The 56392-nt window shown below is 73.7% G+C and carries 51 protein-coding genes (2 of these 51 only partly in view); 21 read left to right on the top strand and 30 right to left on the bottom strand.

Going from position 1 to position 56392, the window contains the following annotated elements; genetic code table 11:
• From ACVMYR_RS27235 to ACVMYR_RS27225, 3 genes are all read left to right on the top strand, one after another.
• Positions 1–121, top strand: partial view of a hypothetical protein gene (locus ACVMYR_RS27235; RefSeq protein ID WP_457123113.1) — the 3' portion only. The gene continues 704 nt to the left of window position 1, outside the view; 121 of the gene's 825 nt are visible here — the last part of the coding sequence; its start codon lies off the left edge, out of view; its stop codon occupies positions 119–121.
• Entirely contained in the window at positions 112–1125 is a 1014-nt protein-coding gene (locus ACVMYR_RS27230; protein ID WP_457123112.1) for a 3-dehydroquinate synthase family protein, read from the top strand. The genes ACVMYR_RS27235 and ACVMYR_RS27230 overlap by 10 nt, the downstream gene beginning before the upstream one ends.
• 99 nt (positions 1126–1224) lie before the next feature.
• The gene (locus ACVMYR_RS27225; protein ID WP_457123111.1) at positions 1225–1959 is read left to right on the top strand and encodes a class I SAM-dependent methyltransferase; all 735 of its coding nucleotides are present in this window, start codon (positions 1225–1227) and stop codon (positions 1957–1959) included.
• A 175-nt stretch (positions 1960–2134) separates the two neighbouring features.
• Here the strand turns inward: ACVMYR_RS27225 and ACVMYR_RS27220 are convergent, their stop codons facing one another.
• From ACVMYR_RS27220 to ACVMYR_RS27210, 3 genes are read right to left on the bottom strand one after another with little or no spacing between them, the layout of a single operon-like run.
• Positions 2135–2833 (bottom strand): HAD-IA family hydrolase, encoded by a 699-nt coding sequence (locus ACVMYR_RS27220; protein WP_077937004.1) that lies wholly within the window; start codon positions 2831–2833, stop codon positions 2135–2137.
• A gap of 37 nt (positions 2834–2870) precedes the next feature.
• The gene (locus ACVMYR_RS27215; RefSeq protein ID WP_457123110.1) at positions 2871–4058 is read right to left on the bottom strand and encodes a Gfo/Idh/MocA family protein; all 1188 of its coding nucleotides are present in this window, start codon (positions 4056–4058) and stop codon (positions 2871–2873) included.
• Positions 4055–5218, bottom strand: coding sequence for a DegT/DnrJ/EryC1/StrS family aminotransferase (locus ACVMYR_RS27210; protein WP_077937002.1), 1164 nt, complete (start codon positions 5216–5218; stop codon positions 4055–4057). The genes ACVMYR_RS27215 and ACVMYR_RS27210 overlap by 4 nt, the downstream gene beginning before the upstream one ends.
• 267 nt (positions 5219–5485) lie before the next feature.
• On the opposite strand from ACVMYR_RS27210, the gene ACVMYR_RS27205 reads away from it, so the two are divergent.
• The 6 genes from ACVMYR_RS27205 to ACVMYR_RS27180 all read left to right on the top strand — a co-directional run bounded on the left by ACVMYR_RS27205 (position 5486) and on the right by ACVMYR_RS27180 (position 9854).
• Positions 5486–5917: a type II 3-dehydroquinate dehydratase gene (locus ACVMYR_RS27205; protein WP_043962699.1), complete on the top strand. Its 432-nt coding sequence runs from the start codon at positions 5486–5488 to the stop codon at positions 5915–5917.
• Positions 5918–6018: 101 nt separating this feature from the next.
• Positions 6019–6372, top strand: coding sequence for a DoxX family protein (locus ACVMYR_RS27200; RefSeq protein WP_457123109.1), 354 nt, complete (start codon positions 6019–6021; stop codon positions 6370–6372).
• 5 nt (positions 6373–6377) lie between these two features.
• A complete protein-coding gene (locus tag ACVMYR_RS27195; protein ID WP_457123108.1) occupies positions 6378–7355 on the top strand; it encodes an ROK family protein in 978 nt (325 codons plus the stop codon).
• A gap of 54 nt (positions 7356–7409) precedes the next feature.
• Positions 7410–7970: an NADPH-dependent FMN reductase gene (locus ACVMYR_RS27190; protein WP_457123107.1), complete on the top strand. Its 561-nt coding sequence runs from the start codon at positions 7410–7412 to the stop codon at positions 7968–7970.
• Between the two features lie 94 nt (positions 7971–8064).
• Positions 8065–8895, top strand: coding sequence for an MEDS domain-containing protein (locus tag ACVMYR_RS27185; RefSeq protein WP_457123106.1), 831 nt, complete (start codon positions 8065–8067; stop codon positions 8893–8895).
• Complete coding sequence (locus ACVMYR_RS27180) at positions 8892–9854, top strand: anti-sigma factor RsbA family regulatory protein (RefSeq protein WP_457123105.1); 963 nt, start codon at positions 8892–8894, stop codon at positions 9852–9854. The genes ACVMYR_RS27185 and ACVMYR_RS27180 overlap by 4 nt, the downstream gene beginning before the upstream one ends.
• Before the next feature lie 19 nt (positions 9855–9873).
• Here ACVMYR_RS27180 and ACVMYR_RS27175 read toward each other — a convergent pair whose 3' ends face one another.
• The 7 genes from ACVMYR_RS27175 to rfbB all read right to left on the bottom strand — a co-directional run bounded on the left by ACVMYR_RS27175 (position 9874) and on the right by rfbB (position 18748).
• Positions 9874–10728 (bottom strand): S1 family peptidase, encoded by an 855-nt coding sequence (locus ACVMYR_RS27175; RefSeq protein WP_457123104.1) that lies wholly within the window; start codon positions 10726–10728, stop codon positions 9874–9876.
• Between the two features lie 62 nt (positions 10729–10790).
• A complete protein-coding gene (locus ACVMYR_RS27170; RefSeq protein ID WP_077936995.1) occupies positions 10791–11558 on the bottom strand; it encodes a TetR/AcrR family transcriptional regulator in 768 nt (255 codons plus the stop codon).
• Positions 11559–11622: 64 nt separating this feature from the next.
• Positions 11623–12969 carry an SWIM zinc finger family protein gene (locus tag ACVMYR_RS27165; RefSeq protein ID WP_457123103.1) on the bottom strand — a complete coding sequence of 449 codons (1347 nt, stop codon included), beginning with the start codon at positions 12967–12969 and terminating at the stop codon, positions 11623–11625.
• 11 nt (positions 12970–12980) lie between these two features.
• The gene (locus tag ACVMYR_RS27160; protein WP_457123102.1) at positions 12981–15770 is read right to left on the bottom strand and encodes a DEAD/DEAH box helicase; all 2790 of its coding nucleotides are present in this window, start codon (positions 15768–15770) and stop codon (positions 12981–12983) included.
• A gap of 98 nt (positions 15771–15868) precedes the next feature.
• Positions 15869–16702, bottom strand: coding sequence for an ABC transporter permease (locus ACVMYR_RS27155; RefSeq protein WP_091284325.1), 834 nt, complete (start codon positions 16700–16702; stop codon positions 15869–15871).
• The gene (locus ACVMYR_RS27150) at positions 16699–17670 is read right to left on the bottom strand and encodes an ATP-binding cassette domain-containing protein (RefSeq protein ID WP_457123101.1); all 972 of its coding nucleotides are present in this window, start codon (positions 17668–17670) and stop codon (positions 16699–16701) included. The genes ACVMYR_RS27155 and ACVMYR_RS27150 overlap by 4 nt, the downstream gene beginning before the upstream one ends.
• A 79-nt stretch (positions 17671–17749) precedes the next feature.
• Complete coding sequence (rfbB, locus tag ACVMYR_RS27145; RefSeq protein ID WP_457123100.1) at positions 17750–18748, bottom strand: dTDP-glucose 4,6-dehydratase; 999 nt, start codon at positions 18746–18748, stop codon at positions 17750–17752.
• Between the two features lie 115 nt (positions 18749–18863).
• Between rfbB and ACVMYR_RS27140 the strand changes: the two genes are divergently transcribed.
• Entirely contained in the window at positions 18864–19886 is a 1023-nt protein-coding gene (locus ACVMYR_RS27140) for a phosphotransferase family protein (protein ID WP_457123099.1), read from the top strand.
• A gap of 25 nt (positions 19887–19911) precedes the next feature.
• Here ACVMYR_RS27140 and ACVMYR_RS27135 read toward each other — a convergent pair whose 3' ends face one another.
• Together ACVMYR_RS27135 and ACVMYR_RS27130 are read right to left on the bottom strand one after the other, a co-directional pair.
• The gene (locus ACVMYR_RS27135) at positions 19912–20142 is read right to left on the bottom strand and encodes a hypothetical protein (protein ID WP_144082591.1); all 231 of its coding nucleotides are present in this window, start codon (positions 20140–20142) and stop codon (positions 19912–19914) included.
• A 143-nt stretch (positions 20143–20285) separates the two neighbouring features.
• Positions 20286–21311 (bottom strand): trypsin-like serine peptidase, encoded by a 1026-nt coding sequence (locus tag ACVMYR_RS27130; RefSeq protein WP_077936987.1) that lies wholly within the window; start codon positions 21309–21311, stop codon positions 20286–20288.
• 231 nt (positions 21312–21542) lie between these two features.
• Here ACVMYR_RS27130 and ACVMYR_RS27125 point away from each other — a divergent pair, with 231 nt between their 5' ends.
• Positions 21543–22661, top strand: a complete 1119-nt coding sequence (locus ACVMYR_RS27125) for an NB-ARC domain-containing protein (RefSeq protein WP_457123098.1) — start codon at positions 21543–21545, stop codon at positions 22659–22661.
• A gap of 304 nt (positions 22662–22965) precedes the next feature.
• On the opposite strand, the gene ACVMYR_RS27120 is transcribed toward ACVMYR_RS27125, so the two are convergent.
• From ACVMYR_RS27120 to ACVMYR_RS27095, 6 genes are read right to left on the bottom strand one after another with little or no spacing between them, the layout of a single operon-like run.
• On the bottom strand, positions 22966–24405 hold the full coding sequence (locus ACVMYR_RS27120; RefSeq protein ID WP_457123097.1) for an ATP-binding protein: 1440 nt from the start codon (positions 24403–24405) through the stop codon (positions 22966–22968).
• A complete protein-coding gene (locus ACVMYR_RS27115; RefSeq protein ID WP_141722322.1) occupies positions 24402–26060 on the bottom strand; it encodes an FAD-dependent oxidoreductase in 1659 nt (552 codons plus the stop codon). Before ACVMYR_RS27115 ends, ACVMYR_RS27120 begins: the two co-directional genes overlap by 4 nt.
• A gap of 52 nt (positions 26061–26112) precedes the next feature.
• Positions 26113–26604, bottom strand: a complete 492-nt coding sequence (locus ACVMYR_RS27110; protein WP_228986705.1) for a PH domain-containing protein — start codon at positions 26602–26604, stop codon at positions 26113–26115.
• A gap of 59 nt (positions 26605–26663) precedes the next feature.
• A complete protein-coding gene (locus ACVMYR_RS27105) occupies positions 26664–27572 on the bottom strand; it encodes a sulfite exporter TauE/SafE family protein (RefSeq protein WP_077936983.1) in 909 nt (302 codons plus the stop codon).
• Positions 27569–28174, bottom strand: a complete 606-nt coding sequence (locus ACVMYR_RS27100) for a rhodanese-like domain-containing protein (RefSeq protein WP_457123096.1) — start codon at positions 28172–28174, stop codon at positions 27569–27571. The genes ACVMYR_RS27105 and ACVMYR_RS27100 overlap by 4 nt, the downstream gene beginning before the upstream one ends.
• On the bottom strand, positions 28171–29580 hold the full coding sequence (locus tag ACVMYR_RS27095) for a rhodanese-like domain-containing protein (protein ID WP_396788131.1): 1410 nt from the start codon (positions 29578–29580) through the stop codon (positions 28171–28173). Before ACVMYR_RS27095 ends, ACVMYR_RS27100 begins: the two co-directional genes overlap by 4 nt.
• Before the next feature lie 255 nt (positions 29581–29835).
• Here ACVMYR_RS27095 and ACVMYR_RS27090 point away from each other — a divergent pair, with 255 nt between their 5' ends.
• On the top strand, positions 29836–31215 hold the full coding sequence (locus tag ACVMYR_RS27090; RefSeq protein WP_396788130.1) for an MBL fold metallo-hydrolase: 1380 nt from the start codon (positions 29836–29838) through the stop codon (positions 31213–31215).
• 67 nt (positions 31216–31282) lie between these two features.
• Here the strand turns inward: ACVMYR_RS27090 and ACVMYR_RS27085 are convergent, their stop codons facing one another.
• The 8 genes from ACVMYR_RS27085 to ACVMYR_RS27050 all read right to left on the bottom strand — a co-directional run bounded on the left by ACVMYR_RS27085 (position 31283) and on the right by ACVMYR_RS27050 (position 42355).
• Entirely contained in the window at positions 31283–32371 is a 1089-nt protein-coding gene (locus ACVMYR_RS27085; RefSeq protein ID WP_457123095.1) for a lytic polysaccharide monooxygenase, read from the bottom strand.
• A 215-nt stretch (positions 32372–32586) separates the two neighbouring features.
• Complete coding sequence (locus tag ACVMYR_RS27080; RefSeq protein ID WP_077936976.1) at positions 32587–34509, bottom strand: alpha-L-fucosidase; 1923 nt, start codon at positions 34507–34509, stop codon at positions 32587–32589.
• A 50-nt stretch (positions 34510–34559) separates the two neighbouring features.
• Positions 34560–36017: an arabinofuranosidase catalytic domain-containing protein gene (locus ACVMYR_RS27075; protein ID WP_457123094.1), complete on the bottom strand. Its 1458-nt coding sequence runs from the start codon at positions 36015–36017 to the stop codon at positions 34560–34562.
• A gap of 500 nt (positions 36018–36517) precedes the next feature.
• A complete protein-coding gene (locus tag ACVMYR_RS27070) occupies positions 36518–37315 on the bottom strand; it encodes a DUF4184 family protein (protein WP_431894544.1) in 798 nt (265 codons plus the stop codon).
• A gap of 15 nt (positions 37316–37330) precedes the next feature.
• A complete protein-coding gene (locus tag ACVMYR_RS27065) occupies positions 37331–38677 on the bottom strand; it encodes a hypothetical protein (protein WP_077936973.1) in 1347 nt (448 codons plus the stop codon).
• On the bottom strand, positions 38674–40053 hold the full coding sequence (locus ACVMYR_RS27060; RefSeq protein ID WP_457123093.1) for an AAA family ATPase: 1380 nt from the start codon (positions 40051–40053) through the stop codon (positions 38674–38676). The genes ACVMYR_RS27065 and ACVMYR_RS27060 overlap by 4 nt, the downstream gene beginning before the upstream one ends.
• Positions 40054–40127: 74 nt before the next feature.
• Positions 40128–41660, bottom strand: a complete 1533-nt coding sequence (locus tag ACVMYR_RS27055; protein ID WP_457123092.1) for a cell wall anchor protein — start codon at positions 41658–41660, stop codon at positions 40128–40130.
• A 104-nt stretch (positions 41661–41764) separates the two neighbouring features.
• Positions 41765–42355, bottom strand: a complete 591-nt coding sequence (locus tag ACVMYR_RS27050) for a TetR/AcrR family transcriptional regulator (protein ID WP_218107098.1) — start codon at positions 42353–42355, stop codon at positions 41765–41767.
• Between the two features lie 87 nt (positions 42356–42442).
• Between ACVMYR_RS27050 and ACVMYR_RS27045 the strand changes: the two genes are divergently transcribed.
• Together ACVMYR_RS27045 and ACVMYR_RS27040 are read left to right on the top strand one after the other, a co-directional pair.
• Entirely contained in the window at positions 42443–43366 is a 924-nt protein-coding gene (locus ACVMYR_RS27045; protein ID WP_457123091.1) for an oxidoreductase, read from the top strand.
• 8 nt (positions 43367–43374) lie between these two features.
• Positions 43375–44292, top strand: a complete 918-nt coding sequence (locus ACVMYR_RS27040; protein ID WP_457123090.1) for an aldo/keto reductase — start codon at positions 43375–43377, stop codon at positions 44290–44292.
• A gap of 111 nt (positions 44293–44403) precedes the next feature.
• Here ACVMYR_RS27040 and ACVMYR_RS27035 read toward each other — a convergent pair whose 3' ends face one another.
• Positions 44404–45243 carry a DeoR/GlpR family DNA-binding transcription regulator gene (locus ACVMYR_RS27035; RefSeq protein ID WP_043962664.1) on the bottom strand — a complete coding sequence of 280 codons (840 nt, stop codon included), beginning with the start codon at positions 45241–45243 and terminating at the stop codon, positions 44404–44406.
• 294 nt (positions 45244–45537) lie between these two features.
• On the opposite strand from ACVMYR_RS27035, the gene ACVMYR_RS27030 reads away from it, so the two are divergent.
• Genes ACVMYR_RS27030 through ACVMYR_RS27005 form a run of 6 tightly spaced genes read left to right on the top strand, consistent with a single transcriptional unit; the run spans position 45538 to position 51736 of the window.
• Complete coding sequence (locus ACVMYR_RS27030; protein WP_363628180.1) at positions 45538–46827, top strand: ABC transporter substrate-binding protein; 1290 nt, start codon at positions 45538–45540, stop codon at positions 46825–46827.
• A 55-nt stretch (positions 46828–46882) separates the two neighbouring features.
• Complete coding sequence (locus tag ACVMYR_RS27025) at positions 46883–47839, top strand: carbohydrate ABC transporter permease (protein ID WP_457123089.1); 957 nt, start codon at positions 46883–46885, stop codon at positions 47837–47839.
• 1 nt (position 47840) lies between these two features.
• A complete protein-coding gene (locus ACVMYR_RS27020) occupies positions 47841–48683 on the top strand; it encodes a carbohydrate ABC transporter permease (RefSeq protein WP_077936964.1) in 843 nt (280 codons plus the stop codon).
• Positions 48684–48715: 32 nt separating this feature from the next.
• A complete protein-coding gene (locus tag ACVMYR_RS27015) occupies positions 48716–49579 on the top strand; it encodes a ketose-bisphosphate aldolase (protein WP_077936963.1) in 864 nt (287 codons plus the stop codon).
• 1 nt (position 49580) lies between these two features.
• Entirely contained in the window at positions 49581–50786 is a 1206-nt protein-coding gene (locus ACVMYR_RS27010) for an ADP-dependent glucokinase/phosphofructokinase (RefSeq protein WP_457123088.1), read from the top strand.
• Positions 50783–51736, top strand: coding sequence for a class I mannose-6-phosphate isomerase (locus ACVMYR_RS27005; protein ID WP_457123087.1), 954 nt, complete (start codon positions 50783–50785; stop codon positions 51734–51736). Before ACVMYR_RS27010 ends, ACVMYR_RS27005 begins: the two co-directional genes overlap by 4 nt.
• 42 nt (positions 51737–51778) lie before the next feature.
• On the opposite strand, the gene ACVMYR_RS27000 is transcribed toward ACVMYR_RS27005, so the two are convergent.
• Entirely contained in the window at positions 51779–52033 is a 255-nt protein-coding gene (locus ACVMYR_RS27000; RefSeq protein WP_077936960.1) for a Txe/YoeB family addiction module toxin, read from the bottom strand.
• Complete coding sequence (locus ACVMYR_RS26995; protein ID WP_077936959.1) at positions 52030–52314, bottom strand: type II toxin-antitoxin system Phd/YefM family antitoxin; 285 nt, start codon at positions 52312–52314, stop codon at positions 52030–52032. The genes ACVMYR_RS27000 and ACVMYR_RS26995 overlap by 4 nt, the downstream gene beginning before the upstream one ends.
• Positions 52315–52761: 447 nt before the next feature.
• On the opposite strand from ACVMYR_RS26995, the gene ACVMYR_RS26990 reads away from it, so the two are divergent.
• On the top strand, positions 52762–54312 hold the full coding sequence (locus ACVMYR_RS26990; RefSeq protein ID WP_077936958.1) for a TROVE domain-containing protein: 1551 nt from the start codon (positions 52762–52764) through the stop codon (positions 54310–54312).
• Between the two features lie 72 nt (positions 54313–54384).
• Here the strand turns inward: ACVMYR_RS26990 and katG are convergent, their stop codons facing one another.
• Positions 54385–56392: the 3' portion of a catalase/peroxidase HPI gene (gene katG / locus ACVMYR_RS26985; protein ID WP_457123086.1), read on the bottom strand. 269 nt of this gene lie beyond the right edge of the window; only the last 2008 of its 2277 coding nucleotides appear in the window; its start codon lies off the right edge, out of view — the gene reads right to left on this strand; the stop codon is at positions 54385–54387.

Below are 56392 nucleotides of genomic sequence, written 5' to 3'. Positions count from 1 at the left end.
GCTCAGCCACGACCGGTGGGGCATCGCCCCGGACGTCGACGCGCTGGCCGCGCTGGCGCTGCGGCTGACGCTGGTCCGCCGCACACCCGAGTCGGAGGAGAGAGCAGCCGCATGCAGGTGACAGAGACCCCCGCGCGGATCGAGGTGGCGCTCGGCGAGCGCGCCTACCCGGTGCTGATCGGGCCGGGCGTGCGCCACCGGCTGCCGGCGGAGGTGGCACGGATCGGCGCGCGGCGGGTCGTCGTGGTCTCGGCCCGGCCGCCGGAGTGGACGCCCGACCCGGGTGTGCCGCACCGGGTGGTGCCGGCCCGCGACGGCGAACACGACAAGACCCTCGCCACGGTGGAACAGCTGTGCCGGGCGTTCGCCGAGTTCGGGCTGACCCGCACCGACGCGGTGGTCTCCTGCGGCGGCGGCACCACCACCGACGTGGTGGGGCTGGCCGCCGGCCTCTACCACCGGGGGATCGCCGTCATCCACCTGCCGACGTCGCTGCTGGCCCAGGTCGACGCCAGCGTCGGCGGGAAGACGGCGGTGAACCTGCCGGAGGGCAAGAACCTCGTCGGCGTCTACTGGCAGCCCCGCGCGGTGCTCTGCGACACCGAACACCTGACGACCCTGCCGGAGCGGGAACGGCGCAACGGCTACGGGGAGATCGCCCGCGCCCACTTCATCGGCGCGGGCGACCTGCGCGGGCGGCCCGTCGCGGAGCAGATCGCCGCGTGCGTGGCGCTCAAGGCGCGGGTCGTCGCCGCCGACGAACGCGACTCGGGGCTGCGGCACATCCTCAACTACGGCCACACGCTGGGGCACGCGCTGGAGGTCGCCACGGGCTTCCGGCTGCGGCACGGCGAGGCCGTCGGCGTCGGCACGGTCTTCGCGGGCCGGCTCGCCGGCGTCCTCGGCCGGATCGGCCCCGAGCGGGTCGCCGAGCACCACGAGGTGGTCGCCGGCTACGGCCTGGACCCGGAGCTGCCCTCCGACGTGGACCACGACGAGCTGGTCGCGCTCATGCGGCGCGACAAGAAGGCCACGGCGGGCCTGTCGTTCGTCCTCGACGGTCCCGGGGGCCCGGAGCTGGTCGCGGACGTCCCCCCCGACGCCGTCCGCACCGCCTTGGCGTAAGGAAGGGCACCTTGTTAACGCATTCTGTTGTACAGGGGACCCTTCCTAACAAGCCGTAATCGGGTGGACAGCGTGCCGTCGTAGGACGATCGTCGGCCCATGAGGCAGGAAGACATCTGGAACGCGGACGCCGCCGCGCGCTACGACACGCCGGGCGTCGGCATGTTCGCCCCCGAGGTGCTGGGGCCGACCGTGGACCGGCTCGCCGCGCTCGCGGGCGGCGGGGCGGCGCTGGAGTTCGCCGTCGGCACCGGCCGGGTGGCCGTGCCGCTCGCCGAGCGCGGGGTGCCCGTCACCGGCATCGAGCTGTCCACCGCCATGGTCGACAGGCTGCGGACGAAGGTGGACGAGGCGGCGTTGCCCGTGGTCGTCGGGGACATGGCCACCACCGTCGCGCCGGGGGCGTACACGCTCGTCTACCTGGTCTTCAACACGATCGCCAACCTGCTCACCCAGGCCGAGCAGATCGCCTGCTTCCGCAACGCGGCCCGCCACCTCGGCCCGGGAGGCCGGTTCGTGGTCGAGCTGTGGGTGCCGGAGCTGCGCCAGCTCCCGCCGGGCAGGCAGGCCACGGTCTGGCACTGCGAGCCCGGCTACATCGGCCTGGACACCTACGACGTGCTGCGCCAGCACGTCGTGTCGCACCACTTCAGGTTCGGCGAGGGCACCGAGGCGCAGGTGTTCCGCACGCCGCACCGCTACATCTGGCCGGCGGAGCTGGACCTGATGGCGCAGCTGGCCGGCTTCGAGCTGGAGTCGCGGCACGCGGACTGGGCCGGCGGCGAGTTCACCGCCGAGTCGCGCAACCACGTCTCCGTGTACCGCCTCCCCTGACCGGTCGCCGCGCCCGCCGAACGCCCCGCCGCCGCGTCGGCGGGGTCCGGGGCCGGCGGGGTCCGGGGCCGGCGGGTCGCCCCGCCATGTCGGCGACATCGCGGCATCCGGGCCGACTTGATACCGCCATGCCGCCGACATGGCGGCCGCGCCCGACCGCGCGCGGGCGCGCGGGTCAGGGGACCAGGGCCGCCGGGCAGTACGCCAGCAGGTCCGTCGGCGCGTGGGCGACCACGTCCGGGCCGGCGGCGAGCAGGGCGGCGACGTCCCCGCCGTGCCAGGTGGTGGCGACCGTGGTGACGCCGGCGTCCCGGCCGCTGAGCAGGTCGATCACCGCGTCGCCGACCATCATGGCCTGCTCCGGCGGCACGTCGAGGTGGCCGAGGGCGGCGAGGACGATGTCCGGGGCCGGCTTCGGGCGGGCCACCTCGTCGGAGCCGATCACCTGGTCGAACAGGCCGAGCACGCCGAGCGTGTCGAGCAGCGAGCGGGCCCGGGGGCCGCTCTTGCCGGTGGCGATGGCCATCCGGACGCCCCGGCCGTGCAGCTCCTCCAGGGTCTCGCGTACGCCGGGGAACAGCGGCACGAGGTGCGCCATCCGGTAGCTTTCCCGGACGAACGGCTCCTCCATCTCCAGCGGCAGCCCCATCAGCCGCATGATGTCCGGGAAGTACCGGCCCATGTGCCGGTTGTACTCCTCGAACGGCGCGGGCCCGTCGCCCACCACCTCGGCGTACGCGATGCTGAACGCCTCGCGCATGACGGCCGAGCTGTCGACCACGACGCCGTCGAGGTCGAACACGACCGCGCGGATCGGGCCCCGGGCGGGCGGCGGCGGGAGGGTGACGTCGATGGTGGACGGTGGATGGGTCATGGCTGCTCCCCGGAGCGAGTGAGGTCGCCGGTGGTTCTCACCGGTCGCGTTGGCCCGCCAGCGCGTGCTCCCGCTCCGGCTCGGTGGGCCGGGCGGTGCGGTAGATCCGTTCGATGATGTCGATGGTCCGGTGTGCCTCGGCGACGGCCGCGCCCCGGCTGGCCGGGGCGGTGAGCAGGCCGGGCAGGGCATCGAGTTGGCGGTCGTACTCGGTGCCGATCGGCTCGGCCGGCAGCGGCAGCGCGACGGTCTCGCCGTCGCGGGTGCGGGTGAGCACCGGCGTCGGCTCCCGGTTCGGGCTGAACCCGAACGTGCAGCGCAGGGTTGCCGTGCCGGCGACGCCCTGCACGGTGATGGTGGTGCGGTCCAGCGCCTCGTGCGACGCCCAGCAGGCGTGCACGGCGACGGACGCGCCGTCGGCGGTGAGCAGGAACCCCCGGGCGGTGTCCTCGACGTCGCCCCGCGACCCGCCGACCGAACCGTCGCCCCGCAACGCGCCTGCGGCAGCGGCGGAACCGGCGGGGTCGCGCCAGACGGCGTGCGCGGCGGTGTCGTTGACGAAGTCGGCGGAGACGCTGCCGACGGCGTGGGTGATCCGGGTGGCCGGGCCGAGCAGCGGCAGCACCGTGTCGAGCAGGTGCCAGCCGAGGTCGACGAGCGCGCCGCCGCCGGATAGGTCGCGGCGGGTGAACCAGCCGCCCGCGTCGGGCACCCCCCGGGCACGGACCCACGCCACGTCGACGTGCCGGATCGGGCCCAGCTCCGCGGCGGCGTCGGCGAGGGCCCGCACGTCGGCGCGCCACCGGGCGGCGCTGCCGGCCAGCAGCACCGCGCCGCCGGCGCGCTCCGCGTCGGCCAGCAGCGCCGCCTCGGCGGAGCTGAGGCAGACGGGCTTCTCCAGGAACACGGGTACGCCCCGGCGCAGCAGCCGGGCGGCGACGGCGGCGTGCAGGTGGTTGGGCACGGCCACCACCACCAGGTCCGCCGCGCCGACGGGCAGGTCGTCGACGTCGGCGTACGCGAAGGGCACCGCGTGGGTGTCGCGGGCGGCTTCCCGGACGGCCGGCTGCGGGTCGACCAGGGCCGTCACCTCGAAGGCCGGGTGCGCGGCGAGCCGGGGCAGCCAGATCTCCCGGCCGGCCCAGCCGAGGCCGACCACGGCGACCCGGATCGGGCCGCCGGGCGGCACGGCGACGCCGGAGACGGCCGGCGGCGGGGTGGTCATCCGGCGAGGACGTCGGCCAGCACGGCGGCGATGTCGTGCATCTGCTGCTCGGTGCCGAGCAGGGTGCGGTGGTGCAGCCAGACGCAGTCGGAGTGGATCTGCTCGACGTTGGGGCAGCGGGCGGCGATCTGCTCGACGGTCTCGTCGGGGGCGCCGGCCTTCCAGAAGCCCTCGCACCGGTAGATGGCCCGGAACGCCACGAACGCGGGCACGCCCCGGGCGATGAGCGCGTCGACCACGGCGCGGCGGCGCTCCGGGGTGATCCCCGGGATGCGGAACATGGCCATGTAGTGCGGGTTGCGGTCGGTGCGCGGGTCGATGGTCTGCGGGACCACGCCGGGGATCTCGGCGAGCAGGCCGGCCAGCAGCGGCCAGCGCTGCTCGCGTACGTCGATCTGGCCGGCGAGGCGGGCGAGCTGGGCGCGCAGCACGGCGGCGGTGAACTCGCCCATCCGGTAGTTGGAGCCGGTGGTGCGGTGCAGGTAGTCGCGGTCGGTGCGCGGCCGGCCGCAGCTGTGCACGAGGAAGGCGCGCTCGCGGGTCTCCTCGTCGGGGAAGAGCACCGCGCCGCCCTCGCCGGCGGTCATCAGCTTGCCGTTCTGGAAGCTGAACGCGGCGACCGAGCCGAGTTCGCCGACCTTGCGGCCCTGCCACTGCGCGCCGTGGGCGTGCGCGGCGTCCTGGAGCAGCGCCACCCCGGCGTCGGCGGCGATCTTGTCGAGCGCGTCCATGTCGGCGAACTGCCCGGCCATGTGCACCGGCATGATCACCTTGGTGCGGTCGGTGACGGCGGCGGCGACGGCGGCCGGGTCGACGCAGTAGGTGTCGAGGTCGACGTCGACCGGCACGGCGACGGCGCCGAGGCGCTGCGCCGCGAGCGACGACGAGATGAAGGTGAACGCCGGCACGATGACCTCGGTGCCGGGCCCGACGCCGAGCACCTCCAGGGCGACCTCCAGGGCGTGGGTGCCGTTGGTGACGGCGAGGGCGTGCGGCGTGCCGTGGTACGCCCCGAACTCCGCCTCGAAGGTGTCGACCTCGCTCCCGCCCATCCGCCACCACTGGCCCTGTTCGAGGGCGCGGATCAGGCCGGCTCGTTCCTCGTCACCGAACTGCGGCCACTCGGGGAACTCCGGCACCGTCGACGGCTGACCACTCATGACTTCCCACTTCCCAATCCAGGAGGACCAGCGGTTCCCCGGCCGTCCCGCGGCGGCTGGACGCAGCGGTCTCCAGCTGGCAACGTCATCGGCTCGCGGTGGACGCTAACCGACCCGGCAGCCTGCTCACTTCCCCTAGCGGGCCCCTACCCACCCCTTAGTTCGCCGGCCGGCCGGTGGTGCCCGGCCCGTGGTCGGCGGGTGGCGTAGTAAGACTGCGGGGAATCTGTCGCCGGCCCCGCCGGGTCGCCCCACGCGAGGTGAGCTGTGTCCGACGTGCTCCTGCTGAACGGCCCGAACCTGGGCATCCTCGGTCGACGCCAGCCGGAGATCTACGGCACCGACACGCTCGCCGACATCGAGCGGGCGGTCGGCGAGGAGGTCGCCGCGCGGGGCTGGAACGTGGTGGCCGTGCAGCACGACTGCGAGGGCGCGCTGGTGCGTACGGTGCAGGAGCACTACGACACGGTGGGCGCGATCGTGAACCCGGGCGCGTTGATGATCGCGGGCTGGAGCCTGCGCGACGCGCTGGCCAACTATCCCCGGCCGTGGATGGAGGTCCACCTGTCCAACGTGTGGGCCCGGGAGAGCTTCCGGCACGACTCGGTGCTCGCCCCGCTGGCCAGCGGGGTCATCGTCGGGCTCGGCCCGCTGGGCTACCGGCTGGCCGCCCGCGCCCTCGTCGCCACGGTCGGCTGAGCCCGGCCGGAAGGCAGGCCCCCGCGTCGACCGGCCCGCCGGGGCCGGGCAGCCCGACAGGGTCCCGGCGACCCGTCACCCCCTCCACTAAGGATGTTTCCGTGCGGACTCCCACCATCACCCTCAGCATCATCCTGGCCGCCGTGTTCATGGCCACGGCCGTGCAGAAGCTCCTCGGCGAGCGCAAGACCCGCGAGCGGATGGACCACCTCGGCGTCTCCGCCGGCCTCACCCGGGTCATCGGGGTGTTGGAGCTGGCGGCCGTCGTCGGCCTGCTCGTCGGGCTGTTCTGGCCGCTGGCCGGGCTCGCGGCGGCGGTCGGCCTCGTCCCGCTGATGATCGGCGCCGCCGGCTACCACCTGCGCGCCCGGGACCCGTTCGCGGTGACGGTGATGCCGATCGCGTTCGGGTTGGCGGCCGCCGCGCTCGCGGTGCTGCACGTGCTCCAGAGGTGAGACCGGTGCCCGGGGACAGCGACAGGGACCACGTCGGCGTCCTCGGCGTCGACATCGGCGGCACCAAGGTGGCGCTGCGCGCCGAGGAGTTCGCGGCCGGGCCTGCGGAGGGCGCGCGCGCCGGGAAGGTCCGGGTCGCGACGGAAGCGGGCGTCCGGGCGTACGAGCGGGTGCTGACCTGGCCCGGCGGCGGCGTCGAGGCCGACGTGGCGGCGCTGGCCGACGCGGTCGGCGCGCTGCGCGCGGAGTCGGGGCTGCGGTTCGCGGCGGTCGGGGTGGCGATGCCCGGCACCACCGGCCCGACGGGCCGGGTGGTCGTGTGGCCGGGCCGGCCGAGCTGGGCGGGGTTGCCCTTCGACGAGACGCTGCGCGGGCTCTTCCCGGGCAGCCGCACCGCCTGGGCCGACGACGGTGACCTGGCGGCGCTGGCCGAGGCCCGGCACGTGGGCGCGCAGGACGTCATCTACCTCGGGGTCGGCACCGGCGTGGGCGGTGGCGTGGTGCTCGGCGGCCGGCCGCTGCCGGTGCCGGGCCGGGGCTCCCCCGAGGTCGGCCACCTGGTCGTCGACATCGACGGGCCCCGGTGCGACTGCGGCCGGCACGGCTGCCTCCAGGCGGTCGCCTCCGGGCCGGCGACGCTGCGCCGGGCCGCGGCGGCCCGGGGCGGCGAGGTGGGCTTCGCCGAGCTGCGCGACGGGCTGGCGCAGGACCGGCCGTGGGCCCACGACGCGGTCCGACCGGCGGGTACGGCCCTCGCGGCGGCCGTGGTCAGCCTGGGCGAGCTGCTCGACCCGGCGGTGGCGGTGCTGGGCGGCGGCTTCGCCGCCGGGCTGCCCGGCTTCGTCGACCTGGTCGGTCGGGAGGTGATCCGGCTCGCCCGGCCGGGCCGCCCGGCCCCCGCCGTGCGGGCCGCCGCCCTGGGCGGGCTCTCCTCGCTGCACGGCGCGGTGGCGCTAGCCCGGGACCTGGCCGCGCCCCGCTGAAGCCGCACCGGCCCGGGTCGACCCGGGCCGCCCGTTCGACCGAAAGGAACGCACATGATCAGGATCGGTGTCGTCGTCGGCAGCACCCGGCCGGGCCGCAAGGCGGAGGCCGTCGCCGCCTGGGTGCGGGACATCGCCGCCCAGCGCGGCGACGCGACCGCCGAGCTGGTGGACCTCGCCGATCACGCCCTGCCGCACCTGAACACGCCGCTGCCGCCGTCGATGGCCCCGTCGGGTGACCCGGCGGTGCGCCGGTGGGCCGCCCGGATCGCCGCCTTCGACGCGTACGTCTTCGTCACCCCGGAGTACAACCACTCCGTGCCCGGGGTGCTCAAGGACGCGATCGACTACCTCTACCGGGAGTGGCGGAACAAGGCGGCCGGGCTGGTCAGCTACGGCGTGCACGGGGGCACCCGGGCGGCCGAGCACCTGCGGCTGGTCCTCTCCCAGGTGGAGGTCGCCGACGTCCGGTCGCAGGTGTCGCTCTCCCTGGTGACGGACTTCGTCGACTTCACCGAGTTCCGGCCGGCCCCGGCGCAGGCGAAGGCGGTGGGCGAGATGCTCGACCAGGTAATCGCCTGGGCCGGCGCGCTGCGCGTGCTGCGGGGGCGCTGAAGCGGCCGCCGCAGAACCGCCCCCACCAGCGCGGACGGCCGGGACGGCTGGCGGCGACAGGGTGGGCATAGACTGCGGGCATGGGGCAGCATCGGTGAGCGGCGACGGGTGCCCCGCGCTGCCCACCGACCACGTCTGCTGGCGCCACGACGACCCGGCCGCCTTCGAGGCCGCCGCCCGCGCGTTCCTCACCGTCGGCCTCGCCGCGGGCGAGGAGCTGTGGTTCGTGACGGAGCGGGATCCGGCCGGGGCCCGCGAGTGGCTGGCCGCCGTCCCCGGGCTGGCCGACGCCCTGCGTGACGGCAGCGCCCGGGTCGTCGCGCTCGACGGCACCTACGTCGACGGCCGGGTCGCCGACCCGGCCGCCCAGGTGCGGGCCTACGCGGAGGCGACCGAGGCGGCCCTGGCCGCCGGCCACGCCGGGCTGCGGGTGGTCGCGGAGGCCACCGGGCTGGTCCGCACCCCACGGCAGCGGGTGGCCTTCACCCGCTACGAACACCTGATCGACGGCTACATGCGGGCCCACCCGTTCTCCGCCATGTGCGTCTACGACCCCCGTGAGCTGGGTGCGGCGGCGGTCGCCGAGCTGGCCTGCCTGCACCCGGCGGGCAACGTCGACGACGTGCTGTTCCGGCTCTACGCGGCGGGCCGGGGCCGCACAGGGCTGGCCGGCGAGCTGGACCGGTCGGCCCGCGACCTGCTCGCCACGGCGCTGGAGCGGGCCGCGCCCCGGCCGGTCGACGGGCGGGTGGTGTTCGAGGCGGGCCGGCTGCGCTTCGCCGACCACCGCTGCCTGCAGCTCCTGGGCGAGTACGCCTGCGGCCTGGGTGCCGTGGCGGTGCTGCGCGGCCTGCCCGGCGTCGGCGTGGCCCGCCTCGTCGACCTGCTGGGCCTGCCCGGGATACGCGTGGAGGCCGGGCGATGAGGACGGGTGCGGCGGCGGGTCACCGGGGCTACTTCCACGAGGCGGCCTGTTATGCCTCCGAGGAGGAGCTGCTGACGGTCGTGGTGCCGTTCCTGCTCGGCGGGGTCGCGGCCGGGGAGCCGACGGTGGTGTCGCTGGGCGCGCGCAACGCCGCCCTGGTGCGGGGCGCCCTGCCCGCCGGCTGCGGGGTCACCTTCCTGCCCGGCGGCGACGTCTACGCCCGGCCGACCGCCGCCATCCGCTCCTACCGCGAGATGCTCGCCGGGCACGTGGCCGACGGGGCGCGGCAGATCCGGATCGTCGGGGAGCTGCCGCCGGTCGCCCTGGGGGTGACCTGGGACTGGTGGGCCCGCTACGAGTCGGCGATCAACCACGCGTACGACGAGTTCCCGCTGTGGAGCATGTGCGCGTACGACACGCGCAGCACGCCCGCGTCGGTGCTGCGGGACGTGGCGCGCACCCACCCCCGGCACGCCACCCCGGACGGGCGGCACGTGCCGAGTCCCGACTACACGGAGCCGACGACCTACCTGCGGGAGAACCGGCCGGCGCCGCCGGACCCGCTCCAGTCGACGCCGCCGGTGGTCGAGCTGTCCGAGCCCACGGCGGCGCAGGCCCGGGCCGCCGTGCACGCCGCCGGCGGGGGCCGGCTGCCCGTCGACGACGTCGAGGACCTGGTGGTGGCGGTCAGCGAGACGGTGACCAACGCGCTGCGCCACGGCCAGCCGCCGGTCTGCCTGCGGCTGTGGGTGGGGCCCGACCGGCTGGTGGCGACGGTCTCCGACGGCGGCGACGGGCCGAAGGACCCGTTCGCGGGGCTGCTCCCGGCCGGCGACGGCGCCGAAGGCGGCCTCGGCCTGTGGATCGCCCACCAGTCCTGCAACCACGTGTCGGCGCACCGGGGGCCGGGCGGCTACACGCTGCGGCTGACGGCGGGCAACCCGCACTTCGTCGCCTGAGGCCGCCCGGCCCGCCGGCTCAGGGGATCGTCACCCCGTACGCGCCGAGAATCTCGTTGATCGGCTGGTAGTAGGTGGTGCCGCCGGTGGTGCAGTTGCCGCTGCCGCCGGAGAGGATGCCGACGATCCTGCCGGTGGCGGCGACGTAGAGCGGGCCGCCGCTGTCGCCGGGTTCGGCGCAGATGTTGGTGCGGATCAGACCGGTGACCGAGCCCTGGGCGTAGTTGACGGTGGCGTTGAGCCCGGTGATCGAGCCGCACCGCACGCCGGTGGTGGCCCCGCTGCGGCAGACGGCCATGCCGACGACGGGCGCGGCGGTGCCGGTGACGGTCAGCGTGCCGGGGTAGGTGTGGACGGCGCTGGGGTGGGCGATGGTGGTGGAGGTGTAGCGGACGATGCCGTAGTCGTTGCCGGGGAAGCTGCTGCCGGCGCGGGAGCCGAGGACGCTGGTGCCGGCGCTGTCGGCGTACCAGGTGGTGGCGGTCGTCGTACAGTGGCCGGCGGTGACGAAGTAGGAGGTGCTGCCGCTGCGGACGTTCGCGCCGAGCGAGCAGCGCCCGCCGCCGGCGGCGTAGACGGCCTGCCCGCCGGCGATGAGGGTGCTCAGCCGGCCCGGTTCGCGGCGGACCACCGCGCCGGTGGTGGCCAGGCGGGCGCGCAGGGCGGCCAGTTGACCCTCGCCGACCGTGTCGTCGGCGGCGACGGTGGTCCGGCCGGTCGCCGGGTCCACGGTCCACGCGGTGCCGGCCGGCGCGTCGGCGACGACGACCGGGGCGGGCGCGCCGGTCGGGGCGGTGGGGGCGGCGTGGGCGGCCACCGGCGGCGCGAGCAGGGGTACGGCGAGCAGGAGGGCGAGCAGGGGGAAGCGGCGCATCCGAACCTCCATGTATCGGCGTGCGTGGATGCGTACAGCTTCCCTGTCCGGGCCCGCCCGGATCAAGTGCCCTGACGGTCGGCGACCACCACGGCGATGCCGTCGAGCACCCGCTGCAGGCCGAACTCGAACGCGTGCTCCGGCCCGTACGCCGCGCCGTGCGCCTCGCCGGCCGCGGTGCCGACCCGGGCGGCCGTCGGGTAGCTGCCCGACTTCATGAACCGCTCCAGCCAGGGCGCGTGCGACTGCCACCACTGGCCGTCGGTCATGCCGGTCTCGCGCTCCAGGTTCACCACGTCCAGCTCGGCCCGCGCCGCGCTCCGCACGTGGCCGAGGACCAGGGTGAGCACGGCGTCCATCTCGACGTCGTCGAGCCCGACGTCGGCCACCGCGCCCAGCTCGTAGTCGTACTTGGCGAGCAGGTTCGGGCCGAGCACCGGCCGGCTCGTCTCGGCGCGCAGCAGCCACGGGTGGGCGCGGTAGAGCCGCAGGTTCTCCCGGGCGATCTGCTCCAGCCGGGCCCGCCAGCCGCCGGGCACGTCAACCGGGCGGCTCATCTCGCCGTAGAGCGTGTCGACCATGACGTCGAGCAGCTCGGCCTTGCCGGGCACGTACGTGTAGACGGACATGGTGCCGGCGCCCAGCGCCTCGCTGACCCGGCGCATGGTGAGCGCGTCGATCCCCTCGGCGTCGGCGATCTCGATCGCCGCCCGGACGATCCGGTCGACGCTGAGGCCGGGCCCGGCGCTGCGGCTGGCCGGCTCGCGGGTGCGCCAGAGGATGGCCAGGCTGCGGGCGGGGTCGACCTTGCCCTTGCGCGCGTTCGACATAGTGCCGCCATCCTAACGGCGGGATACCGTACCTCGTACGGGGCGAGCGACGGGGCCGACAGCGTCAGCTCTGGGGAAGGTCGAGCAGCGCGTCCGCCGGGTCGGGGCCGGGCGGCCCCGCCGGCCACCACTGCCCCGCGCGCCTGCGGAACGGATACCAGCGGCCGTCGCGGCCGTAGCGCACCTGCGCGTCGCGGCCGACCGTCCACCGGTTGCGCCAGTTGCGCACCTCGGGCGCGGCCCCGTCGACCCCGCCCGCCTCGCGCAGCGCCTCGGTGGCCCGGGCGACCAGCTCCCTCGGCGGGCTGAACACCGCGTCGACGACGTCCACGCCGGCCGCGCCCGCGTACTCCCAGGCCCTGACGGCCCGGGGCAGGTCGGCGGCCCGGCCGCTGGCCTCGCCGAGCCGCTTCGCCGCCGCAGACCGCGGCATCCGGGCCGCCAACCGCACCGCGTCGCACCAGGCGTCGGGCTCGGGGACGATCGGTCCCGCCCTGGTCGCGCCTGGAGGCGACGACGCCGGTCCCGCGAAGCTCGCGAGCAGATCCCGGGCCCGGTGCGCCGCGTCGGCGGCGAGCACCCCGAGCGCCTCGGCGTCGATGCCGGGCGCCTCGTGCCCGGCGAGCAGCGGGGCGAGGGCGAGGGGCTCGCCGGTGACCGGCCCCGGCGACGCGGGCAGGGCGGCGGGCGGCGCGGCGTACGCCTGCTCGGCCGGGGTGCCGGCCGCCTCGTCGGTGGCGTCGGCGGCGACGGACCGGCGGGCGTTGCGTCGGCGCAGGTCCGCCATCAGCTCCGCCTCGCCCCGCCCACGCATCAGCAGCAGCACGAACGGGTCCCGGTCGAGCAGCCACGCCGCCTGGTACGCGAGCGCGGCGGCGTGCCGGCACGGGTGGTCCCAGGACGGGCAGTCGCACTCGGGGTCGAGGTCGCCGTAGCCGGGCAGCAGGCGCACCCCGGCGTCGTCGGCGGTCTGCACCAGGTCGTGGGGCATGTCCCGGTCGAGCAGGGCCGCGATGTGCCCGGCCTTCGCGGCGACCCGGTCGAGCAGCCGGTCCCACTCGGCCGCGGCGAGGGTGCCGACGCGCACGATGGTGTCGTGCGGGGTGTACTGGTCGCCGTCGTGCACCCCGGCGGAGATCCGGCCGGGGCTGACGGTGATCGACCCGACCTGCCCGGCGAAGGCGTACCGGCGGCCCTTCTTGAGCTGCTCCGGGTCGAGGGCGGTGCGCTCCATCGACTCGATCCAGGCGTTGCCCCACCAGGTGTCGGCGAACTTCCTGCCGACCCGCCGGCCGGGGCCGAACCTCGGGAAGCTGCGCGCCCGCCGCTCGTCGGCGGTCGGCCCGGCGTCCGGCTCCCGCTCGTCGTCGGGCTCCGCCTCGTCGAAGTCGAAGTCGATATCGAAGTCCACGTCGCGGCCCCTCATCCCTGGTGGCGCAGTTGCACGAGCCGGAGCAGCTCGGCGTCGGAGAGTTCGGTCAGGGCGGTCTCGCCGCCGGTGAGCACCGCGTCGGCCAGCTCCCGCTTGGCCTCCAACAGCTCGGCGATCCGGTCCTCCAGGGTGCCCTGGGCGATCAGCCGGTGCACCTGCACCGGCTTGGTCTGCCCGATCCGGTACGCGCGATCGGTGGCCTGCTCCTCCACGGCCGGGTTCCACCACCGGTCGTAGTGGACGACGTGGTCGGCGCGGGTCAGGTTCAGGCCGGTGCCGGCCGCCTTGAGCGAGAGCAGGAACACCGGCACCTCGCCGGCCTGGAACCGGCGCACCAGCTCCTCGCGCTGCGGCACGGGCGTGCCCCCGTGCAGCAGTTGCGCCGGCACGCCCCGCTCGGCCAGGTGCCGCTGGAGCAGCCGGGCCATCTGGACGTACTGGGTGAAGACCAGCGCCGCGCCGTCCTCGGCGAGGATGGTCTCCAGCAGGTCGTCGAGGAGTTGCAGCTTCTCCGACCGGCCGGTGAACGGGCCGTGCGCCTCCTTCAGGTAGTGCGCCGGGTGGTTGCAGACCTGCTTGAGGCCGACGAGCAGCTTGAGCACCAGGCCGCGCCGGGCGATGGTGGTGGTGCTGGCGCGGATCTCGGCCAGCACGTCGGCGACCACCCGCTGGTAGAGGGCCACCTGTTCGGCGGTGAGCGACACGAGGTGGTCGGTGACGGTCTTCGGCGGCAGTTCGGGGGCGATGCCGGGGTCGGACTTGCGCCGCCGCAGGAGGAAGGGGCGGGCCAGTCGGGACAGCCGCGCCACGGCGGGGCCGTCGCGGTCCACCTCGATCGGCCGGGCCCAGGTGGCCCGAAACGCGCCGACGGAGTCGAGCAGGCCGGGGGTGGTCCAGTCGAGGATCGCCCACAGCTCGGAGAGGTTGTTCTCCACCGGCGTGCCGGTGAGCGCGACCCGGGCCCGGGCGGGGATCGCCCGCAGCGCCTTCGCGGTGCCGCTGAGCCGGTTCTTGACGTACTGCGCCTCGTCGGCGACCACCAGGCCCCACTCGTGCCCGGCGAGGCTGCCCGCGTCGAGGCGCATGGTGCCGTAGCTGGTCAGCACGAACCCGCCGGTGAGCCCGTCGAGGGACCGGGCGGTGCCGTGGAACCGGCGGACGCTCGCGCCCGGGGCGAATCGGCGGATCTCCCGCTCCCAGTTGCCGAGCACCGACGCGGGGCAGACGACGAGGGTGGCCCCGGCGGTGGCCGGCTCCGCCTGGCGGCGCAGGTGCAGCGAGATGACGGTGACGGTCTTGCCGAGGCCCATGTCGTCGGCGAGGCAGCCGCCGAAGCCGAGGGAGGTCATCCGCTCCAGCCAGCGCAGGCCGCGGAGCTGGTATTCGCGCAGCGTGCCATGGAGCGCGGCTGGCGGTTCCAGCGGCTCGGGGCCGGCGTCGGGTTCGGCGATCCGTTCGCGCAGCGCGCCCAGCCAGCCGTCGGCGACCACGTCGACCCGTTCGCCCTCGACCTCGGTGCTGGCGATCAGCGTCGCGGCCAGGGCGTCGTACGCCCTGCGCGGCGGGAGCTGCCGCTCGCGGGCCCGGCGGGCCAGCTCCGGCTCGACCGCCACCCACCGGTCCCGCAGCCGGACGATCGGCCGGGACTTCGCCACCAGGTCCATCTCGTCGTCGGTCAGTGCGTCGCCGGCCAGGGTGAGCTGCCAGCTCAGCGGCAGCGGAGCGGCGGAGCGGAAGAACTCCGCCACCTCGGCGGGCCGTTCCGGCGGGGAGCTGACCAGCACCCGGGCGGCCATCTCGCGGGAGATCCCGGGCGGCCACTCGACGTCGATGCCGGCGGCGGCGAGCCGCGCCTGAGCGCCGCCGAGCAGGTCGACCAGGTCCTCGTCGAGCAGCTCCAGCTCGACCGGCGCGGCGTGGTCGAGGAGTCGCTCCAACGGCGGCCACACGACGGCGGCGCGGCGCACGGCGAGCATGGCCTCGAAGGTGGCCTGCTCGCCGAGGCCGTGCCCGTCGCCCTCCCACAGGGCCGCCGCGTCGGCGACCAGCGTCGGGTCGGCGAGGCTGCGCAGCCGCACCACGGCGGCGAGCGGCGTGCTGCCGAGGTCGCCCCGGCCCTCCAGCCGCAGCGCCACCCGCAGGCCGGTGTCGACGCCGGCGGAGACTTCCCGCGCCCAGTCGCGCAGGTCGTCCACGGGCTCCGGGTCCAGGCCGGCGAACCGGGGGTCGCCGGTCAGCCACGTCGCGGCCGGGCTGCGCGGCAGGGTGTCGGCCACCGCGTCGAGGAAGGCACGGACCAGCCCTTCCGGCTCGGGCAGGGTGAGGTGTTCGGCAGCGGCGTCGACCGGTATCGCCCGCGCCTCGGGCGGCATCGCCGCCGCGAGGGCCCGGATGCGTTCCACGTCGGCCACGTCGAGGGGGCCCACCCGCCAGGCGTCCCAGCCCTGCGGGGAGACGCCGGGCAGGATCCGCCCCCGGGCGGCCAGGTGCAGGCCGGTGACCGCCACCGCCGACCAGAACGCGGCGGCGGGGGTGGGGGCGTCGGCGTCGCGCAGCGCGGCGAGCTGCCGGACCGCGTCGCCGACCGGCACGGCGCAGGCGGGCACCGTCCACGCCGCCACGGGGCCGTCGAGCCGGAGGGCGAGGTCAAGCTCGCCGCACTCCCCCAGCGCGTCGAGTTCCTCGGGCAGCGCGTGCCCGGCGGGGTCGTAGAAGCTGACCGTGCCGGCCCGGGGCGGGTCGCCCGGCTCGAAGACGACCGCGAACCGGCCGAGTCGCACCGTGCCTCCAGCGGTGATCGGGCGGGCGGCGACCGCCCGCCGAGGGAAGGACAATCCTAGCGTACGTCGTACCGTAGTCCGCACGATTACAGCGGGCGTCAGCGGCCGAGGGCCCGGTACCTGCGCACCGACAGCGGCAGGAAGACGGCGACCAGCACGACCGGCCAGATCAGCGCCAGCGCGGGCGCGTGCTGGACGGCCCAGGAGTCGCCGCCCCAGCCGGGGTTGCCGAACAGCTCCCGGGTCGCGCCGACGGTCGCCGACAGCGGATTCCACTCGGCGACCGCGCCGAGCCAGCCGGGCATGGTGGCCGGGGCGACGAACGCGCTGGACAGGAAGCCGAGCGGGAACTCCAGCGTCTGCACTCCGGCCACGGCCTGCTGGCCCTTCAGCACGAGGCCGAGGAAGACGCCCACCCAGACCAGGGCGAAGCGCAGCAGCAGGATCAGCCCGAACGCCGCGACGGTGTCGCCGACGCCGCCGTGCGCCCGCCAGCCGACCGCGAGGCCGACGAGCAGCATCACCGCGAGGGTGAGCACCGCGAAGAGCAGGTCGGCCGCCGCCCGGCCGACCAGCGGGGCCAGCGGGGAGACCGGCATCGAGCGGAGCCGGTCGGTGACGCCCCGGTCCAGGTCGGCGGAGACGGCGAGCGTGGTGAGGCTGATGCCGAACACCATGGTCATGGCGAACATGCCGGGCATCAGGAACTCCCGGTAGTCGCCGCCGCCGGGCACCCGCAACGCGCCGCCGAACAGGTAGGCGAACATCAGCACCATGACGATGTCGAACCCGAGGGCCGCGACCAGCGGGCCCGGGTCGCGCCGCCAGTGGGCCAGGCTGCGCCGGGTCAGCGTGACGCTGTCGGCCAGCAGGGCGGGGCGGCCGGGCGTCACGTGCGGGGACGCGGTGTCGGGCAGGGTCGTGCTGGTCACGCGGGGACCTCCTCGGCGGTCTCGGTGCGGCGGCCGGTCAGGTGCAGGAACACCTCGTCCAGGGTCGGCCGGCGCAGCGCCACGTCCTCGACGGCGACACCCACGGCGTCGAGCGCCCGCAGCACCTCGGTCAGCGCGCCGGCCCGGTGCTCCACCCGGGCGCTGACGAGCCGCCGGTCCGGGTCGACCTCCGGCTCGCCGCCGGTCACCCGGCCGAGCTGGGCCCCGGCCGCGGCCAGGTCGGCGGCGTCGCGGACGACCAGGTCGATCCGGTCGCCGCCGAGCCGGGCCTTCAGGTCGTCGGGGGTGCCCTCGGCGATGACCCGCCCGCCGTCGAGCACCGAGATCCGGTCGGCGAGCCGGTCGGCCTCGTCGAGGTACTGGGTGGTGAGCAGGACGGTGGTCCCCGCGCGGACCAGCTCGCGGACCGCCTCCCACACCTCGTTGCGGCTGCGCGGGTCCAGCCCGGTGGTCGGCTCGTCGAGGAAGAGCACCGCCGGGGCCAGGATCATCCCGGCGGCCAGGTCGAGCCGTCGGCGCATGCCACCGGAGTACGCCTTGACCGGCCTGCCGCCCGCGTCGGCGAGCCCGAACCGGTCGAGCAGCTCGTCGGCGCGCTGCCGGGCGCGCTTCGCGCCGAGGTGGCACAGCCGGCCGAAGATGACCAGGTTCTCGTGGCCGCTGAGCACCTCGTCCACGGCGGCGCGCTGCCCGACCAGGCCGATGCGGTGGCGCACCTGGTCGGGCCGGCGGGCCACGTCGAAGCCGGCGACCTCGGCGCGGCCGGCGTCGGGGCGCAGCAGGGTCGACAGGATCCGCACGGCGGTGGTCTTCCCCGCCCCGTTCGGGCCGAGCAGGCCGCACACCGTTCCCGGCCGGACCCGCAGGTCGAAGCCGTCCAGGGCCGGGGCGTCCCCGTACCGCTTGCGCAGCCCCTCCGCCGCGATCGCGTATCCACCCGCTGTCACGTCGCCCCCTCCGCCGCACCCCACCAACGTTGCCGTACAAGATACGGTAGCACGTACGGGCAGGGCGACGGTGACGCCGCTACCGGCCGATCGCCGCGTAGCGGGCCTCCGTGGCGGCCTTCTGCGGCCCCCACCACCACTCGTTGCGGCGGTACCAGTCGACGGTGGCGACCAGCCCGTCGGCCAGGTCCCGGTGGCGGGGACGCCAGCCCAGCTCCCGGCGGATCTTGGAGCTGTCGCAGGCGTAGCGCAGGTCGTGGGCGGGGCGGTCCGGCACGTGGTCGAAGTCGTCGGCGGGCCGACCGAGCAGCGTCAGGGTCAACTCCAGCAGGGCGCGGTTGCTCCACTCGGCCCCGGAGCCGATCAGGTACGTCTCCCCGCACACCCCCGCGTCGAGGATCAGCAGCACGGCGTCGTTGTGGTCGTCGACGTGGGTCCACTCCCGCACGTTCGCGCCCGTGCCGTAGAGCTTGGGCCGCTGACCGCGCAGCACGTTGGTGATCTGCCGGGGCAGGAACTTCTCCACGTTCTGGTACGGCCCGTAGTTGTTCGCGCAGTTGGACGTCGTCGCCCGCACCCCGTACGACCGGCCCCACGCCCGCACCAGCAGGTCCGAGGCCGCCTTCGTCGCCGAGTACGGGCTGGACGGGTCGTACCGGCTCTGCTCGGTGAACGCCCCGCCGCCGTGCAGCGGCAGGCTGCCGAACACCTCGTCGGTGGAGACGTGGTGCAGCCGCCGGTCGTGCCGGCGAACCGCCTCCAGCAGCACGAACGTGCCCTCGACGTTGGTACGCAGGAACGGCGTCGGGTCCTGCAACGAGTTGTCCACGTGGGACTCGGCGGCGAAGTGGACCACCGTGTCGCAGTCCGAGACCAGGGCGTCGACCAGGTCGCCGTCGCAAACGTCGCCACGGACGAAGGTGATCCGGTCGGCGACCTCGGCGAGGCTGTCCCGGCTCCCGGCGTAGGTGAGCGCGTCGAGCACGGTCAGCCGCAGGCCCGGCCGGGCGGTCAGCGCCCGGCGCACGAAGTTGGCGCCGACGAACCCCGCACCCCCGGTGACCAGCATGTGTTCCATGCCGCGACGCTAACCGACGCGGCCCGCAGCGGGGTCGGACCCGGCCACCTGGGCGCACTGCCTAGGCTCGCTGCCGGGCGGACTGTCCACCCCACACACGGCGCGGAGGTGCGGAATGAGCGGGCCCAGCCCCACCCAGCGGTCCCTCACCCGGGACGACGTGGCCTGGCACGTCCGGGCCTCCCTCGGCCCCGGGCGTGACGTGGTCGACTGCGGACCGCTCGGCGGGGGCGGCTTCGCCACCGTGTGGTGGCTGACGCTGGACGACGGCGGCGCGGCCGTGCTGAAGGTCGCGCCGCCGCCCGAGGCCCGCCTGCTGCGTTACGAGCGCGGCCTGGCGGCGGCGGAGGCACGCTACTTCCGGCTGGTTGCCGCACACGCGCCGCAGGTGCCCGTGCCCCGGGTGCTGCACCACGGCCGGGACCCGGAACGCGGCGAGTGGCTGCTCACCGACCGGCTGCCCGGGCGTCCCCTCGCCGAGCTGACGGCCGACGTCGACGCCGGTCCGGCCCGCGCCGACTTCGGCGCCGCCACCGTCGCGCTGCACCGGATCACCGGCGACCGGTACGGCTACGACGGCGACCGGGCCGGCGGGCCGACGTGGTCACGCGCGTTCGCCGCGATCATCGACGACCTGCTCGCCGACGCGGTGGACTGGGACGTCGCCCCGCCCGGCGGGCCACGGCTGATCCGGGAGCTGGTGCGCCACCACGCGGGGGCGCTGGACGAGGTGCGCCGCCCCGCCCTGCTGCACTTCGACGGCTGGGACGGCAACGTCCTCGCCGCGCCGGACGCGACCGGCGCGTACCGGATGTGCGGGCTGGTCGACGGCGAGCGTTACCTGTGGGGCGACCCGCTGCTGGACCTGGTCTCGCCGCTGCTGTTCCGGCGGGCCGAGGACGAGCCGGACCACCCCTTCCTGCGCGGTTGGCGGGCGGCCGGCGGGCACCCGGCGGCGTTCGACCCGGCGGCCCGGGTGCGGCTCGGCCTCTACCGGCTGCACCTCTACCTGCTGATGATCGTGGAAATGCCCAGCCGGGGGATGACCGGGGAGAACGCGTCGGGCCGGTCCGCGCTCCTGGTCGAGCTGCTCGACCGGGAGCTGGCCGACCTCGGCCGGGGCCTGCCCCGCCCCTGAGCCGGCGTCCGCCGACTGTTCCGGGTCACTCGGTGGGCATCGGGGCCGGCTCCGCGCTGCCCATCCGGCCCGGGTCCCAGTACGAGCCGTCCGGGGACGGCGCCCGGCTGCTCGACGCGCCGCTGTCCCCCACGGACGCCGGCGCCGCCGGCCGCTCCCCCGGCCCGGACCGGCGGGCCGCCACCCCGGCCACCACGACGGCGACCACGACCACCGCGACGGCCACCGCCACCGCCGCACCCCACCCCTGCCTCATCCCGCACTCCTCTCCGCCGCCCCCGCGGCGACGCGGGACCGGGAACTCGACGCCCGGCCACGACCACACTCTTTGGACGCGCGCCGCCCCCGGCCGGATCCGTCGGGTCCGGGCCGGGGGCGGGCATCACCCGATCGGATGACTCAGACGCGGGCCGCGACCGAGTTGTAAACGTCCATGACCGCGGTGTCGAAGTACGAACTCTTGTTCACCCCGGCGCTGTTCAGTGTGCTCATGATTCCGTTCACGTAGCCGTACACGTCGTTGTAGAGGCGTAGCCAGACCGAGCCGCTGGAGCCGCCCGTGAAGCCGCAGTTGAGGGCGATCTTGTTCTCGCTGCCGGGCCGGTACGTCGTGCCCTGGCAGTACTGCTGCCACCCGCCGTCGTACGGCGGCGCCGCCGGGTAGGCGAGAATGGTGACGGCCTGGGTGTAGCTGTAGTTGACCGAGAGCCCGTTGCCGCCGACCCGGTCGACCAGCCGCTGGCCCGACGCGTTCGGGTACACGGTGATGTACGAGACGTCCCGGTCGAGGTTGCTGTCGTTGATCCAGGCGTTGAACGCGGTCAGGTACTTGGCCGACCACCGGCCGTACGGCTCGGCGCCGTAGTTGTAGAGCGGCACGAAGACCCAGTTCTGCATCCACTGGCCGCCCCTGCCGCCGTGCACGCAGTGCCCGGCGCTCATGACGAGCAGCTTGGAGGTGCTGTTCACGGCACCGGCCGAGCAGACGTAGTTCTTGCCGTCCACGGGGTTGTAGAAGAAGACCTTGCCGACGGTGGCGGACGCGGCGACGTAGGCGCTGATGTCCCCACCGGCCTGCGACGCGACGCTGGAGGCGGCCGTCACGGTGGGCGCGGCCGGCGGCACGGAGCGGGCCGGCCCGGTCGGCTTCAGGCCCTTGCCGGCCACGGCTCCCGCCTTCTTGACCAGCACGTCCGCCGAGATCGCGGTGCGCATCCGCTCCTTGGTCCAGTAGTCGCTCGCCTGCTGGGCGGCGGTCAGCCCGCTGCGGGCCGCAGTGGTGGAGGTGGTCGCCGCCACCGTGGTGGCCGACGCTCCGCCGACGGGGGCTGCCTGCGCGGGCCCGGTGCCCACCAACACCGTCGCCGCGACGAGCGCGGCGGACGCGGTGACCGTGGCCACCCGCCGGATGTCCGGAAAGTGCATTCGTTCTCCTCCCACCAAACACATTGGCGCTTGTCTAAGCGCTCGGCACAGCATGCGGGGCCGGGAAACGGCGACGGAAGGACCCGGGGCCGTCAACTCTGTCGCTGACAGTGTGTCCGCGACCTGACTGACCGCAAGGATTCAACATCGGACAGTGGTGAAGCTCGGAGGTTTCCGGGCCAGCGCCAAGATGTGGGGAGAACGCCAATGGGCCGGCTCACCCGCCCTCTCGTGCCAGCAGGTCCCCTCGCCGACTTCTACGACCGACTACACGCCCTGCACCTCGCCGCCGGCCAGCCCAGCGTGCGCCGGCTGCAACAGCTCACCCGCGCCGAGCGGCGGCCCCGGGGCATCAACCCGACGTCGATCCACGCGGTCTTCACGCGCCCCCGCCTGGCCCGGTGGGAGGTGGTGGGCGAGATCGTCCGGGTGCTCGGCGGCGACGTCGAGGAGTTCGCCACGTTGTGGCGTCGGGCCAACCGCTGCCAGTCGCACGACGACAGCCTGGTCGACCCTGCGCCGCACGCCCGGCCGTGGGCACCCGCCGACGCCACGCCCGTCCCCCGCGAGCTGCCGCCGGACGTGCTGCCGTTCACCGGGCGCGGCCCGGTCCGCGCCGCGCTCGACGGCCTGCTCGCCGAGGGCGCCACCCGGGCCGCGATGATGACCGTGCTGCTCACCGGCTCGACCGGGATCGGCAAGAGCGCGCTGGCCGTGCACTGGGCCCACCGGGTCGCCGACCGCTTCCCCGACGGCCAGCTCTACGCCGACCTGCGCGGCGAGAGCCCCGGGCAGCCGCCGACACCGGTCGAGGTGCTCACGGCCTTCCTCGACGCCCTCGGCGTCGCCACCGCCGACCTGCCCGCGTCGCCGGCCGCCCTCGCCGCCCGCTACCGCACCCGGATGTCGGGACGCCGGATGCTGGTGCTGCTCGACAACGCCAGCACCGTCGGGCAGGTGCGCCCCCTGCTGCCCGGCTCGCCCGGCTGCCTGGTCCTGGTGACCAGCCGGGACGGCCTGGCCGAGCTGGTCGTGCGGCACGGGGCGCGGCGGCTGGAGCTGGGTCCGCTGAGCGCCGAGGCGGGCGTCGAGCTGCTGCGCGGGCTGATCGGCGACCGGGTCGACGCCGACCCCGAGTCCGCCTACGACCTGGTCCGGCGCTGCGGCGGTCGGCCGCTGGCCCTGCGGGTCGCGGCGGAGCGGATGACCGCCCACCGCACGACCGCCCTGGCCACGGCACCCGCCCTGGCCACGACCGCTCTGCCGGGGCCGCCCCTGGCCCCGGTACGGGTGGTGGACCACCCCCGGTTGTGCGTGCAACGGTCGACGGCGCTGGCTGACTCTGGGTGACCCTCCTCCGACCCCAACCGACCTCGCACGCCCCCTTTGCTCTGCACCCACGGACGCAGCACCCAGCCGGGCTGCACGCGAACGCAAACGCGAACGACGCCGCGACCGGCGGACCGTCGCGCTGCGTAGGCGTTGCGTATGCGGGTGCAGAGCAAAGGGGGCGGAGAAGGTGTCGGCACCCGGCGAGCGGAAACCACGCCGTGTCACGCGACGTCGGCCGGGCCAAGCCAGACCAAGCCAAGCCAAGCCAGGCCAGGCCAGGCCAGGCCAGGCCAGGCACGCTGCCGCAGCCAGCCAGCCCGCGTCACGGCGCTGGGGCTACCTCCGGGGCCACGCCGGGGGCGGGGCTGATCGGCAGCAGCACGCGGAACACCGTCCGGCCGGGCTCGCTCGTCACCCGGATGTCCCCGTGGTGCTTGTTGACCACGATCCGGTACGAGATGTCCAGCCCGAGCCCCGTCCCCTCGCCGACCGGTTTCGTGGTGAAGAACGGCTCGAAGATGCGCGGGCGCACCGCCGCCGGGATGCCGGGGCCGGTGTCGGCCACCTCGACGGTCAGCTGGTCGTCGACCCGGCCGGTGCGGACGGTCAGCGTGCCCTCGTCGCCCATCGCGCCGAGCGCGTTGTCGATCAGGTTGGTCCACACCTGGTTCAGCTCGGCCGCGTACGCGGGGATCGGGGGCAGCGCCGGGGCGTACTCCCGGACCAGGCGGACCCCCGGCGGGAGCTTGCCCTTGAACATCACCAGCGTCGCGTCGAGCAGCTCGTGCACGTCCACCACCTGGTAGGGCGCCCGGTCGAGCTGGGAATACTGTTTGGCCGCGCCGACCAGCTTGGAGACCCGGGTGGCCGCGTCGGCGATCTCCCGCATGAGCAGCTCGGTGTCCACGGTGTAGGTCAGCCACCGCACCGCCGGCTCCAGGTCGTCGGCACCGAGCTCCGCGCGGACCCGGTCCAGCCAGGCGACGTCCAGCCCGCCGGCGACCAGCATCGGGGCCAGCTCCCACCCGGCGGCGATCCCCTGGTCGTCCAGCCAGTCGGTCAGCTCGTCCTCGGCGTCGCTGGTGGCCAGGGGCGACAGCGCACACGCCTTCGCCGCCCGCTCGACCGCCTCCTCCTGCAACGCCACGAGGGCGTGCAGCCGCCGCCCGTCGAGCCGGCCGTCGGCGATCATCGCCAGCTTGTGCCGCATGCCGGCGACCCGGTCCCGCAGGGCGGACGCGGCCCGCACCGCCGCGCTCGCCGGGTTGTTCAGCTCGTGGGTCAGCCCCGCCGACAGGGCGCCCAGGGCCACCAGCCGCTCCCGCTCCCCGACGACCGTCTGGGTGTCCCGCATCCCGATGAACAGCCCCTCCAGCAGGTGCATCGCCATCGGGAACCAGGATCGCACCGCGTGGGCGAACGTCTCGGCGGGCAGCACGAAGAACTCCGCGTCGGTGACCGACCACATCCCGTTGCGGTAGATCTGCTGGTCGTCGAGGTAGGCCTGGGTGGCCCCGCCGTACACCCCGCGCTGCGCCGTGCGGAGGATCTCCACCTCCTCGCCGTGGATCGTCCGGCACAGCCGCACCTCGCCGGCGAGCAGCACGAAGAAGCAGGTCGCCGGCTCGCCCTCGGCGTAGACGGCCTCCCCGGCCGTGCGGTGCTCGACCCGGCCGTGCTCGGCCAGCCAGGCGACCTGCCGGTCGTCGAGCGACTCGAACAGGAACAGCGTCCGCACCTCGGCGGGGGTCAGGCCGCTCACTGCGCCTCCAGGTAGCGGTGCACCAGCGACACGGCCATCGCGCCCTCGCCGACGGCGGAGGCGACCCGCTTGACCGAGGCCGCGCGCACGTCGCCGGCCGCGAACACGCCGGGCAGGCTGGACTCCAGGTGGTAGGGGTCGCGGGGCAGCGACCAGCCGGGCGGCCGGCTCCCACCGGCCACCAGGTCCGGCCCGGTGACCACGTATCCCCGCTCGTCGCGGACCACGACGCCCTCCAACCATTCGGTACGCGGCTCCGCGCCGATGAACACGAACAGCCACGACGCGTCGACGTCGCGCCGCTCGCCGGTGCGGGTGTCGCGCAGGGTCAGCCGTTGCAGGTGCTCCTCCCCCGCGCCGGCCACCACCTCGGTGTGCGGGTGCACGGTGATGCGGTCGATGCGGTCGAGCTGGTCGATCAGGTAGCTCGACATCGACGCCGTGAGGTCCGCGCCCCGGATCAGCACGTGCACCCGGGCGGCGTACCGGGAGAAGTAGACGGCCGCCTGGCCCGCCGAGTTCGCCCCGCCGACGATGTAGACGTCCTGGTCGACGCAGCTCGGCGCCTCGGTGGCGGCCGAGCCGTAGAACACGCCCCGGCCGGTGAGCTCGGCCAGGCCGGGGGCGTCGAGCATCCGGTACGACACGCCGGTCGCCAGCACCACCGCGTGCGCGGCGATGGTGGACCCGTCGTCGAAGCGCAGCAGCCGCGCCGAACCGGCCTCCGCCAAGCCGACGACCTCCCGGGTGCTCAGCAGCTCCGCGCCGAACTTCAGCGCCTGCCGGCGGGCCCGGTCGGTGAGCTGCGCCCCGGACACGCCGTCGGGGAAGCCGAGGTAGTTCTCGATCCGGCTGCTCTGCCCGGCCTGCCCGCCGGTTGCCCGCCGCTCTACCAGCACCGTGCGCAGCCCCTCCGACGCCCCGTAGACGGCAGCGCCGAGCCCGGCCGGCCCGCCGCCGACGACCACCAGGTCGTAGAAGTCCGCCGCCGGGACGACGTTGAGGCCGACGAGGCCGGCCAGCTCCGTCTCCGTGGGCGCCACCAGGGCCTTGCCGTCGGCGGTGACGACCAGCGGCACGTCGGCGGCGCTCGCCCCGGCCGCCGCGAGCAGCCGGCCGCCCTCGGGCTCGTCGGCCAGCAACCAGCGGTACGGCACCAGGTTGCGGGCCAGGAAGTCGCGCACCGCGAAGGACGGGGCGGACCAGCGGTGCCCGACCACCCGGATCTCCGTGGTGGCGGCCTCCGGGCTGGCCGTCCACGCCTCCAGCAGCGCGTCGACGACCGGGTAGAGCTTCTCCTCCGGCGGGTGCCACGGCTTGAGCAGGTAGTGGTCGAGGTCGACCAGGTTGATGGCGTCGATCGCCGCGCCGGTGTCCGCGTACGCGGTGAGCAGCACCCGGCGCGCGGCGGGGAAGAGGTCCATCGCGGCCTCGAGGAACTCGATGCCGTTCATCTCGGGCATCCGGTAGTCGGCGACCAGCACCGCCACCTGCTCGCCGCGCAGCTTGATCTCGCGCAGCGTGTCGAGGGCCTCCGGGCCGGAGCCGGCGCGCACCACCCGGTACCGGTCGCCGTAGCGGCGGCGGAAGTCGCGGGCGACCGCGCGGGAGACCGCCGGGTCGTCGTCGATCGAGAGGATCACCGGGTGCGCCATCGGACCATCAAACCACCCCGGCGTTACGGCTCCGCTGCCCACGGCCCCTGCGTCAGGCCGGCGGGGCCACGGGCGGCGCGGCGGCCCGCCACCTGTCGAGCGTGGCGAGCAGCTCGGCGTATGGCCCGGCGGCGAGGGCGGTGCCGCCGTCGCGCAGGGTGACCGGCCCGGGCCGACGCGGGCGCACCGGGGTACGCAGCTCGGTGCCGTCGCTCAGCGCGATCCAGAGCCGGTCGGCGACCAGCCAGTCGGGCCCGGTGCGGAAGCCGTCCACCTGCTCCCACGGGACCGTCCGCGTCGCCCACAGCCACCGCACCCGCACCCCGGCGGGGCTGACCACCAGCGCGGTGCGGTGCAGCCGCCACGCGATGGTGAGCCACACCGAGAAGAACGCGGCGACCGGCACCACCTGGATCGGGGCGATCCGCTCCCAGTGCGTGGCGACCTGCAGCCCGGCGAAGAGGCACAGCATCGTGCCGGCCGAGGCGATCGCCCCGCTGAACCACCGCATCGGGTCCGCGTACGGCCGCGTCCACGTCCTCACAGGACCATCCTGGCAGCCGGGGTCGAGCCGCACCGACGTCGGACGTCCCCGTGGCAGGGTCAGGCGGGCGGGCCGGCGTGCGCCACCTCGGCCTCGGTCGACGGCGGTGCCTCCACCGGGGCGGCCCGGCGGCCGTGGGTGGCGGTGACGGTGACCGCCGCGGCGACGGCGACGCCGAGGGCGATCCACAGCACCGGGTTGGTGCGCAGCCCGTCGGGCAGCTGCTGGGCCAGGACGAACACGCCCATCACCACCACGAACCACCCGAACGCCCGGCGCAGCACCGCCTCGGGGACGCGCCCGGCGAGCCGGCCTCCGGCGAGGCTGCCGACCACGGCGGCGGCGGTGACGGCGGCGGCCAGCCCCCAGTCGATGCTGACGGTGGAGAGGTAGCCGGCCAGGCCGGCGAAGGACTTCATGGCGATGACCACCAGCGAGGTGCCGACGGCGACCGGCATCGGCAGGCCGCCGAGCAGCGCCAGCGCGGGCACCACCAGGAAGCCGCCACCCGCCCCGACCAGGCCGGTGACCAGCCCGACCACGACCCCGTCGAGGATCACCCGCGGCACGGGAAGCTCGTGCGGCACGGGCCGGTCCCCGGCGTCGCGCCGCCCCCGGATCATGGCGACCGCCGTGGCGAGCATCATCAGGGCGAACCCGGTGAGCAGGACGGCGGCCGGGACGTACGCGGCGAGGCGGCCTCCGGCGTACGCGCCGGTCATGCCGGCGAGGCCGAAGACGAGGCCGGTGCGCCAGCGCACCCGGTGCGCGCGGGCGTGCGGCAGGACGCCGACGGCGCTGGTGGCGCCGACGACGAGCAGCGAGGTGGCGATCGCCTCCTTCGCCGGCAGGTCGGCGACGTAGACGAGCAGCGGCACGGCGAGGATGGAGCCGCCGCCGCCGAGCAGGCCGAGGCTGACGCCGATGAGGACGGCGAGGCCGACGGTCAGGGCCAGGCTGCCGGTCACGACCGCCGCCCGGCGGTCGAGCCCTCGCGGAGCTGGCCGACGATGGTGTCGAGGTCGCAGCTCGCGCCCCGGTTGTAGGGCAGCCTGCCCAGCAGCATGCCCATCGCGCAGGTGTTGGTGAGGGCGGCGACGGTGAGGCCCGCGCCGATGGCGGCGGCGACCCACTTGAGGCCGGGGACGAGCACCGATCCCAGGACGGCGACCAGGACGATCGAGCCGGCGACGAGGCGGACCTGCCGTTCCAGGTCCCAGCGCGGGACGCCCTGCCGGACGGGCGCGTGCGCGGCCTGCCAGGCCAGCATCCCGCCGTCGAGGACCTTGAGGCGGGGCAGCCCGACCCCGGCGAGGGTCTGCCCGGCCTGGGTGGCGCGCGCGCCGGAGCGGCAGATCAGCACCACGTCCTCGTCGAGGTGGTTGCGCAGCTCCTCGCGGTGCTCGCGCAGCAGGTCGAGCGGGACGTTGTAGGCGCCGGGGATGTGCGCGGTCTCGAACTCGGCGGGGGTACGCACGTCGAGCAGGCGGGGCGCGCGGCCGGAGTCGATCAGCTCGCGGAGGCCGGCGGCGTCGAGCGTGGCCGGGCGGGTGTTCTCGGAAGTGCTCATGTCTCCTCGTTCCTGTTGTCGGTCCCGGTCGGTCGGGTCTGGGCCCGCTCGAACCGGTCGTCGATGACGACGACCTCCCGGCCGGCGTTGGCCAGCAGGGACGCGGCGGCGGTGGCGCGGTAGCCGGAGCCGCAGTGCACCCAGACGGTGCCGGCGGGCACGTCGGCGAGGCGGTTCGGCAGGTCGGGCAGGGGGATGTGCACCGCGCCGTCGAGGTGGCCGGCGGTCCACTCGTTGGTCATCCGGACGTCGAGCACGACGTCCGGCGCGGGCAGGCCGGCGGGCGGGTGTCCGGCGCGGGCGGCGGCGAGCGCGGGGAAGTCGGCCGTGGGCAGCTGCCGTAGCTGCTCCGGCCGGGCCGCCCACCGTTCGGGCGCGCCCGTGGCCTGGGCGGCGGGCCGGTCGATGCCGATGCGCGCCAGTTCCCGCTGGGCGTCGGCGACCTGCTCGGGGGTCTCGGCGAGCAGGGTGAGCGGGGCGCCCCAGTCGATCAGCCAGCCGAGCCAGGTCGACATCGGCCCGTCGAGGCCGAGGGCGACCGTGCCGGCGAGGTGCGACGCGGCGTACGCCTTGCGGTGGCGCAGGTCGACCACCCACTGCCCGGCGGCGAGCCGGTGGCTCAGCTCGGCGGCGTCGGCGCGGGCCGCCGGGGTGAGGTCGACCGGCGCGGGTCCGGCGGCGTTGGCCACGCCCATGTGGGCGTAGTAGGCGGGGTAGGCGTCCAGCCCGGCGAGGGTCTCGGTGACGAAGTCGTCGGCGGCGAGCCGCAGCACGGGGTTGACCCGCCGTTCCCGGCCGATCGTGGAGTCCGGCGCGTCGGCCTGGCTGGCCGAGCAGAAGCTGCCGAAGCCGTGGGTGGGCCACACCTGCGTCCCGTCGGGGAGCAGGTCGGCCAGCCGTCGGGCCGAGGCGTGCTGGCGGTGGGCGAGGTCGTGGGCGTGCCGCTGCCCGAGCAGGTCGGTGCGTCCGGTGGTGCCGAACAGCAGGGAGCCGCCGGTGAAGACGCCGACGGGCCGCCACCGGCCGGCGGCGGCTTCGTCGAGGACGTACGACAGGTGGTGGAAGGTGTGGCCCGGCGTGGCCACGGCCCGCAGCCGCAGGGTGTCGGAGATGGCGACGGTGTCGCCGTCGGTGACCGGGTCCCGGTCGAACCGGACGTCGTCGGCGGCGGCGACCAGGTATCGCGCGCCGGTCAGGCGGGCCAGTTCCAGGCCACCGGAGACGTAGTCGTTGTGCAGGTGGGTCTCGACCACGTGGGTGATCCGTGTCCCCTTCGTGCCGGCGAGGTACAGGATGCGGTCGACGTCGCGCTGCGGGTCGACCACGACGGCCACCCGGCCGTCGGAGGCCAGGTAGCTGCGGTCGCCCAGCGACGAGGTCGCGACGACGGACACGTCGAGCGTCATTGCGTACTCCCTCCACAAATACCCCGGGGGGTATGCTGTCGGCGGACTGCGCCCGAAGCCGGGCGCACCACGGTCTACCCGCGCCCGCCGTCGCCATGCGGGCCGCGCGCCACCGGCTCGAACATACCCCCGGGGGTACGCGATCCGCCAGCGGCCCACCCGGAAAGGGACGGGACCTTCGACCCGGAATATACCCCGGGGGGTATGCGCTACAGTCGGTGTACCGCCGACCATCACCGCAGAGGAGACCGGCCCATGTTGTTCACGCAGTACTACCTCGACTGCCTGTCCCAGGCGTCCTACCTCGTCGCCGACGAGCGCACCGGCCGGGCCGTGCTGGTCGACCCCCGCCGCGACATCGGCGAATACCTCGCCGACGCGCGGGCGCACGGGCTGACCATCGAGGGAGTGATCAACACGCACTTCCACGCCGACTTCCTCGCCGGCCACCTGGAGGTCGCCGCCGCGACGGGCGCGTGGATCGGCTACGGCCGGCGCGCCGAGACCGAGTACCCGATCCGCAAGCTCGCCGACGGCGAGCGGATCAGCCTCGGTGACGTCACCCTGGAAATCATGGAGACCCCGGGCCACACCCCGGAGTCGATCAGCGTCCTGGTCTACGAGCACGCCGCCGACCCGGTGCCGCACGGCGTCCTCACCGGCGACGCGCTGTTCATCGGCGACGTCGGCCGCCCCGACCTGCTCGCGTCCCTCGGCGTCACCGCAGAGGAGCTGGGCGCGATGCTCTACGACAGCGTGCAGCGCAAGTTGATGGGCCTCCCCGACGAGGTGCGGGTCTTCCCCGCCCACGGGGCGGGCTCCGCCTGCGGCAAGAACCTCTCCACCGAGCGGCAGTCCACCATCGGCGAGCAGCGCCGCACCAACTACGCCTGCGCGCCGATGAGCCAGGAGCAGTTCCTCGCCCTGGTCACCGGCGGCCAGCCGGCCGCGCCGGGCTACTTCGCGTTCGACGCCGTGCTCAACCGGCGGGCGCACGAGCTGTTCGACTCCCGCGCCACGGCCCGCCCGCTCACCGCCGCCGAGTTCGCCGGGGCCCGCGCCGACGGCGCGGTCGTCGTCGACGCCCGCGACCCGCAGGAGTTCGCCGCCGGGCACGTCGCCGGGGCGATCAACATCCCGGCCGACGGCCGGTTCGCCGAGACCGCCGGCAGCGTGGTGGCCCCCGACCGCGCGGTGCTCGTCGTGGCGCCGGAGGGACGCGAGGAGGAGATCGTCGTACGGCTCGCCCGGATCGGCTTCGACCGGGTCCTCGGCCACCTGCGCGACGCGGGGGCGACCCTGGCCGAGCTGGCGTCCGAGACGAGCCGGGCCAGCCGGGTCACGGCGACGGAGCTGCGCGCCGCGCTCGACCGCGCCGAGCCGCCGGTCGTGCTCGACGTCCGCAACGGCGGGGAGCGGGAGCAGGGGGCCATCGCGGGTTCGCTGCACATCCCGCTGGCCGAGCTGACCCGTCGCCTCGACGAGGTGCCCGCCGACCGGCCCGTGGTCGTGCACTGCGCCGGGGGTTACCGTTCCTCGGTCGCGGCGAGCCTGCTGCGCAGCGCCGGCCGGCGGGACGTCTCCGACCTGCTCGGCGGCTACGGCGCCTGGCGGGCCGCGTACGCGCAGGTCTGACCGCCGGCGGGAGCGGCCACGGGCCGGGCCGCCCCCGACGTGGGATCGGGGGCGGCCCGGCCGTCGGTCAGGCCGTCGCGGTGCAGCTCAGCGTCGGGGTGCTGGCCGCCCCCGACCCGGTGAAGCCGAAGCTGGCCTTCCCCCCGGCCGCCAGCGTGCCGTTGTAGCTGGCGTTGCGGGCGGTCACGGTCGACCCGCTGGTGGTGACCGTGGCACTCCAGGAGGAGGCGATCTGCTGCCCGCCGGACCACGTCCAGGTGACCGTCCAGCCCCGGATCGGGCTGCTGCCGGCGGTCACCTCGACCTCGCCCTGGAAGCCGCCGGACCACTGCCCGGTGGACTTGTAGACGGCCGAGCAACCGGCGGAGGCCGGCGGCGTGGTCGCGGGCGGGGTCGTCGCGGGCGGGGTGGTGGGCGGAGCCGTGGTCGGCGTGGTGGTCGGCGGCGGGGTCGTCGTGCCGCCGAAGTTCACGTCGCTGCACAGGTAGTAGGACTGGTCCGAGTGGCTGGCCTGCCAGATCGTGTAGACGATGTGCCGTCCGGTGCGCCCCGGCGCGTTCGCCGGGACCTGGATCGACACGCCCTGGCTCTCCTTGGTCGGCCACTGCGACGCCGGGGTGTTGCCGATCTGGCCGACCAGCTCCAGGTCACTCCACGCCAGCGGCTTGGTCAGGGCGTTGAAGCCCTGCTTGGTGACGTACACCCGGATGTAGTCGGCACCGTGGCTGGCCTGGTCCCACAGCTTGACCTTGAAGCTGTTGGAGACGTTGGTGGTCTTCCACGCGCCGAGCGCGTCGAGGGAGTTGTAGCGGCCGTCGCCGGTGTGGCCGGCGCTGCACAGCTGGCCGTCGGGGATGGCGGCCTGGTGGTTGCCGGCGACGCCCTCGCGGTACAGGCCGTTCCAGTTCCACATGGCCGACGCGTTGTACTGCCAGGCCTGCCAGCACATCGGGTCCTCGGTGGCCATGGCCGGGTTCTGGAAGTCGCTGCCCCAGCGGGCCCAGCAGCCGTAGTTGCGGGACGCCGGGTCGACGGTGGAGCCGTGGGCGGCGGCCGGGTTGGCCAGCGCGGTGGTCAGCAGCAGCGCGGCGGCCGCGCCGACGGCGAGCAGCCACGCCACGAGGGGGATGCGACGTGATCGGACGAGATGGGACACGGAGCCCTCCAGGGAAAGGTCGGACGACGACACCCGGACGGTCGGGAGTTGCCCGCTCCCGCGCCTGCTTGCGTGGCTCCCGCTGCGGCTCTGCCTGGCAGACTCCCACATGCATCGAAACTAGTCAATCTTGACCAGTTCGGGTCGCCGCGGCGCGGGGCACGGACGCCCCGCGCCGCAGCGGCCCGGTCACCGGCGGGCGCGGGCGCGGACGGTCAGCTGGTGGTGCAGGTGATGCTGGCCGGCGGGTTGTTGGTGCCGTTCCAGGTCGCGGTGAAGCCGAACGTGGTGGACGCCCCCGCGGCGAGCGCGCCGTTGTAGGCGACGTTGGAGACCGTCACGTTCGACCCGCTCTGGGTGTGGCTGCCGTTCCAGATCTGGTTGATCACCTGGCCGTTGGGGAAGCTCCAGGACACCTTCCAGCCGTTGATCGGTGCCGCCCCGGCGGTGACGGTGACGTCGGCCTGGAAGCCACCGGACCAGGAGTTGGTGACGGTGTACTTCGCGGTGGCCTGGCCGGCCGGCGGCGGGGTGGTGGTGCCGGTCGGCGTCGGGGTCGGCGCCACGGTCGGCGACGCGGTGGGGGTGGGGGTCGCGCCGACGAAGGTCAGCTTCACCACGTACGCGAGGGCGCTGTACGGCGCGCTCGCCGACGGCATGGTGATGTGCAGGCCGCCCCCGTCCTGGGTGGGCCGGGGCAGGTTGATGTACGTGCCGGCGGTGGAGCCGAGCAGCTGCACGCCGGTCAGGTTGCCCAGGTTGACCCGGCTGGAGGTCATCGTGGTGATGGTCAGGGTGCTGCCCGGCCAGCCCATGACGGTGGCGTACAGGACGGTGTTGTTCTTGTTGCGGGTGAACCGGATGTCCTTGTTGGTGCCCGCGCGCGGCGTGACGAACGACCCACCGCCCATCTGGGTGGGGCCCTCGCCGAAGACGGACCAGGCCCGGGTGCCGTAGATGGACTCGCCGAACCGCTTGAGGTGGTCGCCGATGCCCCGCAGGATGGTCTGCTGCCCGGACGGGATGACGCCGTCGGCCGTCGGGGCGACGTTGAGCACCATCGTGCCGTTCTTGCTGACCCGGTCGATCAGCGCGTGCAGCAGCGCGGTGGTCGAGTAGTAGCCGATCCCCTGGGTGTAGCACCAGCTGCTGCTGGAGACGCTGTCGTCGGTCAGCCAGTACGGGGTCTGGATGCCCGCCGGGCCGCCGCGCTCGAAGTCGTAGACCTCGCCGCGGTTGTTGAACCCGTCCTTGTAGGTGACCACCACGTCCTTGTTCCACGCGACGGCCTTGTTGTAGTAGTACGCCAGGAAGTCGAGCCGGCGCGCCTCGTCGATGCGGCCCAGATAGAGGTCCTGCCAGATCAGGTCGGGCTGGTAGCCGTCGATGACCTCCCGCAGCTTGTCGGTCCACAGCTGCTGCTCGGTGGCGTTGTCGAGCTGCCCGTACAGCTTGCGCAGGGTGGTGCTGGACTGCTGCGGCACGTACTGGTAGTAGCCGCCGAAGTTCCACTGGTGGTGCAGCGAGACGAACAGCTTGAGGCCCTTGGCGCGGATGGCGTCGGCGTGCAGCCGCAGCAGGTCCAGCTTCGGGCCGGTCGCCACGGAGTTCCACTCGTTGACCCTGCTGTTCCACATCGAGTAGCCGTCGTGGTGCTCGGCGACCGGGCCGGCGAACTTCGCCCCGGCGTCGACGAACAGCTGCGCCCACTCGTTGGGGTCCCAGTTGCCGCCGGCGGACTTGAGCTTCGGCGCGAACTGCACCCAGTTGCCCGCCTTGTCGCGGGCGCCGTTGATGAAGTTGTGGTACGGCCACGCGGACGGGTCGCCGAACACGCTCTTGTGGTGGTTGTTCTCGTACGAACCGTTGTTGTACATGTTGCGCGGGTACCACTCGTTGCCGAACGCGGGGACGGCGAACGCACCCCAGTGGTAGTAGATGCCGAACTTGCCGTCCTGGAACCACTCGGCGGCCGGCGGGTGCTGGTCGACCGACGCCCAGGTCGGCGTGTAGCTCTGCGGCCCGGCGGTGGCCAGGGCATTGCGGACGCCGAGCAGGCCGGTGGCGGCGGCGACGCCGGTGGCGCCGCTCGCGATGAGCAGGCCGCGACGGGTCAGTCGATGGGATGACGAGGACATGAGGGATCTCCTGGAGGGACGGGGGTGGGGTGGCATGGGGGGAAACCGGGTCACCGGTAGCCGGCGGCGGTGATGTTGGCCTGGACGGCGTTCTCGGTGGCGTCGGACGGGTAGCCGGAGGTCATCACGCCCTCGTAGAAGGTGCCGCGCGCCCCGTGGCTGTTGTCGCCGCCGATGCCGAGGATGATCGCGCCCTCCTTCTTCATCGGGTTGTAGCCCGGGACGTTGGGCCGCACGCCGTTGTAGAAGGTCGACAGGCCACCGGACTGGGCGTTGCCGCCCCGGATGGCCCAGTGGTTCGGCTCACCCTTGACGATGGCGGTCAGGTAGCGGTGGCTGATGCTGGGGTCGTTGGCGTTGTACTTCTGGTTCACCCCGGAGAAGAGGCCGTTCTCCAGGTCGGCCATGATCCACGGGCCGTTGCCGGCGCCGTAGCCCCAGACCTTGTTGTTGCCGAAGTAGATGGCCTCCATGGTGCCGTTGCCGTTGTCGCGGCTGTTGGTCTCGGCGTTGCCGTAGTCGAAGCAGCAGCCACCGTTGTAGTGCGTGCCGTCGAGGATGGCGTACATGCCCTCGGGCTGGTCACCCTTGGCGATGCCGTTGGTGCTGTTGTTGCGGTATCCGGTGCCGGGGGCGACGTAGACGCCGTACGCCTTGTGCCCGCCGACCGTGGTCGGCGCAAGGGTGGCGTCGGCGAGGTTGTCGTAGCCGCCCGGGGCGGGGCCGGAGAACCCACCGGGCGGGGCCTGGGTGAGCTTGTTACCGCGACCGGACTGGTCGTAGATGATGGTGATCAGGCAGGTGGTGCCGGCGCAGAAGGAGTCCTGCGCGGCGGCGTTGGCGACCCCGCCGGGCGCGAGCGGGCCGATGTCGCGGGTGGTGTTGTCCGACCCGCGCCGCACCTGGTAGAGCGGCCCGTTGTACGCGCCGTACAGCGCCCGGGTGGTGCTGTGCGCGGCCACGCACGGCGTGCCGCCCGCCGCGTAGATGTCACAGGGCTGTTGCGTCGACGGCGGCGGGGTGGTCGGCGGTGGAGTGGTCGGCGGCGGGGTCGTCGACGTCGGCGGGGTCGTCGGCGTCACGCCCCCGGTGCAGGTCGTGCCGTTGAGCGCGAACGAGGTGGGCACGGGGTTGCTGCCGTTGGACGCGCCGTTGAAGCCGAACGAGGTGCTGCCCCCGGTCGGGATGCTGCCGTTGTAGGACACGTTGGTGACGGTCACCTGCGCACCGGACTGGGTGTAGGAGCCGTTCCAGAGCTGGGTGATGGTCTGCCCGGCCCCGAAGCTCCACGTCAGCCGCCAGCTGCTGACCGGGTCGCCCAGGTCTGTGATGGTCACGTTCGCGCCGAAGCCGCCCGGCCACTCCGAGCTGACCGCGTAGGTGACCTGGCAGCCGGCTGCGGCGGCGGTCGCCAACCGCGTGCCGACCAGGCCGCCGCCGACCAGGACCAGCGTCGCGAGGGCCGCGACCAGCCCCGGCAGGCGACGCCATGCTTTGCCACGTTTCATGGAGCCCTCCAGATGCAAACAGAGATGCAGGGATCGGGCCCGGACGGGGTGGGCCCGTGCGCCGCCTGTCGGGACCCGGACTCCGAGGGGCGGTAGGTGACCGGCGCAGCGCGGCCCGGAGGGGGACTCGCCGCCCGGTGCCGGCGTGGCCGGCGGCCCGGACGCCGGGGGCCGCTGACCAGCCGGATTCGCGGCAGCGGACGTGACCCGCGCCGCTGCACCGAGAGAAAGTTAACGTTCACATCGGATGATGTCAATGGTCTCGTCGACCGACGCCGCCCGCACCGAGCCACCCACGGTCAATCGACGGTCGGCCGTCCCACCAGGGGCGGACGGCGCGGCGGGGCCACGGGGCGGGTGAGCGATCTGCAAGAACCGACTCTTGCCGTGTGAACGTTAACACCATATGTTTCGATGTGGGCGAAGGGCACGCCCCGCCGAGACCTGGTAGTGCTCCGGCGGATGGGAGCACGCCGCACGTGTCGCCCGGCAGCAGCGGGCTAATCCGCTCGGCGTGGTCCCAGGCCGCCTCGGCGACCGGATCGCCGGTCGCTCCCGGCCTGGTGACGCCGAGCGGCGCGGCGGTGGATCAGGGCGATGCACAGCGTGATCACGAGGCCGACGTCGGTGCCGCGAACCGCCACGTGGAAGAGCGCGCTGCGGACCGGGTCCGGCTGGGCGACGCCGTACCGGAATCCGAGGGCGGCACCCGCGAGGACGCCGACCGAGACCAGGGCGGCGGCGAGCGGGCGGCTCGGCACGAGCCGTTCGGCCGCCGGTCGCTGCGGATCGCCGACCTCGGTGGCCGTCCGCCACCGACGCGCCGCCCACCAGCAGATCGCCGCCGCCCCGATGAGGCTGCTGGCGTACTGGGCCCACTCGTGGGCGGGAAGCGCCCCGATCCGCTCGTCCAACGCGGGGACCAGCCGGGTGCCCCACCCGCCGCCGTGCGTGAAGCCGTCCCACAGAACGTGCGTGAGCGCGCCGACTCCCAGCGCGGCGACCACCCGGCCGGGTCCCGCCGCCGGGGCCGGGCGGACCCGGCGGCCGACGGCCGACGGCGCGTACGCCACGACGAGCGGTCGCAACAGCGCGATCCAGACGACGTACCCCACGAGACCGGCCAGCACGTCGACGGTGACGACGCCGACGAGGTGGTGACTCAGCCGCGTGGTGTACGGCATCGGCGCGTACAGGGGAAGATCGGGTGCCATGCTGCCGATGGCGAGCGCGGACAGGGGCATCGCCGACCGGGCGAACGGCAGGACAGCGGCCGGGTGAGAACCGGTGAAGGGCATCCGGCGGTCACCCGGTCACGTGGGTCGACCGGAAGCCGCGCCGGTGGAGCCGCGGTCGTGGAGGGGACAGCCGCACCGGACGGCGGGTTCACCCTCCGCCGTCGGGCGTCGCGACATCCGGCGCACCGCGATCGGCACCACGACGGGGATCCGGGTCAGCAACTTCAACAGGCCGTTGCGGCGCAGCTCGCCGAAGAAGGCGGTCCCGAGGATGCGGAACCCGACGGCGAGGATCTTGTCCGGACGTCGGCGGCGGATGCCCAGCACCAGAAGGTATCCGAGACAGAGCAGCTCCCCGCGCCAGAAGGCGACGCGTCGCGCCATCCGCAGCGCCTCCACGGCGAGGAGCTCCGCCTCGCGCATGTCGCCGTCGGCAGCCCGCAGCATCGCGAACCCGAGCTCCACCTGCAGCCGGGCCGAGCTGACGTTCGAGCCGGTCAAGGCCAGCCGCCGCGCCTCGTCCAGGTGGTCCCTCGCCAGCTTCCGGGTGCCGGCCGCGATGAGCGGCTCGGCGATCCTGAGCTGGATGAACGCGTCCGCTTCGACCTCCTCCGGGCAGCGGTCCTGGAACTGCTTGCCCAACAGGTAGAGGTCGATCGCGGTCTGGAACTGCCGGTCGACCTCGGCGATCCGCGCGAGATAGTGGTACGCGGTGGCGACCCACCGCGCGATCGCCAGGTCGTCCGCGTGTTCCCGGTACGCACACGCCTCGGTGAGCACCTCGCGGGCCCGGTCGATGTCCCGGAACGAGGTGAACCGGGCCATCCCCTCATACACCAACGACGCGCACCGGAACGTCCGCTCGTAGCGTTCGGCGGGCATCGCGGTGCGCAGTCGCGCCACCGTGCTGATCGCGTCGTCGTAGCGGCTCACCTCGATCTGGTAGGCCGCGAGCGCGACGATCGCCGTCGCCCAGGCGTCCGAGCCGGTCGGCGACACGTCGATCGCAGTCAGGATCGCGTCGAGCCGCTCGGCGCTGTCGGTCTCGCGCAACGCGAGGAAGGCCGCCTTGGCCAGGCAGAGCCCCGCGATGTCACCGCCGTTCTCCCGCTGCACGGCGATGGCCCGCTCCAGCCCGTCGGCGACCTGCCGGTCGTTGGCCGGCTCGCCGAGGTTGGCGGCGAGGCGGCCGAACTCCGTGAAGTAGGCGGCGAGCGTGTCCGCGTCGACGAGGGCGGGCCGAGCGGCCAACTCGTTGACGTTGAACACGTAGTCGGTGAAGTCCCGCTGGAGCTGCGAGGCCCTCCGCTGCCGCACCTTCCGGGTCAAACCCTGGATGTTGGCCGTCCACCGCTCGCGACTGTTGGCGCGGGCGTCGATCCTCGCCCGCCACTGCGCGGCGTCGAACCCGGGGGCGCTCACGAGGCCGATCCACAGGGCCCCCGCTGCGCACAGTAGAACTCCCGCAGCAGCGAGTGGACCGTGAACCGTTCGTTGTTCCTCAGCGACTTCACCAGCGCGAGCCGGCACGCCATCGCCCGGGCGCGGAGGAATGCCTCCCGGTCCCCGATCTGGCTCAGCTCGAAGAAGTCCTCGGACGCGATGCTGCTGCCGGCCGGCCGGAAGCAGAAGACCGCCATGAGGTTGGCGACGGTGTCGGCAGCCTGTTCGCGGGCGCTCTCCTCCGGCAGGCCCGGATCGCGGAGCTTCTGTTCCAGCACGTTGAGCGAGTTTACGTAGCAGTACGTCCACACCGCCCTGCCCAGGTTGCCGCTGACGTCGCGCAGCCGGCCGATGACGTCGCGGATGGGCAACCGCTCGACCCTGGCCTGGTTGATGATGATCTGAATCAACAGTGGCGTGCGCTCGGCTGCCCGGACCACGTCGTCGAGGTCGCTCTTGCGCGGGTCGAGCAGGCTGTCGTCGGCCACCAGATAGCGCGCGTAGGCCGAGGCGGCTGCGTGGTCGGGCCCGTCCCAGGTCAGCTCGCGCAGGCGGCCGACGCCGGTGCCCGCCACCGCCTCCCGGGTGGTGATGACGACCTTGTGCGGGTCGAGGATGCCCGAACCGGCGAGGTACCGGACCGCGACCTCGGCCTCCCTGGTTTCGAGGTTGTCCACGACGATCAGGCACGGCTCGGCGGGCATGGCCTGCGGAAGCTGCTGTTCGATGAGCGTGTCGTTGAAGTCCGAGCCCTGCGCGAGTTGCTGGGCCAGCTCGACCAGCAGGGCATGCCAGTCGACGTTCTCGCGCTCGGCGTCACGCTCCAGATGGCCGACCCGGTCGATGTGGCTGAACTTCGCCGAAACGCTCGCGACGCGGCGGAAGCCGGCTTCCTCCGCGTGCCGCCTGATCAGCTCGTACGCGAGCGCGGTCTTTCCCACGCCGGCGCCGCCGAAGATGGAGATGATCGAAGCGCCGCCCGGGTTGCGCAGGCTCTCGCCGAGCCTGTCGATCGCCTCGTCGACGCCGAAGAGTCTCTCGTGGTCGACGTTGGTGACGTCGCGGAGCCGGGCGAGGTCGGCGGCCAGCGGAGCCACCCCGGACGGCGGTGCGGGGGGCGGCGGCTCGGCGGGCCCCACCACGAGGGGTCGCTGCCGCTGTTGCCGGACCGCCTGCACCAGGCTTGCGACGGTGACCAGAGTGCCGACCCCGGTGAGAGCGAACGATCCGACGCTGGCGAGTTGGTCGGCGGCCCCCAGCCCGACGGTGCCGACCCCGATCGCGCAGAGACCCAGCAGCGTCACCGTGACCCCGGCGGCGAACACCTGCCACCACTTCGGCTTCACGTCGTCCATATTCGCACGGATCGTTGCCCTGGGCGTGGCGACAACCGGCGGGCATCGACGGCGACGCCGCGGTGCGTGCCGGATCAGGCGACGAAGCGGGTGCGGCGACGGCGGGCCAGCAGGTAGCCGCCCGCGCCGGCGGCGATCAGCAGCCCGCCGAGGCCGGCGATCAGCCCGGTGGGCACACCGGTGATCGGCAGCGACCCGTCGTCGCCGCCCCCGGTGCCGCCGGCCTGCTTCACCGTGATCTGCGCGGTGTCGTTGGTCGGGTCGAGGTCCTTGACCGGGCCGTCGCCGTCGAAGGTGTGCAGCTTCACCGTGCCGGTCCGGCTGCCGGCCCGGTCGATGCGCAGCGCGAACTCGAACGTCACCCGCTCGCCCTCGCCGATCGTGCCCCGGGCGGAGCACTCGTAGACCCGGGCGCCGGGCTTGCCGGGCTGCCACTCGTCCTCGTCCGGATCCACGCAGGACTTCGACACGGTCACGGCCGTGACGCCCTCCGGCAGCGTCACGATGGTGGCGATGTTGAGCCCCCGCTGGCCGTTGGGCCCGACGCGCGCCGGGCCGTTGTTGCGGTAGCCGACGGTCATCGGCACGGTGGCACCGACCGCGCCGGTGACCGTGGCGCCCTGCGCGGCGGCGTCGCCGCGCTGGTCACCGGCGACGGTCAGCGTGACCCGGGTCTCGTTGTCGACGGGGCTGGTGTCGGTCTGACCGGCCGCGCGCGCCTGCGCGCCGCCCGCCGGCACCAGCTTCAGGGCCGCGTCGGTGCCCTTGCGGCCGAACGGCTCGGCCGGCCCGTGCTGGGCCCGGAACTCCGCCCAGTCGGCCGGGGTGAACCACACGGCGAAGCTGTAGTGCAGGTTCGGGGCCCAGGCGTCGGCGGGGATCGTCCCGCCGAACGTCGGGTCCACCCGGACCGTCTCGCCGGGAGCCAGCTCGTCGTCGAAGATGCAGGCGAAGCTGCTGTCGTCGAGGGTCGGGTCGACGTACTCGCAGTTGCTGTAGCGCTTCCCCGGGGTGAACCCGTAGGAGCCGGACAGGTACAGCACCGCGCCGCGGGCGGTCGTCGTGCCCCGGTTCGTCACCACCAGCGGCACGTCGACCAGGGCGCCGGGCCGGCCGTCGAGCGGGAGCTGCCGGTCGGCGACGAGGTCGACCCCCTCGCCCGTGCTGACGGTCGACTCGTAGGTCGCCGTGCCCACGCCGGGCGCGGTCACCGTGAACGCCAGGGTGCCCTGCCGGCCCGGCTCCGCGCCCGCCCGCGCCGTCACCGGCAGGCTGACCAGGCTCGAATCCTCGCCGTCGTCGGTGATCGCGCAGGTGATGACGTCGCCCGCCGTCGTGCAGGAGCCCCGGTCGTCCTCGGCGACCTCGGCGAACGCGGCGACCGCGCTGCGGTCCACCCGCACCGTGTACGTGCCGAAGGCCCGGTCCGGCAGCGCGCGCAGCGAGACCCACCTCTGCGGGCCGCCGGGGGCGACGGTCACGTCGTTGGCGTAGAGCGTCACCTCGTCGGCCGGTGCGGCGGCGACGGCGGCGCCGGTGGGGGTCGCGACGAGCGCGCCGGCCACGGCCAACCCGGCGAGCCAGCGGCGGGCGGGGTGCGGGTGCATGGCGGTGCCTCCGGTCGGGAGGGCGGACGGGGGTGCGGTCAGGCTCTCACGGATTCCGCCGCCGTGGTGACCCGTACCGCGCTGCGGGATCAGCGCAGGTGACGCTATCGCCGCCGGTCAACCGGGTTGCCCGGCGTCGGCCGGAGGCCGTCGAGGAGGACCCGCAGGTAGCGGTCGGCCCGCTCGTCGGGCCCGTCGCCGATACGCACGGCGAAGGCCACGCCACAGAGGAGATGACGCAGGTCGTCCTCGGTGAGGTCGGGGCGCAGCGTGCCGGCCCGTCGGGCGTCGTCGAGCACGGCCCGCGCCAGCTCACCGAGTTCGGCGCGGCGGGCGGTGGTGCCGGGGTCGGCGTCCTGCTCCGGTTCCCCGGCGATCACCTCGGCGAACGCCGGGTCGGCCAGCTGCCGCGTCAGGAGCGCCCGCAGGAGGATCTCGACGCCGGTCCCCGGGTCGTCGTGGCGCCTCGCGGACCGGGCGTCGTCGAGCAGCGCGGTGAAGGTGTCCTCGGCGAGGGCCTCCAGCAGCGCGCGGCGGGTCGGGAAGTGCCGGTAGACGGTGCCGACGCCGGTGCCGGCGCGGCGGGCGATGTCGTTGTGCTGCAGGGACAGGTCGCCCGAGGCCACCGCGAGTCGGGCGGTCGCCAGCACCCGGTCGCGGTTGCGGGCGGCGTCGGCACGACGTGGTGTGGTCACCCCGCCAGCCTACCGAACCGGATTGACAATCCGCTTCAGGTGGCCTTGAATCGGATAGGTAATCCACTTAACTCCCGGGAGGGGTCCATGGCTCACGCCGCCACCTGGAACATCGCCGACCTGCGCGACCAGACCGGCCGCACGATCGTCGTCACCGGCGCCAGCAGCGGCCTCGGGGTCGCGATCACCCGCCACCTCGCGGCACGCGGGGCCCGCGTGATCATGGCGGTCCGCGACACCGGCAAGGGCGATCGCGTACGCGACCGACTGCGCGCCGAGCACCCGAAGGCGGACCTCGACGTCCGCCACCTGGACCTGCTCGACCTCGACACCGCGCGCCGCTTCGCCGCCGGCCTGCGCGCCGAGCGGGTCACCGTCGACGCGCTCGTCAACAACGGCGGCATCGGCAACGTGCCCCGACGGCTGAGCCCGCAGGGGGTGGAGAGCCAGCTCGCGACCAACCACCTTGGCCACTTCGCGCTCACCGGCCTGCTCCTCGACCGGCTGGTTGAGGGGCGCGACCCGGTCGTGGTCACCGTCGCCTCCGGCCTCTACCGGCTGGGCCGCCTAGACCTCGACGACCTCGCCGCCGAACGCCGCTACTCCCGGGGCGGCGCGTACGCCACCTCCAAGCTCGCCAACGTGCTCTTCGCCCTGGAACTCGACCGCCGCCTGCGCGCCGCCGGCTCCCCGGTGCGCAGCCTGCTCGCCCATCCCGGCGTGGCGAGGACCGACCTGGACCGCGACTCGCCGCCCCTGATCCGCGCCGTCGGAGCGGTGCTGAGGCTGTTCCTGAGCCGGCCGGCCGACGACGCCGTGACGGCGATCCTCTACGCCGCCACCGAGCCTGCGGCGCCCACCGGCCGCCACATCGGACCGGGTCGGCCGCCCCGCCCAGCCCGGCCGACGTTCGAGACGCTCGCCGGGGCGGCCACCGACCCCGACCTCGCGGCGCGGCTGTGGGCCCGCTCCGCGCAGCTCACCGGAGTGGACGTCCCGCCGGAGTGTTAGATGGGATCATGGACATCGTCGAGCGGCTGGCCGGGGCCTCGCGGATCGGGCTGGGGCTGGCGGCCGTCGGCCGGCCGGGCTACATCAATCTCGGCCGGGCCGCCGACCTGCCAGCCGAGCGCTCCGTCGAGGCGATGCGGGCCCGCGCCCACGAGCTGCTCGACCGGGCGTACACGGCCGGCGTCCGCTACGTCGACGTCGCCCGTTCCTACGGCCGGGCCGAGGAGTTCCTGGCCCAGTGGCTGCACGCCCGGCCGGAGGCGGACGACGTCGTCGTCGGCAGCAAGTGGGGCTACACCTACACGGCCGGGTGGCGGGTCGACGCCGAGGTGCACGAGACCAAGGACCACGGCGTCGCCACGTTCACCCGGCAGCTCGGCGAGACGCGGGCGCTGCTCGGCGCCCGCCTCGACCTCTACCAGATCCACTCGGTCACCCCGGACAGCCCCGCCCTGCACGACGCGGACCTGCACCGGCGGCTCGCCGACCTCGGCGCGCAGGGCACGGTGGTCGGGCTGTCGACCAGCGGCCCGGCGCAGGCCGAGACGATCCGGGCGGCGCTCGGCGTCCGGGTCGATGGTCGGCCGCTGTTCCGCAGCGTGCAGGCGACCTGGAATCTCCTGGAGCCCAGCGCCGGCCCGGCGCTCGCGCAGGCGCACGCGGCCGGCTGCCTGGTCATCGTGAAGGAGGCGCTGGCCAACGGCCGGCTCGCCGTGGGCGAGCACGCGCCCGGCGACGCCGCCGCGCTCGCGGCGGCGCTGCGCCAGCCGTGGGCGACCGTCGTGCTCTCCGGAGCCGCGACCGGCGACCAGTTGGCCTCGAACCTGCGGGCGCAGGAGTGCACCGGCGACCCCGACCGGTGGGCGGGCCTGGCCGTGCCCGCCGACCGCTACTGGGCCGACCGGTCGCGGCTGCCCTGGGCCTAGTCACTGGCCTCGCGCGGGTCGGGCCGCCCCGGCCCAGCCGCCGGTCTCGCGCGGGTCGGGCCGCCCCGGCCCAGCCGCCGGTCTCGCCCGGTCGCGGTCGTCGCCCCGGGCCTAGCCCTTCGCCTCGCGCGGTCGCGGCGGGTTCGCCGGGACGACCAGTTCCACCTCGTTCGCCTCCAGGGCGTCCCTCATCTCGGGTGCCGGCATCCGGTCGGTGACCAGGTAGTCGGCGACGCCCAGCTCCGAGACCTGGGCGAACAGCCGGCGGCCGAACTTGGACGAGTCGGCGAGGATCGCCACCCGGGTCGCGCGGGAGAGCATCTCCTGCATCATCGCGGCCTCGGCGAGGTTGCTCGTCGTGTAGCCGGCGTCGGCGTCGACCGCGCCGACGCCGATCAGCGCCAGGTCGCAGCTGACGTCCAGCTCGGCGCCGGTGTTGGCGCGGAAGCTGACCGGGCCGACCGTGGCCAGGGTGAGCGAGCGCACCGCGCCGCCGAAGATGTAGATGTCGCGGACGGCCGTGGCCGGCAGCGCGCCGGGCACCAGCAGGTTGTTCGTCGCCACCGTGAGGTCGCGGTGCTGGCGCAGGTTGCGGGCGAGCGCGAGCGTGGTCGTCCCGCCATTGATCATGATGGTCGAGCCGTCCTGGACCAGCCCCGCGGCCAGCGTCGCGATCTTCTCCTTCTCGCGTTCCTGGAAGGTGAGCCGCTGGTCGACGGCCCGGTCGGTGCGGGAGACCGTGGCGAGGCTGACGGCGCCGCCGTACGTGCGCACGAGGACGCCCTCGGCGCTGAGCTGGTCCAGGTCGCGCCGCACGGTGTCGATGGAGACGCCGAAGCGCTCCGCCAGCTCGCCCACCGTGACCTGGCCGGCGTCGGCGACGTACGCGGCAAGCTGGGCCTTGCGTCCGGCGGGCAGGTGGCGCTGCCGTTCGTCCCTGTCCTCGGTCACTGATCTCCCTCCATCAGTGCGGCAGTATGCCACAAATGCGGCCCACCCACGCGCATCGCCGCACAGAACAGCAGGGACCAGCTCGCCTCTGCAGGGCAGCCGAAGCGGTCCCCACCTGCGAACAAGCAGGGCATCAGCAGACCCTCGGGCCAGCCAGTCGACCTTGCAGCGCCGCACTATGCCGCACTCCGCAGTTTTCTGCTGTTCTTCTCTTGTCCCCATCCGTAACACGCTGCTAACGTGGCCGCCAACACAGCACAGAACAGAAAGATCTAGATATAGAAGGAGCCCGCCATGACGACTCGCGCTACCCGGCTGAAGCGACTGATAGGGGCGGTGACGGTGGCTGCAACGGTCGCCACCGTCGCGGCGTGCGGCTCGGGCGACTCGGGGGACGCCGCCGCGGACGGCACCGTCACGCTGGAGTTCGCCCAGTGGTGGGGTGCCGAACTCCCGGCCGGGGACTTTGACAAGATCATCAACGACTTCACGGCGCAGAACCCGAACATCAAGATCAAGCTGCTGAGCGCGCCGTACGCCTCCACAAAGCAGCAGCTCGTCACCGCCGCGGCGTCCAAGACGCTGCCCGACGTGGTCGGCCTCGACGGAGCCTGGGTCAACGACTTCGCCAAGCAGGGCGCGATCGCCGACATGTCCAAGCTGATGACGGACGCGAACTACGACTCCAGCCAGCTCGCCAGCCAGATCCAGCTCGACGGCAAGACCTACATGATCCCGGTCGTCAACTTCGTCTACCCGCTCTTCGTCAACAAGGACCTGTTGACCAAGGCCGGCGTCGCGGACGTGCCCGCCACGCGCAGCGAGTTCCTCGACGCGGCGAAGAAGGTCAGCGCCACCGGCGACAACGTCAAGGGCTGGGCGCTCCCGCTCGACACCGCCGTGCCCAACGGAATCCAGAACGACGTCATGTCCTGGCTGTGGGCCTCGGGCGGCAGCATGCTGACCGACGGCAAGCCGAACCTGACCAGCCCTCAGGTCAAGAGCACCGTCGAGTTCGTCAAGAGCCTCAACGACGCCGGCGTCATCGCCCCCGGCTCCCTCACCATGAAGGAGCAGGACAAGGTCGAGAAGTTCACCAACGGCCAGGTCGGCATGATGATCGACTCGCTCGCGCACATCAACCTGATCAAGAAGAACAAGCCGGACCTGAACTTCGAGGTGGCGGCCCTGCCGGCCGAGGACGGCTACACCGGCAAGCGCGGCATCCCGTACGCGTCGTGGGGCATCGGCATCTCCAACTCCACCAAGCACAAGGCCGAGGCGTTCAAGTTCGTCTCCTACCTGATGAGCCAGGAGACCAACGCGAAGCTGAGCACCATCGCCAACGGCTTCCCCGGCAACAAGAACGCCGAGCCCGACTTCAGCAACAGCGACCCGCTGTTCAAGTCGGCCTTCGACATCTACAAGCAGGGCTACCCGGCCAACGAGTTCGTCGGCCTGCCCAAGGCCGAGGACCTCATGCGCAGCTTCGACGAGCAGCTCCAGCTCGTGCTGACCGGCAAGCAGAGCGTCGACGACGCCCTGAGCAAGTCGCAGGAGTCCTGGACCTCGGTGATCGGTTAGTCCACCCGGGCGCCGCGCCGGTCCACCGGCGCGGCGCCCGACCAAGGAGACAGCGATGACATCCGCGCACGTCGAGCCCGTGACCGCGCCGCAGGGCGCGCCGCCGGCCGAGCGGGCCACCCCCGGCCGGGCCCGCGCCAACCCGGCCCGGCGCCTGATCCCGTACGCCTACCTGTCCCCCACGATCGTGCTGGTCGTGGTCCTGATGATCGTCCCCATCGTCATGGTGGTCGGCTACTCGTTCCGGGACAACGTGATCGTCCAGGAGAACCCGGTGTTCGTCGGGTTCACCAACTACGCCAAGGTGCTCACCGACCTGGACTTCCTGGCCGCGCTGAAGAACACCGCCGTCTTCATCTCGGTCAGCACCGTCGCCCACCTGGTCCTCGGCCTCGCCTTCGCGATGATGCTCAACACGCAGTTGCTGAGCGGGGTCACCAAGGCGATCTTCCGGATCGTCTACATCCTGCCCTGGCTGTTCACGATCGCGGTGATCGCCGTCATCTGGCGGCTGCTGCTCGACCCGGCCGGCGTGGTCAACTACGTGCTGCAGACGCTCGGCCTCGTGCAGGAGGGCGTGAACTGGCTCGGTGACCCGGGCACCGCGCTCTGGGCGGTCACGTTCGCCAACATCTGGTCCGGCTACCCGTTCTTCATGATCAGCCTGCTCGCCGCGTTGCAGGGCATCTCCGCCGACCTCTACGAGGCCGCCGCCGTGGACGGGGCCGGCCCGCTGCGGCGGTTCCTCAACGTGACGCTGCCGCAGCTGCGGCCGGTGATCGTCAGCATGGCGGTGCTCGACCTGATCTGGACCTCCCAGCAGTTCGCGCTGATCTGGATGATGACCGGCGGCGGTCCGCTGAACACCACCGAGATGCTCAGCACCTACACCTACAAGCAGGCCTTCAGCGAGTACGAGTTCGCGAGCGCCTCGGCCGCCGCCGTGATCGTGCTGCTGCTGACGATGGTCCTGGCCTTCTTCTACGTACGCCAGCAGCAAAGGGAGCGGTGAGATGGCAGGCGTCAAGCGGCGGCACACCCTCGCGAAGGCCGGCGTCGTCACGGGGCTCGTCCTCGGCGGGCTGTTCGCCGCCCTGCCGGTGCTGTGGATGCTCTCCACCTCGTTCAAGAGCAACGGGGAGGTCTTCCAGAATCCGCCGCAGTTGATCACCGAGGGCTTCTCGTTCGACGCGTACCGGGAGATCCTGGGCAACGGCGAGCAGCTGCGGTTCTTCCTCAACAGCTACATCGTCGCCGGTGCGGTGACCGTCCTGACGCTGCTGGTGGCCGTCCTGGCGGGGTTCGCGTTCAGCCGCTTCACGTTCCCGTTCCAGCGGACCATCAACGCCGTGATCGTCAGCGTCCAGGCGGTGCCGCCGATCACGCTGGTCATCCCCTACTTCGGGCTCGTCGTCGCGCTCGGCCTCTACAACACCTACGCCGGGCTGATCCTCACCCACATGGTGTTCACCCTGCCGTACGCGATCATCATGACCACCGCGTACCTGAACACCCTGCCCAAGGAGCTGGACGAGTCGGTCAAGGTCGACGGCGGCACCGGCTGGACGGCGCTGTGGCGCATCCTCGTGCCGATCTCGGTGCCCGGCCTCATCGCGGTCGGGGTCTACACGTTCATGATCTCGTGGAACGAGTACCTGTTCGCGCTGACGCTGACCCGCACCAACGACATGCGCACGGTGCCCATCGGCATCCAGATGCTCATGGGCCAGCACTCGTACGAGTGGAACCAGATGATGGCGATGAGCATCCTCGGCTCCATCCCGGTCCTCGTGCTCTTCCTCCTCTTCCAGCGGCGCTTCATCGGCGGGCTCACCGCCGGCGCCGTGAAGGCCTGACCACACCCTCTGCACTAAGGAGTAACACCGACATGCTGACGACCGGCAAGGCGATCCTGGACGTCGCCAACGAGCACAGCTTCGCCGTGCCCGCGTTCAACATCAGCGACTGGGCCATGTTCCGGGGCATCGTGGAGATCAGCGAGGAGAAGAACGCTCCCCTGATCGTCGGGATCCACCCGGACGAGGTGCGGCACATCGGCCGCGAGATGATCACCGGCATCATCGAGCGCGCGCACAGCTCGACCGTCCCGATCGCGATCCACTGGGACCACGGCGCGACCTACGAGCAGATGCTCCAGGCGTTCCAGTACGGCTTCACGTCCGTGATGATCGACGGCTCGCTGAAGCCGTTCGACGAGAACCTCGCCATCACCAAGAAGGTCACCGACTCCGCGCACGTCCTGGGCGTGTCGGTGGAAGGCGAACTGGGCACGATCGGCGGCAACGACAGCTACGCCGAGGCCGGCGCGGCCGAGATCATCTACACCGACCCGGACGACGCGGTCACCTTCGTGAAGACCACGGGCGTCGACAGCCTCGCCATCGCGATCGGCACCTTCCACGGCTTCTACCCGGCACACCTCAAGCCGGAGCTGAAGCTCGACCTGCTCAAGGAGATCAAGAGCCGGGTGGGGATCCCGCTGGTGCTGCACGGCGGCTCCGGCAACCCGGACGACGAGATCCGCGAGGCCGCCCGGATCGGCATCAACAAGATCAACATCTCGACGGACATCAAGGTCGCCTACCACGACAAGATGCGCGAGGTGCTGGGCAGCGACTCAAAGGTGCGCGAGCCCAACGCCATCCAGCCCGCCTGCCTCGACGCCATGAAGGAGGTCGCCGCGCACAAGATCGACCTGTTCGGCGCCACCGGCAAGGGCTCGCTCTACTGACATGGCCGACGCCTCCCGGGTGGTCCTCGGCCTCGGCGGCTGCGTCGACCAGGAGCTGACGCTCACCGCCGACGTCCTGGAACGGCTGGTCACCGACTACGGCATCGCCGCCGCCGAACTGGCGGCACCGCCCAGCGCGGTACACGGCGAGCGGGACCTCGTGGTGTCCATCCTCGGCTACGTGGCCCGGGGCCGGGGCGGCGAGCACTTCGTCGCCGCCGCCCCGGCCCTGGAGACCTTCGCCGGCCGGTTCCCGCACCGCACGACCCTGGGCGGCACCTCCGTGCGGGCCGGGATCCTGCTCAGCCGGCTGGGCGTGCCGTCGACGCTGCACCTGGTCAGCGTCAACGACACCGTCCGGCGGCTGCTGCCGGCCGGCACCGCGTACGTCTCCAGCGGCGTCGCGGACACCTACCATCCCCACCTGATCGTCCAATATCACCAGGGCCTGCGGATCCGGGCCGGCGACATCGACGTCACCGCGCCGTTCCCCAACCGGCTGATCTACGTCAACGACCCGGCCAACGGCGCGCTGCTGCTCACCGGCGACCTCGGCGACCGGCTCGGCCACGCCGACGTCTTCCTGATCTCCGGCTTCAACGCCATGCGCGACGCGGCCGAACTCGACCGGCGGCTCGCCGAGCTGCGCGCCCACATGCGGCGGCTGCCGCCTGCGGCGGTGACCTACTTCGAGGACGCCGCCTACCACGAGCCCGGCTTCAGCCGCCGGGTCCGCGACGCGCTGCTCGACGCGATCGACGTGTACGGGCTCAACGAGGACGAGCTGCAGTCCTACCTCGGGCGCCCGGTGGACCTGCTCTCGGCCGACGAGGTCGCCGACGCGCTCACCGCCGTGCACGCCCTCGTCCCCGCGCCGACGCTGGTGCTGCACACGAAGTACTGGGCGGCGGCCCTCGGCGCGAACGCCCGGCGCTACGCCGACGCCCTCGACACCGGCACCCTGCTGGCCGCGACCCGCTACGCCCACGGCGACGACTTCACCGACGCCGACGTCGACCGGCTGCGCCGGCAGCCCCGCCGGCCCGAGTCCGTCGCTTTCGCCGCCGCGCTGCACGAGCGGCTCGGCGACCGGGTCCACTGCGTCCCCGGGTTCGCCCTCGACGTCGCCAGCCCCACGACCATCGGCCTGGGCGACACCTTCGTCGGCGGCTTCCTCGCCGCGCTCGTCCGCCAGGAGGAACGATGACCATCGAGGCGCTGCCCGCCAACCAGCCCGAGACGTTCTACCGGGGGGACGGCCGGATCGCGCGGTTCCGCGACGCGCCGGCGCTGCCCGACCGCCCCGAGGACTGGGTGGGCTCGGTGACCAGCCGGTTCGGGCTCGCCCCGGCCGGGCTGTCCACCCTGCCCGACGGGCGGGTGCTCGCCGAGGCCGTCGCCGCCGACCCGCACTGGTGGCTCGGCCCACGCCGCGCCGACACCGGCGTGCTGGTGAAGCTGCTCGACGCCGGCCAGCGGCTGCCGCTGCACGTGCACCCCGACCGCCGCTTCGCCACCGCGCACCTCGCCTCCCCGTACGGGAAGACCGAGGCATGGGTGATCGTCTCCGCGCGCCCCGACGCGTACGTCCATCTGGGTTTCGCCCGCGACGTCGCCGCCGACGAGCTGGCCGGCTGGGTCGCCGGCCAGCAGGTCGACCGGATGCTCGCCGCCACCAACCGGATCCCGGTCGCGGCCGGCGACGCGATCCTCTGCCCGGCCGGGCTGCCGCACGCGATCGGCGACGGCATCCTGCTGGTCGAGGTCCAGGAGCCGACCGACTACTCGGTGCTGCTGGAATGCGAGGGCTTCGGCCTGACCGAGGGGCACCTCGGCCTCGGCTACGAACTGGCCCTGAGCTGCGTCGACCGGGGCGCGTGGACGCCTGCGCGCCTCGCCGGGCTGCGGGGTGACGGGGCGCGGCTGCTGCCCCAGGCCGCCGACGAGTTCTTCGCCGCCCACCGGGTGCGCGGCGGCGACCGCCTGGCGCAGGGCTTCGCCGTCCTGGTCGTGGTGGCGGGCGCGGGGCGGCTCACCGGCGAACGCGACGACGTGCCGGTGCGCCGGGGGGACACGCTGCTGGTCCCGTACGCCGCTGGCCCGCTGCGGCTCGACGGCGCGGTCGAGGCGATCCGCCTGGCGGCACCCGCCGCCTGAGCCGCGGCGCAGCTGCGGCGATCTCGTCGACGACGGGCTGATTCACTCGTAGTGGTAGCGGCACTGCGCGATCTGCACGGTGTCGTCGACGATCCGATACACCAGGCGGTGTTCCTGGTCGATGCGTCTCGACCAGAATCCCGACCAGTTGCCCCGGAGTTGCTCCGGCTTCCCGATGCCCTGGTGGCCGTTGCGCCGGATGTCCTCGATCAGGGTGTTCACCCGCTTGAGCATCGGGCGGTCCCGCTGCCAGGCCTGGTAGTCCTCCCACCCTCGGCTGGCGAACTGGACCTTCACGCCGCCGACGCCTCACCTGCACCGGCATCGGGGTCGATCAGGTCGTGCATCTCCCCGCCCCCGTTGCGCAGCTCTTCGACGGCCTCGTTCAGGCGGCGCGCGTTGGCGGGGCTGGCCATCAGGTACGCCGTCTCCTTCAGCGACTCGTACTCACGCAGCGAGATGATGACGGCGGCCTCACGACCCGACCGGGTGACGACCACCTCCTCGGCGTCGTCCACCACATGGTCGAGCAGCTTGGCGAGGTTCTGCCGGACCTCCGAGTAGGGGACCATGCGCATGATGCCTCCCTGGCGTGGTGTACAAGAAATTGTACAACGAGGCGGCGAGGTCCGAACCCGTTTGCCGGCCCCACCGGGCTCCCCTACTCTTTCCCTCGGCACCTCCCGGTGCGCAGGCAACGGCTACTTCCGCTTCCAACGGGGAGACGCGGGTTCGAATCCCGCCACCGCCTCTCGGCGGTGTCGACCAGCGGCCCAGGTCACCTTGGCCCGCGAGGGCCGGTCGCCGTCGCCGCTCTGATCTCGGGAGGCGTCGTCACGCCGCACACCCGGTGCGCAGGCAACGGTTACTTCTCGGATCCGCGGGTTGGGGGTTCGAGTCCCCCGCACGCCCCGGCGTGCTAGCTCAACCGGACAGAGCAGCGGACACAAGTCCGTCGCCGACTGACGATCTCGGGTGTGCGGTGTGCCGGTGTCTCCCCGCCTTCGACCGACACGGGGGACGCGATGGCCAGGTTCAACCTCAAGCTGCCCCGGCACCGGCCCGGGGCCGACCGCCCGGCCGCCGAGGCCATGACCGCCGAGGGCGCACCGGGGTTCCTGCGCGGGCAGCGGGCCGAGCTGTTCCTGCTCGCGGTGTCCAACATGGTCGGCACCGACACCTTCTACGAGGCCGCCGCCGACCGGGACGCCCGGTTCCGTGAGCTGGTGGCCGCCGTCGCGGTCGCCGACCCCGACTGGTTCGCGCGGTTCGTGCCGTGGCTGCGCACCGGCGCGCTGCTGCGGTCGGCGTCCGTGGTGGCCGCGCTGGAGGGCTCCCGGGCGCAGGTCGCGGCCGGGGTGCCCGGCTCCCGGGCGGTCGTGGGGGCGGCGTTGCAGCGCGCCGACGAGCCGGGCGAGGCGCTGGCGTACTGGCTGGGCCGCCACGGCCGGGCCCTGCCGAAGCCGGTCAAGCGGGGCGTCGCCGACGCCGTCGTGCGGCTCTACCACGAGCGCAGCCTGCTCAGGTACGACTCCGACGGCGACGCCGTGCGGTTCGGCGACGTCATCGAGCTGACCCACCCGGTAGCGCGGGACGCGCGGCAGGGCGACCTGTTCCGGCACGCCCTCGACCGGCGACACAAGCGCGACAACCCGCTGCCGGAGTCGCTGACCGTGCTGGCGGCCCGGGCCGAGCTGATGGCCCTGCCCGTGCAGCGGCGGCGGGAGGTCACCGACCCGGCGGTGCTCGGCGCGGCCGGCATGAGCTGGGAGGCGCTCGCCGGCTGGCGGCAGGCCCCCATGGACGCCGCCGCCTGGGAGGCGATCATCCCGACCATGGGCTACCTGGCACTGCTGCGCAACCTGCGCAACTTCGACCGGGCCGGCGTCGGCGACGCCGTCGCCGAGGCGGTGGCGGCGAAGCTGACCGACCCGGGCGAGATCGCGCGCTCGCGCGTGCTGCCGATGCGCTTCCTGTCGGCCCACAACGCCGCGCCGAGCCTGCGGTGGGCGTACCCGCTGGAGCGGGCGTTGCAGCAGGCGCTGGCGAACGTGCCTGCCCTGGACGGCCGCACCCTGATCCTGATCGACACTTCGGGGTCGATGAACAGCACGTTCAGCCGGGACGGCACGCTGCGCTGCTGGGACGCGGCCACCGTGTTCGGTCTCGCGCTGGCCGCCCGCGCCCGGGACGCGACGGTGGTGTCGTTCTCCCACGCCAGCCGGGTGTTCCCGGCCGTGGCGGGCGAGTCGGTGCTGGCGGCGGTGCGCCGGTTCCGCGAGGGCGGCTACTTCTACGGCGGCGGCACCCAGACCGAGCAGGCCATCCGGCGGCACTACGCCGGGCACGACCGGGTGGTCGTCCTCACCGACGAGCAGGCGCACTGGCACGACGCCCCCGATGTCACGGCCGCGGTGCCGGCCCACGTGCCGACGTACACCTGGAACCTGGTCGGCTACCGGGTCGGGCACGCGCCGACGGTCGGCAACCGGCACACGTTCGGCGGCCTGTCCGACGCCGCGTTCGCGATGATCCCCCTCGTCGAGGCCGGGTCCCGCGACCGGTGGCCGTTCTGAGCGGCGCGAAACGAGGGCGGGCCCCGGTCGATCGTCAGCGATCGACCGGGGCCCGTTGGTTGGAGCGGCGGATCAGGCCAGGTCGAACCGGTCGAGCTCCATGACCTTGGTCCAGGCCGCGACGAAGTCGGCGACGAACTTCTCGCGCGCGTCCTCGCTGGCGTAGACCTCCGCGAGGGCGCGCAGCTGGGAGTTGGAGCCGAAGATGAGGTCGACCGCCGTAGCGGTCCACTTCACCTGGTCGGTGGCCAGGTCCCGGATCTCGTAGACGTGCTCCTCGGACTCCGACGCCTTCCACCGGGTGCCCGGGGAGAGCAGGTTGGTGAAGAAGTCGTTGGTGAGCACGCCCGGCCGGTCGGTGAGCACGCCGTGCGCGGTGCCGCCGACGTTGTTGCCGAGGGCGCGCAGGCCGCCGACGAGGACGGCCATCTCCGGCGCGGTCAGGTCGAGCATGTAGGCGCGGTCGACGAGCAGCACCTCCGGCTGGGTCTTCTCGCCGGGGCGCAGGTAGTTGCGGAACCCGTCGGCGCGCGGCTCCATGACCCGGAACGACTCGACGTCGGTCTGCTCCTGCGAGGCGTCGGTGCGGCCCGGCCGGAACGGCACGGTCACCTCGACGCCGGCGTCGCGCGCCGCCTTCTCGACGGCGGCCGAGCCGGCCAGCACGATCAGGTCGGCCAGCGAGATCTTCGCGCCACCGGCGGCGTTGAACTCCTGCTGGATGCCCTCCAGGGTCGCCAGGACCGTCGCGAGCTGCTCGGGCTGGTTGACCTCCCAGCTGCGCTGCGGTTCGAGGCGGATCCGCGCGCCGTTGGCCCCGCCGCGCTTGTCGGTGGAGCGGAAGCTCGCGGCCGACGCCCAGGCGGTGGAGACGAGCTGGGCGGTGGTGAGGCCGGAGGCCAGGACCTTCGCCTTCAGGGCGGCCACGTCGGCGTCGCTCACGACGTCGTGGTCGACGGCCGGCACCGGGTCCTGCCAGAGCTGGGCCTCCGGCACCCACGGGCCGAGGAAGCGGCTGACCGGGCCCATGTCGCGGTGGAGCAGCTTGTACCACGCCTTGGCGAAGGCCAGCGCGAACTCGTCGGGGTGCTCCAGGAAGCGGCGCGAGATCTTCTCGTACGCCGGGTCGACGCGCAGCGACAGGTCGGTCGTCAGCATCGTCGGCTTGTGCTTCTTCGCCGGGTCGTGGGCGTCCGGGATGATCGCCTCGGCGTCCTTCGCGACCCACTGCTTCGCCCCGCCGGGGCTGGTGGTCAGCTCCCACTCGTAGCCGAACAGGATCTCGAAGAACCGGTTGCTCCACTGCGTCGGCTTGTCGGTCCACGTCACCTCGAGGCCACTGGTGATCGTGTCGCCGCCCTTGCCGCTGCCGTGGGTGCTCAGCCAGCCCAGGCCCTGCGCCTCCAGCGGGGCGCCCTCCGGCTCGGGGCCCACGTGGTCGTCGGCGACGCCCGCGCCGTGCGTCTTGCCGAAGGTGTGGCCGCCGGCGATGAGGGCGACGGTCTCCTCGTCGTCCATCGCCATCCGGCGGAAGGTCTCGCGGATGAAGTGCGCCGCCGCGGCCGGGTCCGCGTTGCCGCGGGGGCCCTCCGGGTTGACGTAGATGAGGCCCATCTCGGTCGCGCCGACGCCGGGCGTCATCTCCTTCTCGGAGGCGTAGCGCGCGTCACCGAGCCAGGTGTCCTCCGGGCCCCAGAAGATCTCCTCGGGCTCCCACACGTCCTCGCGGCCGAAGCCGAAGCCGAAGGTCTTGAAGCCCATCGACTCCAGGGCCACGTTGCCGGCGAGCACGAGCAGGTCGGCCCACGAGATCTTCTGGCCGTACTTCTGCTTGACCGGCCAGAGCAGCCGGCGGGCCTTGTCGAGGTTGGCGTTGTCCGGCCAGCTGTTGAGCGGGGCGAACCGCTGGCCGCCGTCGCCGGCGCCGCCACGGCCGTCCTCGATGCGGTAGGTGCCCGCCGCGTGCCAGCTCATCCGGATCATCAGGCCGCCGTAGTGGCCGAAGTCGGCCGGCCACCAGTCCTGCGAGGTGGTGAGGGTCTCGACGATGTCCCGCTTGAGGGCCTCGACGTCGAGCTTG

Source organism: Micromonospora sp. PTRAS2, from assembly GCF_054052245.1.
Note: the sequence above shows the minus strand (reverse complement) of the source record. Positions and strands in the feature narration are given on the sequence as shown.

What these genes read in the sequence shown, in the direction of transcription:
- ACVMYR_RS27080 (WP_077936976.1), bottom strand. Translation starts at nt 34,509, where the DNA reads ATGTCCTCGTCATCCCATCGACTGACCCGTCGCGGCCTGCTCATCGCG.
- ACVMYR_RS27175 (WP_457123104.1), bottom strand. Translation starts at nt 10,728, where the DNA reads ATGCGCCGCTTCCCCCTGCTCGCCCTCCTGCTCGCCGTACCCCTGCTC.
- ACVMYR_RS27010 (WP_457123088.1), top strand. Translation starts at nt 49,581, where the DNA reads ATGGCCGACGCCTCCCGGGTGGTCCTCGGCCTCGGCGGCTGCGTCGAC.
- ACVMYR_RS27140 (WP_457123099.1), top strand. Translation starts at nt 18,864, where the DNA reads ATGAGCGGGCCCAGCCCCACCCAGCGGTCCCTCACCCGGGACGACGTG.
- ACVMYR_RS27015 (WP_077936963.1), top strand. Translation starts at nt 48,716, where the DNA reads ATGCTGACGACCGGCAAGGCGATCCTGGACGTCGCCAACGAGCACAGC.
- ACVMYR_RS27045 (WP_457123091.1), top strand. Translation starts at nt 42,443, where the DNA reads ATGGCTCACGCCGCCACCTGGAACATCGCCGACCTGCGCGACCAGACC.
- ACVMYR_RS27005 (WP_457123087.1), top strand. Translation starts at nt 50,783, where the DNA reads ATGACCATCGAGGCGCTGCCCGCCAACCAGCCCGAGACGTTCTACCGG.
- ACVMYR_RS26995 (WP_077936959.1), bottom strand. Translation starts at nt 52,314, where the DNA reads ATGCGCATGGTCCCCTACTCGGAGGTCCGGCAGAACCTCGCCAAGCTG.
- ACVMYR_RS27055 (WP_457123092.1), bottom strand. Translation starts at nt 41,660, where the DNA reads ATGCACCCGCACCCCGCCCGCCGCTGGCTCGCCGGGTTGGCCGTGGCC.
- ACVMYR_RS27070 (WP_431894544.1), bottom strand. Translation starts at nt 37,315, where the DNA reads ATGCCCTTCACCGGTTCTCACCCGGCCGCTGTCCTGCCGTTCGCCCGG.
- ACVMYR_RS27190 (WP_457123107.1), top strand. Translation starts at nt 7,410, where the DNA reads ATGATCAGGATCGGTGTCGTCGTCGGCAGCACCCGGCCGGGCCGCAAG.
- ACVMYR_RS27180 (WP_457123105.1), top strand. Translation starts at nt 8,892, where the DNA reads ATGAGGACGGGTGCGGCGGCGGGTCACCGGGGCTACTTCCACGAGGCG.
- ACVMYR_RS27215 (WP_457123110.1), bottom strand. Translation starts at nt 4,058, where the DNA reads ATGACCACCCCGCCGCCGGCCGTCTCCGGCGTCGCCGTGCCGCCCGGC.
- ACVMYR_RS27115 (WP_141722322.1), bottom strand. Translation starts at nt 26,060, where the DNA reads ATGGCGCACCCGGTGATCCTCTCGATCGACGACGACCCGGCGGTCTCC.
- ACVMYR_RS27100 (WP_457123096.1), bottom strand. Translation starts at nt 28,174, where the DNA reads ATGAGCACTTCCGAGAACACCCGCCCGGCCACGCTCGACGCCGCCGGC.
- ACVMYR_RS27040 (WP_457123090.1), top strand. Translation starts at nt 43,375, where the DNA reads ATGGACATCGTCGAGCGGCTGGCCGGGGCCTCGCGGATCGGGCTGGGG.
- ACVMYR_RS27135 (WP_144082591.1), bottom strand. Translation starts at nt 20,142, where the DNA reads ATGAGGCAGGGGTGGGGTGCGGCGGTGGCGGTGGCCGTCGCGGTGGTC.
- ACVMYR_RS27075 (WP_457123094.1), bottom strand. Translation starts at nt 36,017, where the DNA reads ATGAAACGTGGCAAAGCATGGCGTCGCCTGCCGGGGCTGGTCGCGGCC.
- ACVMYR_RS27025 (WP_457123089.1), top strand. Translation starts at nt 46,883, where the DNA reads ATGACATCCGCGCACGTCGAGCCCGTGACCGCGCCGCAGGGCGCGCCG.
- rfbB (WP_457123100.1), bottom strand. Translation starts at nt 18,748, where the DNA reads ATGGAACACATGCTGGTCACCGGGGGTGCGGGGTTCGTCGGCGCCAAC.
- ACVMYR_RS27210 (WP_077937002.1), bottom strand. Translation starts at nt 5,218, where the DNA reads ATGAGTGGTCAGCCGTCGACGGTGCCGGAGTTCCCCGAGTGGCCGCAG.
- ACVMYR_RS27095 (WP_396788131.1), bottom strand. Translation starts at nt 29,580, where the DNA reads ATGACGCTCGACGTGTCCGTCGTCGCGACCTCGTCGCTGGGCGACCGC.
- ACVMYR_RS27090 (WP_396788130.1), top strand. Translation starts at nt 29,836, where the DNA reads ATGTTGTTCACGCAGTACTACCTCGACTGCCTGTCCCAGGCGTCCTAC.
- ACVMYR_RS27170 (WP_077936995.1), bottom strand. Translation starts at nt 11,558, where the DNA reads ATGTCGAACGCGCGCAAGGGCAAGGTCGACCCCGCCCGCAGCCTGGCC.
- ACVMYR_RS27030 (WP_363628180.1), top strand. Translation starts at nt 45,538, where the DNA reads ATGACGACTCGCGCTACCCGGCTGAAGCGACTGATAGGGGCGGTGACG.
- ACVMYR_RS27230 (WP_457123112.1), top strand. Translation starts at nt 112, where the DNA reads ATGCAGGTGACAGAGACCCCCGCGCGGATCGAGGTGGCGCTCGGCGAG.
- ACVMYR_RS27020 (WP_077936964.1), top strand. Translation starts at nt 47,841, where the DNA reads ATGGCAGGCGTCAAGCGGCGGCACACCCTCGCGAAGGCCGGCGTCGTC.
- ACVMYR_RS27130 (WP_077936987.1), bottom strand. Translation starts at nt 21,311, where the DNA reads ATGCACTTTCCGGACATCCGGCGGGTGGCCACGGTCACCGCGTCCGCC.
- ACVMYR_RS27225 (WP_457123111.1), top strand. Translation starts at nt 1,225, where the DNA reads ATGAGGCAGGAAGACATCTGGAACGCGGACGCCGCCGCGCGCTACGAC.
- ACVMYR_RS26990 (WP_077936958.1), top strand. Translation starts at nt 52,762, where the DNA reads ATGGCCAGGTTCAACCTCAAGCTGCCCCGGCACCGGCCCGGGGCCGAC.
- ACVMYR_RS27220 (WP_077937004.1), bottom strand. Translation starts at nt 2,833, where the DNA reads ATGACCCATCCACCGTCCACCATCGACGTCACCCTCCCGCCGCCGCCC.
- ACVMYR_RS27060 (WP_457123093.1), bottom strand. Translation starts at nt 40,053, where the DNA reads ATGGACGACGTGAAGCCGAAGTGGTGGCAGGTGTTCGCCGCCGGGGTC.